Raw genomic sequence first — 55,499 nt, forward strand, 5'->3', positions numbered from 1 at the left:
GATACAGGATTCAGGCCACTGGCTAAAACTCTCCAACCTTTCGGGGGCAGTCCACGTACCCCACGCGTCTTGAGAGCGGCGCAGTACCTGTGGGAGCGGGCAAGCCCGCGAAGAGGCCGGTAAGCCCAGTGCATATTTTGCGGGCAAAAAAAACGACACCTGCCAGAGGTGCCGTTTTCATGTCACGCGGTATTACTTGTGCAGCTCTTCCGCCGCATACAGCGTGTTCTCCAGCAGGCATGCGCGGGTCATCGGCCCGACGCCGCCCGGCACCGGCGTGATCCAGCCGGCGCGCGGCAGGGCGGTCTCGTAGACCACGTCGCCGACCAGCTTGCCGTCTTCCTGGCGGTTGATGCCCACGTCGATGACGATGGCACCTTCCTTGATCCACTCACCCTTGACCAGGCCCGGCTTGCCTGCGGCCACTACCACCAGGTCGGCGCGGCCGACATGGCCGGGGAGGTCCTTGGTGAAGCGGTGGCAGACGGTCACGGTGCAGCCGGCCAGCAGCAGCTCCATCGCCATCGGGCGGCCAACGATGTTGGAGGCGCCGACGATGACCGCGTTCATGCCGTACAGGTCCTGGCCGGTGCTTTCCAGCAGGGTCATGATGCCCTTCGGCGTGCACGGGCGCAGCAGCGGGATGCGCTGGGCCAGACGACCGATGTTGTACGGGTGGAAGCCATCCACGTCCTTGTCCGGGCGGATGCGCTCGAGCAGCAGCGAGGCGTCCAGGTGCGCCGGCAGCGGCAACTGCAGCAGGATACCGTCGACGGCCGGGTCGTCATTGAGGCGGTCGATCAGCTCGGTCAGGGCCTGCTGCGTGGTTTCGCTGGGCAGGTCGAACGCCTGCGAAATGAAGCCGACCTCTTCGCAGTCCTTGCGCTTGTGCGAGACATAGACTTGGGAGGCGGGGTCGGTGCCGACCAGGATCACCGCCAGGCCCGGCGTACGCAGGCCTTGCTGGCGACGCTCCACGACACGTTGAGCGATCTGCTGGCGCAGGCTGGCGGCGATCGCCTTGCCATCGATTAGGTGTGCAGTCATAGACGCGTGATTAACCATCGAGAAGGAAACAATTAAAGAGGGCGCATTCTCGCACGACATGGGCCAAGGGCAAAGGCGGGTGGTCGGGCAAATCCCCTAAGCCCTTAAATAATTTAAATTTTTTTGAGAAAGGTGTTGACGACTATCAGGCCCGCCTATAAGATTCGCCGCACTTGTCGGGCACAGCCTAGCACTGGTTGGCTAAGTCGGGCAGAATGAGTGGTTTAGCAGTTACCTGTTAAGATCTCGTTCGGTTAGGCTTCAAGCTTAAGCGCCCGTAGCTCAGCTGGATAGAGCATCCGCCTTCTAAGCGGATGGTCGCAGGTTCGAGTCCTGCCGGGTGCGCCATTAGGCAGCTTTGGCAAGCAAGTAGGCTGTAATGCAATATGGTGGGCGTAGCTCAGTTGGTAGAGCGCTGGATTGTGATTCCAGTTGTCGTGGGTTCGATTCCCATCGTCCACCCCATATTCTTCAAAGGCGCCTCGATAGCATCTGGCGCCTTTGTTTTAAGCGTTACGCGGACGTGGTGAAATTGGTAGACACACTGGATTTAGGTTCCAGCGGCGCAAGCTGTAAGAGTTCGAGTCTCTTCGTCCGCACCATGCTTCTGTAAGGCTGTACCGCAACATCGCAAGACTGCAATATGGTGGGCGTAGCTCAGTTGGTAGAGCGCTGGATTGTGATTCCAGTTGTCGTGGGTTCGATTCCCATCGTCCACCCCATATTCTTCGAAGGCGCCTTGATCGTGAGATCGGGCGCCTTTTTGTTTTGCGCCCTGATCTGGCGCGCTGCGCTCAGGCGAGGGCAGGGCTGTTTTCCGGTATCAGGCGCACCTCTACGCGATGCCCGAGGGCGCGCGCTGCGCTGGCCAGGGTTGCCAGTGTCATGCCTGGGTCGTTCTGGTCGAGCGCCCGGTCAACCGCAGTGCGGCTGGTGTGCATGCGCTCGGCCAATGCCTTCTTGCTGATCTTCTGCGCTTTCATGGCCTCGGCGATCTGCCAGGCGATCACGCGCTTCAGGGCGGCTGCGGATACCTCCTCTGCAAGGTCCTCGCCTGCCAGGAAGTCGTCGAAGTCGGAGCCGATATGTGTGGTCATTGCTTGTGCCTCTTTATGGCGGCTTGGCGCTGCCTGGCGGCGGCCAGGTCCGGCGCTGATGTTTTCTGGCTCTTCTTGATGAAGCCGTGAAGCAGGACCATGGTGTTTCCATCCACGGTAAATAGAACCCGGGCGATCGTGTTCTCAAGGTTGACCCTGGCCTCCCATAGGCCTTTCCCGAGCTTCCTGACAATGGGCATGCCTAGCGGCCATCCGATTTGTATTGTCTTGATCTCGGTTCCAATCAGGTGTTTGTGGGTGCGGGGGAGTGAGGTCAACCATTCGCGTACAGGCTCATTGCCGGCTTCGGTGCGAAAGAAGCGGACATCTAGTGTTGTTGCGTTCCTGTCCATGGAAGTGTACCAAAAAAGGTGCTCCATTCAAGCGCAGGGCAATCGCTTGTGCCATAGCGTGTTTCCCGCAGTGCTGTAGGAGTGTTCGCCGGGTTGCAAATCAATCGATCCCGGCCCTTGCAATCCTCTGGTGACATCCCAATAAAAGCTGTTAGATTTCAGCCGGTTGAAACGCCGGCCCATTTGGCCGGCAGAGGAACAGCCCGATGATCGCAAAAGAAGCCCGTCAGGCCCTGGCGCTACAGCGCTTTGCCGAGGCCAACCCGCAGCTGCTCGAAGAGATCCGTGAGCTGGATGCCCGCGAGCAGGCCCAGCAGATCGAGTGGGCGTTCGAGGATGCGGCCGAGGAGCAGGGTATCCAGCCTTGGGAGCTGGCCCTGCAACTGATCGCCGAAACCCCCGAGCAACTGCAGGCCATGCGCCTGGAGACGCACCGCGAGGTAGCCGAGGCGCTGGGGATGGAGTGGGAGGAGTACTGCCAGTTCAACGAAATCGACCCTGAATAAAGGCATCGATTTCGTTCCTGGTAGTTGTTTGACAAGGTATTTCGGCTGTAGGGCGCCCCGGGCGTCGTGCGGCCCCCATTGAAGCAGGCCCGGCGTTCTGTCGTGCGGGCCTTGAAAGTTAATCGACCGGCGTGGTTTTCCGTCGTCCCGAGTGGGGTGACTTCTGCTGCGCGACTCACTAGAATGCTTGCCCTTGATTCTGGAGTCGGGCTAACGCCGGCTAACGTCTGTGCAACGAGGAATATCCATGCAAGTTTCTGTTGAAAACACTTCCGCTCTCGAGCGCCGCATGACCATCGCCGTTCCGGCCGAGCGCGTCGAGAACGAAGTCAACAAGCGTCTGCAACAGACTGCCAAGCGCGCCAAGGTTGCCGGCTTCCGCCCAGGCAAAGTGCCGATGAGCGTGATCCGTCAGCGTTTCGAAGCCGATGCCCGTCAAGAGGCTTTCGGTGACCTGGTCCAGGCATCCTTCTACGAAGCCATCGTCGAGCAGAAGCTGAACCCGGCTGGCGCCCCTGCGGTAGAGCCGAAGTCCTTCGAAAAGGGCAAGGACCTGGAATTCGTCGCCATCTTCGAAGTGTTCCCGGAGTTCACCGTTGGCGGCCTCGAGTCGATCAACGTCGAGCGCCTGAGCGCCGAAGTGGCTGACGCCGACCTGGACAACATGCTGGAAGTGCTGCGCAAGCAGAACACCCGCTTCGAGGCCGTCGAGCGCGCTGCGCAGAACGACGACCAGGTCAACATCGACTTCGTCGGCAAGGTCGACGGTGAAGTGTTCGCCGGTGGTTCGGCCAAGGGCACCCAGCTGGTACTGGGCTCCGGCCGCATGATCCCAGGCTTCGAAGACGGCCTGGTTGGCGCCAAGGCTGGCGAAGAGCGCGTTGTCAACGTGACCTTCCCTGAGGACTACCAGAACCTGGACCTGGCTGGCAAAGCCGCCGAGTTCACCATCACCGTCAACAGCGTTGCCGCTCCTGTGCTGCCAGAGCTGAACGAAGAGTTCTTCGCCCAGTTCGGCATCAAGGAATCGACCCTGGAAGGCTTCCGCACCGAAGTTCGCAAGAACATGGAGCGTGAACTGCGCCAGGCCATCAAGGCCAAGGTGAAGAACCAGGTCATGGACGGTCTGCTGGCTGCCAACCCGATCGAAGTGCCGAAGGCCCTGCTGGAAAACGAAGTCAACCGTCTGCGCGTGCAGGCTGTTCAGCAGTTCGGTGGCAACATCAAGCCTGAGCAACTGCCGGCCGAGCTGTTCGAAGAACAAGCCAAGCGCCGTGTGGTCCTGGGCCTGATCGTGGCCGAAGTGGTCAAGCAGTTCGAGCTGAAGCCGGACGAAGGCAAGGTTCGCGAAATGATCGAAGAAATGGCTTCGGCTTACCAAGAGCCTGAGCAGGTCATCGCCTGGTACTACAAGAACGACCAGCAACTGAACGAAGTCCGTTCGGTTGTGCTGGAAGAACAAGTTGTAGATACTGTTCTGCAGAAAGCGACTGTGACCGACAAGTCGGTCTCGTACGAAGATGCCGTTAAACCAGCACAGGCTCCAGCCGCCGCTGAGTAACAGGCTTCTCTCGTAGGAAACCCCCACAAGCCAGCCTTCGAGCTGGCTTGTGCGTATTCAAGCCATGACTATTTGGGAGTGAGCGCAGGACATGTCCCGCAATTCTTATATTCAGCAGAGCTCTGACATCCAGGCCGCAGGCGGCCTGGTCCCGATGGTTATCGAGCAGTCCGCCCGTGGCGAACGCGCTTACGACATCTACTCGCGCCTGTTGAAGGAGCGTGTGATCTTCCTGGTTGGCCCGGTAGAGGACTACATGGCCAACCTCGTCGTCGCGCAACTGCTGTTCCTTGAAGCGGAAAACCCGGACAAGGATATCCATCTGTACATCAACTCGCCGGGCGGTTCCGTCACCGCCGGCATGTCGATCTACGACACCATGCAGTTCATCAAGCCGGACGTCTCGACCATCTGCATCGGCCAGGCCTGCAGCATGGGCGCCTTCCTGCTGGCTGCAGGTGCCAAGGGCAAGCGTCACTGCCTGCCGAACTCGCGCGTGATGATCCACCAGCCGCTGGGCGGCTTCCAGGGTCAGGCCACCGATATCGAGATCCACGCCCAGGAAATCCTCAATATCAAGGCCCGCCTGAACGAGCTGCTGGCCTACCATACCGGCCAGGATCTCGAGACCATCAAGCGCGACACCGAACGTGACAACTTCATGAGCGCCTCGCGCGCGGCCGAGTACGGCCTGATCGACTCGGTCTACGACAAGCGGCAACTGGCCTCCTGAACCGGGGTGCCAGAGCAGGTAGGCGCGGAAAGCGCCTACCTGCGGACTTGAAAAAGCCCGCAATTGCCTTCATCTTGTGTTGCAAGCCTACCGGATTGGATCGATCGAATGACTGACACCCGTAACGGCGAGGACAGCGGCAAATTGCTTTATTGCTCCTTCTGCGGCAAAAGCCAGCACGAAGTGCGCAAACTGATTGCCGGGCCCTCGGTATTTATCTGCGACGAGTGCGTCGACCTGTGCAACGACATCATCCGTGAGGAGGTGCAGGAAGCCCAGGCCGAGAGCAGCGCGCACAAATTGCCTTCGCCGAAAGAAATCAGCGGTATCCTGGACCAGTACGTCATTGGTCAGGAACGCGCGAAGAAGGTGCTTGCCGTAGCGGTGTACAACCACTACAAGCGCCTGAACCAGCGTGACAAGAAGGGTGACGAAGTCGAACTCGGCAAGAGCAACATCCTGCTCATCGGGCCAACCGGCTCGGGCAAGACCCTGCTCGCCGAAACCCTTGCACGCCTGTTGAACGTACCGTTCACCATTGCTGACGCCACCACCCTGACCGAAGCCGGTTACGTGGGTGAGGACGTCGAGAACATCATCCAGAAGCTGTTGCAGAAGTGCGACTACGACGTGGAAAAGGCCCAGATGGGCATTGTCTACATCGACGAGATCGACAAGATTTCGCGCAAGTCGGACAACCCGTCCATCACCCGTGACGTCTCGGGCGAGGGCGTGCAGCAGGCACTGCTGAAGCTGATCGAAGGCACCGTGGCCTCGGTTCCGCCGCAGGGCGGCCGCAAGCACCCGCAACAGGAATTCCTGCAGGTCGATACCCGCAACATCCTGTTCATCTGCGGTGGCGCCTTCTCGGGCCTGGAAAAGGTCATCCAGAACCGCTCCACCAAGGGTGGCATCGGTTTTGGCGCCGAAGTACGCAGCAAGGAAGAGGGCAAGAAGGTTGGCGAGTCCCTGCGTGAGGTCGAGCCGGACGATCTGGTCAAGTTTGGCCTGATCCCGGAATTCGTCGGCCGCCTGCCGGTACTGGCAACCCTCGACGAACTGGACGAGGCTGCGCTGATGCAGATCCTCACCGAGCCGAAGAACGCCCTGACCAAGCAGTATGCCAAGCTGTTCGAGATGGAAAGCGTCGACCTCGAGTTCCGCAGCGATGCGCTCAAGGCCGTGGCGCGCAAGGCCCTGGAGCGCAAGACCGGCGCCCGTGGCCTGCGTTCGATCCTCGAAGGCGTGCTGCTCGACACCATGTACGAGATTCCTTCGAAGAAGGATGTCAGCAAGGTGGTGATCGACGAGAGCGTCATCGATGGCACCTCGCAGCCGCTGATGATCTACGAGAACAGCGAGCCGCAAGCCAAGGCCGCACCGGACGCCTGATCCAGGCAATGGCCGGTTGACGGTTGCAAGCAAGAAGGGGCCTACGGGCCCCTTTCTGCTTTTCCTGCGCTAGCGCTTGTAATTTCCCAAGCGTGCCCCCACATTAGGTCCAAGCATCATTTCCACCGGTTTCCGGCCATAAGGCCGCTGTAGAGGCGAAATCATGAAGACCACCCTCGACTTGCCTCTTTTGCCATTGCGCGATGTCGTTGTTTACCCGCACATGGTCATCCCGCTGTTCGTGGGGCGCGAAAAGTCCATCGAAGCCCTTGAGGCGGCGATGACGGGCGAAAAGCAGATCCTCCTGCTGGCCCAGAAAAACCCGGCCGACGATGATCCGGGCGAAGACGCCCTGTACCGCGTCGGTACCGTTGCCACCGTGCTGCAATTGCTGAAACTGCCCGATGGCACCGTAAAGGTGCTGGTCGAGGGCGAGCAGCGTGGCGCCGTGGAGCGTTTCAGCGAAGTAGAAGGGCACATCCGTGCCGAAGTTTCCCTGATTGACGAAGTCGACGCCGCCGAGCGCGAGTCGGAAGTGTTCGTGCGCACGCTGCTGTCGCAGTTCGAGCAGTACGTGCAGCTGGGCAAGAAAGTCCCTGCCGAAGTGCTGTCGTCGCTGAACAGCATCGAAGAGCCAGGGCGCCTGGTCGATACCATGGCCGCACACATGGCCTTGAAGATCGAGCAGAAACAGGAAATTCTCGAAATCGTCGACCTGCCGACCCGTGTCGAGCACGTACTGGCGCTGCTGGATGCCGAAATCGACCTGCTGCAGGTCGAAAAGCGCATTCGCGGTCGGGTCAAGAAACAGATGGAGCGCAGCCAGCGCGAGTACTACCTGAATGAGCAGATGAAGGCCATTCAGAAAGAGCTCGGCGATGGCGACGAAGGCCACAACGAAGTCGAAGAGCTGAAAAAGCGCATCGAAGCCGCTGGCCTGCCCAAGGACGCACTGGCCAAGGCCCAGGCCGAGCTGAACAAGCTCAAGCAGATGTCGCCGATGTCGGCCGAGGCCACCGTGGTCCGGTCCTACCTCGACTGGCTGGTGCAGGTGCCGTGGAAGGCCCAGAGCAAGGTGCGCCTGGACCTGGCCAAGGCCGAGGAAATCCTCGATGCGGACCACTACGGCCTGGAAGAGGTCAAGGAACGCATCCTCGAGTACCTTGCCGTGCAAAAGCGCGTCAAGAAGATCCGCGGGCCGGTACTGTGCCTGGTCGGCCCACCTGGCGTCGGCAAGACCTCGCTGGCCGAGTCGATCGCCGCTGCCACCAACCGCAAGTTCGTGCGCATGGCCCTGGGTGGTGTGCGTGACGAGGCCGAGATCCGTGGTCACCGCCGTACCTACATCGGTTCCATGCCTGGCCGCCTGATCCAGAAGATGACCAAGGTGGGGGTGCGCAACCCGCTGTTCCTGCTGGACGAAATCGACAAGATGGGCAGCGACATGCGTGGCGACCCGGCTTCGGCACTGCTCGAAGTGCTCGACCCGGAGCAGAACCACAACTTCAACGACCACTACCTGGAGGTCGACTACGACCTCTCGGACGTGATGTTCCTGTGCACCTCGAACTCGATGAACATCCCGCCGGCGCTGCTCGACCGGATGGAAGTCATCCGCCTGCCGGGCTACACCGAGGACGAGAAGATCAACATCGCGGTCAAGTACCTGGTGCCCAAGCAGGTCAAGGCCAACGGCTTGAAGAAGGACGAGCTGGAAGTCGACGTCTCGGCGATCCGCGACATCATCCGCTTCTACACCCGCGAAGCCGGTGTGCGTGGCCTGGAGCGGCAAATCGCCAAGGTCTGCCGCAAGGTGGTCAAGGAACATACCGGGCAGAAGCAGGTCAAGGTCAAGGTGGCCAGCGAGCAGCTGGAACACCTGCTGGGCGTGCGCAAGTTCCGCTACGGCCTGGCCGAGCAGCAGGACCAGATCGGCCAGGTTACCGGCCTGGCCTGGACCCAGGTGGGCGGCGAACTGCTGACCATCGAAGCCGTGGTCATCCCCGGCAAGGGCCAGCTGATCAAGACCGGCTCGCTGGGCGACGTCATGGTCGAGTCGATCACCGCCGCGCAGACCGTGGTGCGCAGCCGTGCCCGCAGCCTGGGTATCGCCGCCGACTTCCACGAGAAGCACGACGTGCATATCCACATGCCGGAAGGCGCCACGCCGAAGGACGGCCCAAGTGCCGGTATCGGCATGTGCACCGCGCTGGTGTCGGCGCTGACGCAGATTCCGGTACGTGCCGATGTGGCCATGACCGGCGAAATCACCCTGCGTGGCCAGGTGCTGGCCATTGGCGGGTTGAAGGAAAAACTGCTGGCGGCACACCGTGGCGGGATCAAGACGGTGATCATTCCCGAGGAGAATGTTCGCGATCTGAAGGAGATTCCGGAAAATATCAAACAGGATCTGCAGATCAAACCGGTCAAATGGATTGACGAAGTCCTGCAAATTGCGCTGCAATACGCCCCGGAGCCCTTGCCAGATGTGGCTCCGGAGATTGTCGCGAAAGATGAAAAGCGCGACGGCGATGCTAAGGAAAGAATTAGCACGCACTAGTAGTTTTTGGCTGGGGGGCTTTCCTTGACAGTTTTTTCGGGGCCTTGCTATAAAGCGGCACGCTATTGTCATCAGGCCACCCAGCGCACGTTTCATAAGCTTTTCATTACATACTTAGAAACAAACTCAATAGAGAAATAAGGGGACTTAGAGTGAACAAGTCGGAACTGATTGACGCTATCGCCGCATCTGCTGACATCCCGAAAGCTGTAGCCGGCCGTGCGCTGGACGCAGTCATCGAATCCGTCACCGGCGCCCTGAAGCAAGGTGACGATGTGGTACTGGTTGGTTTCGGTACCTTCTCGGTCAAGGAGCGTGCAGAGCGCACCGGCCGCAACCCGCAAACCGGTAACGCGATCAAGATCGCTGCCGCCAAGGTTCCAGGCTTCAAGGCTGGCAAAGGCCTGAAAGACGCCGTCAACTAAGTCGTCTCTTTCAGCCGGACCCGGCCTGGCCAGGTCCGAGCACGGTGATGGCGGGGCGCAAACGTTCCCGCCTGACACGTTTGCTAAGAAAAGGCGCATCCTCGGATGCGCCTTTCTTTTATCAGGTTTCTACCCACGCTCCGCGGTTGTCGACGCAGTGGTACAGCCGTTTCTGGGGGACGCATGCTGCAAAATATCAGGGACAATTCACAAGGTTGGATTGCCAAGACCATCATCGGCCTTATCGTCGTGTTGATGGCGTTGACCGGCTTCGAAGCCATTTTCCAGGCCGCCACACATAGCCAGGACGCCGCCAAGGTGAACGGCCAGACCATCAGCCAGAACGAGCTGAGCCAGGCGGCCGACATGCAGCGCCGTCAGCTGATGCAACAGTTGGGCAAGGATTTCGACCCGGCGCTGCTGGACGACAAATTGCTGCGTGAAGAGGCACTGAAAGGCCTGATCAGCCGCAAGCTGCTGCTGCAAGGCGCCGAAGATGCCAAATTCGCCTTCTCCGAGGCCGCGCTGGATCAAGTGATCCTGCAGACGCCGGAATTCCAGGTGGACGGCAAGTTCAGTGCCGACCGTTTTGACCAGGTCATTCGCCAGATGGGCTATGGCCGCATGCAGTTCCGCGACATGCTCGCCGAGGAAATGCTTATCGGCCAGCTGCGCACCGGCCTGGCCGGCAGCAGCTTCGTCACCGACCAGCAGGTCGATGCGTTTGCCCGCCTCGAGAAGCAGACCCGTGACTTCGCTTCCCTGACCTTCAAGGCCGACCCGGCCGCGGTCAAGGTCAGCGATGAAGAGATCAAGGCGCACTACGACCAGCACGCCAAGGAGTTCATGTCGCCAGACCAGGTGGTGATCGACTACATCGAGCTGAAGAAGTCGGTGTTCTTCGATCAGGTCAAGGTGACCGACGAAGAGCTCAAGGCCCAGTACGAGAAGGAAATCGCCAACCTCGCCGAGCAGCGCCATGCCGCGCACATTCTCATCGAGGTCAACGACAAGGTCACCGACGCCCAGGCCAAGGCCCGCGCCGACGAGATCGAGCAGCGTCTGGCCAAGGGTGAAGACTTTGCCGCGCTGGCCAAGGAGTTCTCCCAGGACCCGGGTTCGGCCAACAGTGGCGGTGACCTTGGCTTCGCCGGCCCGGGCGTTTACGACCCGGCGTTCGAAGATGCGCTGTACAAGTTGCAGGATGGCCAGGTCTCGGCGCCGGTGCGCACCGAGTTCGGCTACCACCTGATCAAGCTGCTGGGCGTGCAGGCACCGGAAGTGCCGAGCTTCGCCAGCCTGAAGGACAAGCTGACCCGTGACCTGAAGATCCCGTTGGTCGAGCAGCGTTACGTAGATGCCAGCAAGCAGCTGCAGGATGCCGCCTACGAGGCTTCCGACCTGGCCCAGCCGGCCCAGGACCTGAACCTGAAGGTGCAAACCTCCGCAGCCTTCGGCCGCGAGGGTGGTGAAGGCATCACTGCCAACCGTTCGGTCGTGCAGGCCGCATTCTCCGAAGAAGTGCTGGAGGAGGGTGCCAACAGCACCGCCATCGAGCTCGACCCGGAAACCACCGTGGTACTGCGCGTCAAGGAGCACCGCAAGCCTGAGCAGCTGCCGCTGGAAGCCGTGGCCAAGAACATCAGCGAGCACCTGGCCAAGGAGAAGGCGACTGCCGAGCTCAAGGCCAAGGCGGACAAGCTGATTGCCGGCCTGCGTGACGGTTCCATCGCAGCGGGCAGTGTGCACGAAGGGCAGGGCTGGAAGGCCTATGAAGCAGTTACCCGCGGCGAGGACGGTATCGACCCGGCCGAGCTGCAGGCACTGTTCCGCCTGGGCAAGCCACAAGCCAAGGACAAGCCGGTTTATGGCAGCGTCGTGCTGCGTGACGGTAGCCTGGTGGTACTGCAGCTCAAGGGTGTCAACGAAGGCGCTACTGCCACGGACGAAGAGAAGCAGCAGATCCGCCGCTACCTCGCGTCGCGTGCTGGCCAGCAAGACTTCGCGGCGTACCGCAAGCAGCTGGAAGCCAAGGCAGACATCACCCGTTACTAAGGTGATAGATGCATGAACGAACAGGCCGCCCAGTGCGGCCTGTTTCGTTTCTGCTGCCTGTTCCGGCCTCATCGCCGGCAAGCCAGCTCCCACAGGTATCACACTTGCCTCAAGCATTGCGGGGTATCTGTGGGAGCTGGCTTGCCGGCGATGAGGCCATTACAGGCAGTACAAGGCCTAGCGTTTCACCCCTTCATGGTTATCCAGCGTATCCCGCGCAATCTCTCGCCCCAGGGCAATCAGCTCCGGCGCCTTGTAGAACTCGAAAAACCGGCACACCCGTTTGGGCACGTTGATCAGTACATCCGGCGGATAGCCGGCGATCTTGTACTGCGCCAACGAGGTCTGCATGACCTCGAAGCTCTGGTTGATCAAGTCCAGCAGCGAAGCGGGCCCCACGTTGTCGATGATGAACGAGCCGGTCGCCGACTTCGGTGCGCCTTCGCGCTCCGGCGCCGCCGCCGGTTGATGGCCTTCCGGGTTGGCGGCATCGGCCAGCCATGGGTTTGGCGGCGCAAGCCCTTCGGCGACGATTTCCTGCTCGATGCGGATCAGCTCCTCCGCCGGCTTGCGCCGGAACGGCAAGCGCGAGCCCAGCGAACTGAGCAGGGCATCGAAACGCATCTTGAACGCTGCCGGGCGTTCGATCACCGGTAACTGGTACTGCTTCTGGTTGGTGGCGTTGAGGTTGACCGCGATGATCAGGTCGCAGTGGCTGGACACCACCGGCACGATCGGCAGCGGGTTGAGGATGCCGCCGTCGACCAGCATGCGGTTGCCTTGCATCACCGGGGTGAACAGGCTGGGGATGGCCGCCGAGGCGCGCATGGCCTGGTGCAGGCAGCCCTCCTGGAACCAGATTTCCTGCTGGTTGGTGAGGTCGGCTGCAACCGCCGTGTAGGGGATGCGCAATTGCTCGATGTTGATCTCGCCGACGATCTTGCGGATTTGCCCGAACACCTTGTCGCCGCGAATTGCGCCGAGGCGAAAGCTGACATCGACCAGGCGCAACACATCCAGGTAGTCGAGGCTCTCGATCCAGTTGCGGTAGTCTTCCAGCTTGCCGGCGGCATAGATGCCGCCGATCACCGCGCCCATGGAGCAGCCGGCGATGCAGGCAATGTCGTAGCCACGGCGCTCGATTTCCTCGATCACCCCGATATGTGCATACCCCCGGGCTCCGCCGGATCCCAGTACCAGTGCCACGCGTTTGCTCATGAACATTCCCCGGCCAGTGCATCCATGGTCCTACAATGCACCCATCGCCACCTGTGCTTCAATGTGCATCGCGCTGAGCTACTGTAATAAAACTGGCTGGGCCAAGCGGGCTGGGCAGGGCACTTTTCAGCTGCCGAGGCGTCAAAAAGCCAACGTTTTTTCTTTTGAGGTATTACCGATGAAAGCCTGGATCTGCCTTCCCTTGATCGCCTTGGCCCTTGCTGGCTGCGCGGGCAAGACGGCCTACCGCGAGAGTTGCGCGACCCAACTGGATGCCGCCTGGAAGGAACTGGACCTGGCCAAGGCCGAAGGCTTTGCCGGTGCCGTGAGCTACTCCAAGGCCTTGTCGTTGCTGACCGGGGCCAAGACCCAGCAGCAGTTCGAAGGTTATGAAAGCTGTACCAGAAAAGCCGAAAAGGCCCGTTTCTATATTCGTGAGTCTCGCGCCGGGCGCTGACCAAGGAGCGTCTTTCGATGTCTGCCATGCTCGATCATGTGGTTGCCCAGATAGTGGCCTTGCAGGTGCGCCTGCTGGCCTGCCGCGAGCGCCTGGCTGCCGATACCGACAGTGAGGCCTTGCATGACCTGCGCACCACCCTGCGGCGCCTGCGCAGCCTGCTGCGGCCGCTGCGTGGGCTGCCGGGGGTGGAGCAACTGGAGGACGCCGCCAAGTCGTTGGGTACACTGACCACGCCGTTGCGTGACCGTGAGGTGCTGGCGGCCGAACTGATCGGGCGTGGTTTTGCCGAGGCCGGGCAGCGGCGCCTGGAAGGGCGTGGCAGTACCTTTGCCAGTGTTGCCGCCAGCCCGCAGCTGACCCGGGTGCTGGCGATTGTCGACGCGTTTCCGCTGTTCCTGCGTGCAGCTGGCCGCGAGGGCCTGGTCAAGGGGTTGGAAAAGCGTATCGACAAACGCTTGGTCAAACAGTGGCGCAAGTTGCACAAAGCGCTGCAGGACCCGGCCCACGACCGCCACCGCCTGCGTTTGCTGATCAAGCGTGCGCGCTACGGTGATGAGGCATACCCGCAGCTCGACCATGCGGGCAAGCAGTTGCGGCGCTTGCTGAAGCAGGCCCAGGGCGACCTGGGTGACTGGCATGACCGCCTGCAATGGCTGTTGCAGGCGCGCGACCATGCCGACCTGGCACCGTGCAAGGCCGCCTGGGAGCAGAAGTTGCACGAGGCCGAGCGCCATTCGGATGTGACGCTGGATGCACTGCAGCAGGCGCTGGCGCGGCGAAAGCCCGAAAAATGACCGATATGCGGGCTGATCGACAGGGGTTTGCTGGCTAGGATGGACAGACCTTTTTCGCTGCAGGCAGGAGCCGGCCAATGAATTTCAACCAACTGCTTGACGCCGTGCGGGCCAACCCCGAAGCGGTGAGCGTCCCGCCAAGCTGGGCCCAGGGTCGCGCCGCCTTTGGCGGGCTTATGGCGGCCATGGTGTATGAAGCCATGCGCCAGAAAATCTCCGATGACCGCCCCGTGCGTTCGCTGGCCATCAGCTTTGTGGCGCCGGCCGCGGCGGATGTGCCAATCCGCTTCGACGTGGAGGTGCTGCGTGAAGGCAAGGCAGTCAGCACCTTGCTGGGCCGTGCCGTTCAAGACGGCCAGGTGGTGACCCTGGTGCAGGGCAATTTCGGTGCGGGGCGGCCATCGGTGGTCGATGTGCCGGCGTTGCCGGCCACGGAAATGAAAGCGCTCGAAGACGCAGCCCCCGAGTTGCCCCATATCAAAGGCGTTACTCCGGAGTTCATGCAGCATGTGGCCTTGCGCTGGGCAGTGGGTGGGTTGCCGTTCAGTGGCAATCAGTCGCGCCAGATGGGCGGCTGGGTACGTTTGCGCGGGGTGGAGGAAGAGCCGGTCAACGAGGCGCACCTGCTGGCGTTGGTCGATGCCTGGCCACCGAGCCTGATGCCGTTTCTCAAGCAGCCGGCTGCCGGCAGTACGTTGACCTGGACCATCGAATTCATGCAGCCCACGGCGCAGCTGTCGACCCTGGACTGGTGCCGTTATTGCGTGGAAACCGAGCATGCGCGGGATGGTTACGGGCACGCTGCCGCTGCGTTGAGGACGGCGCAGGGCGAGTTGCTGGCCTTGAGTCGGCAGACGGTTACCGTGTTTGCCTGACCGAACCCGGGAGCGCGTTGCGCTCCAATGGCGACACAAGGCCGCTCTCATGGAACAACACATAAATCATTGATTTAGCAGGGCCCCTGTGGGAGCGGGCGTGCCCGCGAAACGGCCAACGCGATGTATGGCACCGGCTCCGCCGGTGTTCGCGGGCATGCCCGCTCCCACAAGGGACTGTGACTCGCTTTCGAACATTGTTCCCTGTGCGACAGCGCAGCCCAAAGCGCTGGGCAATCTCCCACAGGGATCGCGTAAATTTCAGGACATGCGCGGTTCTTGTGGGAGCGGCCTTGCGTCGCGATTGGGCTGCAGAGCAGCCCCAATGGCATCAGCGCCGATGCTTGTGTCGTTCCCGCCAGGCCTTCCACCAGGCCCCGCTCAGCAAGAAGCGCGGAAAGGTGATGAACTGCTCGGTCAGCAGGCGTTGCACGGCATCCTTGCGGTTGGCGAAGGGCTCGGGTTGCTCGGCTTCCAGGCGATGGCCCTGGCGCTGCAGGCCCAGGCCGGCAATCAAGGCAATGATGCCAACGGCAATCTGGCCCAGATCCAGGCCGAACAGGCCGGACAGAATCAGCAACGCGCCAAGGATGAACAACGGCACGGCGATCAGGTGCAGCACCAGGTTGGTCGGGTGGCGGTGGTTGTGGTGGTAGCCGCGCCATTGCCAGGCGGGCAGGTTGGGCAGGCGTTTGCTCATGGGCATTTCCTCTCGGTCATGCCCAAAGCTTAGTGCGCCCCCCAGGCGGGGGCCAATCGAGGCTGGCTATGGTGACTATAGCTTGAGCTGGCCAATGGCCTTGTTCAGTTCACCGGCCAGGGTCGCCAGTTCGCTGCTGGTGGTCGCCGAGCCCACGGTCTGTTGCACGGTCTGTTCGGTGACATCGCGAATACTCACCACGGCGCGGTTCATTTCTTCGGCCACCTGGCTTTGCTGCTCGGCTGCCACCGCAATCTGGGTGTTGCTTTCGCGCATCTGCGCCACGGCACCGGTAATCTCGGCCAGTGCTTCGCCGGCCTCCTGGGCCTGCCTGACGCAGTCGTCGGCCTTGTACGAGCTTTCCTGCATGAAATCCACTGCATCGCGGGTGCCCGACTGCAGGGCCGAGACCATGGTGGTGATCTCGTCGGTGGAGTTTTGCACGCGCTTGGCCAGGTTGCGCACTTCATCGGCCACCACGGCAAAGCCGCGGCCCAGGTCGCCGGCACGCGCTGCTTCGATGGCGGCATTGAGCGCCAGCAGGTTGGTCTGTTCGGCGATGCTGTGGATCACACTGACCACGCCGTTGATCTTCTGGCTGTCTTCGGCCAGCTGGCGAATCATCTCGGCAGTTTGCTGAACGCCGCTGGACAGCCCGGAAATCGAGTCCTGCACCCGGCTGACCACCTCCTGGCCACTACCGGCCAGGGTGTCGGCGGTTTGTGACAGGTCACGGGTGGCGCCGGCGTGCTGGGCGATGTGGTGCACCGTCGCCGACATTTCGTTGATGGCGGTAGCGGCCTGGTCGGTCTCGCTCTGTTGGCCGAGCATGCCGTGGCGCACGTCGCTCATGCTCGCCGCCAGGCGCGCCGCACCGGAGTCCAGTTGCGCTGCGGTGTGGGCGACGGTACTGACCACGCGGTGGTAGGTCGCCTGCATGGCATTGAAGGCCCCGGCCATCTGGCCGACCTCGTCGCCACAGGCCAGCGGTACGCGGGCCGACAGGTCGCCGGTTTTTTCCACGTGCAGCATCACGTCCTTGAGCGTGTTGAGCTGGCTGAGCAGGAAGCGGATCAGCAGCTGCGAGGCGCCGAGCATGGCCAGCATCAGGACCAGCACGCATACCGCGTAGTTGCTGAAGCGGTCGAGGAACACCTGGCGCAGGCTGGGCGACTGGGCCAGCACGGCCATTTGCTGATCGCCATTGCGCAGCACCTGCGCGCCCTGTAGCGGGTTGTTGCCCAAGAGCCGGGCGGCGGGCAGTTCGACCCAGCCTTGGGCATTGCGCAGGGCCTCGAGGGGTTCACCCGCGAAGGTGGGCGTTTGCCCGGCTGACCAGCTGATGACGTTGGCCGGGCGGGGCAGCGGCTGGCCGGCCGGCCAGGCAGCCAGCAGTTGGGCCTGCGCGGCCGCCTGGGCCTGCGCGGCCTCGGCGCGGGCGCGTTGCTCCAGGTGCACGGCATAGAGCACCAGCAGCAAGGTCGTGACAAAGGCCACCGCGTTGACGGCCCAGAATTTGTACTTCAGGGAAACATTGCTAAGCCAGGCACCCATGGGCAGGTCTTCTCTGAGTTGAGCGGGAACAATATTGGCAAGGTGCCATCATTGTGCCTGCGCAAGCCAGGACCTTTCTTGATGTGCATCAAGAAAATTCCGCCGCCTGTAATGGCCCTATCGCCCGCAAGCCAGCTCCCACCTCGACTGCATCGGCCTCGAGCCATGCGCTCCCCCCTGTGGGAGCTGGCTTGCCGGCGATAGGGCCATTACAGCTTCAGGATATCTGGAAAAACGCCCGCGCCGTTGCCGTGGTATGCGCCGCCGTCTGTTCGGTCGACTCGCCCCGGTGCAAGGCCACTTCACGCAACACCTCCGGCAGGAACGCTGGTTCGTTGCGCCCGTTCTTCGGCTTGGGCCGCAGGCTGCGCGGCAGCAGGTAAGGCGCATCGCTCTCCAGCATCAGCCGCCCCTCGGCAATGTTGCCCACCAGCGGGTGCAGGTGGGTGCCACGGCGTTCGTCGCAGATCCAGCCGGTAATACCGATGTGCAGGTCCATGTCCAGGTAGGCGAACAGCGCGTCGCGCTCGCCGGTAAAGCAGTGCACCACTGCGCCGGTCAGGTGGTCGCGGTAATCCTTGAGGATCGCCAGCAGGCGTTCGCTGGCGTCGCGTTCGTGCAGGAACACCGGCAGACGCAGCTCGGCAGCCAGTGCCAACTGTGCCTCCAGGGCTTTTTCCTGCAGCGGGCGAGGGGAGAAGTCGCGGTTGAAGTCCAGGCCGCATTCGCCCACGGCGCGCACGCGTGATTCATTCAGCAACTGGCGCAACTGGCGCTCGCTGTCGGCATCCCAGGTTTTGGCATCATGAGGGTGTACCCCTGCCGTGGCGAACAGGTGCGCGCCGCTCGCATCCAGTTGCTGGCACAGCTCCAGCGCCTGTTCGCTGACCGCCAGGCTGGTGCCCGTCAGCACCATCTGCGTGACCCCGGCCTCAAGGGCGCGCTCGACGATTGCCGCCTGCTGGTCGTGGAAACTGCTGTTGGTCAGGTTGACGCCGATATCGATCAGTTGCATGGTGCTATCTCGTGCCGCGGGGCGGCCAGCATAGCAAAAACCGTGTTTTTCTGAAAAAACCAAGAACTTCATGCTGTTGCCGTGGTCTTTTACCGTCATTTCTCTCTTGGCGGTGCAACCCCATGGATGCCGCCCACCGACCACGGACACGTTTTCGCATGCAGCGATGCTGGCTCATTTTCCTGCTGACGCTTGGGCTGACCTTGACCGGGCCTGCCCACGCGCGCGTGCCGGGACCGCAGCAGAACATCGCGCCGGCCAAGGTCCGTGACCTGCAACAGATTCGCACCAGCCAGGTGCTGCGGGTGCTGGTCAACCAGAGCCGCAACAGCTCCGGTGAGGTCAAGGGCGAGCCGGTCGGTATCGAATACTATCGCCTGCGTGCCCTGGAACATTACCTCAATGCCCGCGCCGCCGACGGCCAGGAGATCCAGCTCAAGCTGATCCCGCGGGCCAAGGAGCAGTTGCTCGGCGCCCTGGCCCGTGGCGAGGGTGACCTGGCCGCGCCGGGTGAACTGCTCGACCCCGCCGTGGTGCGTGGGCTCAGCAGCAGCGCGCCAGTGCTCGACCAGGTGCCGCTGCAGCTGGTAGGGCGCAAGGGCGAGCGCAGCTTCAGCCATGTCGAGCAGCTGTCCGGGCGTACCGTGGCCCTGACCAGCGCCAGTGCCGCCGGCCCGTTGATCCAGCAGGTCAACCAGCAGCTGGCGCTGCGCAAGCGCGCGCCGATCAAGGTGGAGTGGGTCGACTCGACCTTGGCGGTGGAGGATGTGCTGGAAATGGTCCAGGCCGGCATCTATCACCTGACCGTGGTCGAGCAGCCGATCGCCCGGCGCTGGGCCCGGGTGATGCCGCGCCTGCGCCTGGACAGCCGCGTAAAACTAGGGGCGCCGCAAGCCATGCGTTGGTATGTGAGGCCCGATGCGCCGCAGTTGCAGGCCACGGTCGATCGCTTTCTGCAGGGCTACCGCGCGCCGGACAACCAGGACGCCGCGTTCGAGCGCATCTACCGCCGCCAGTACCGGGTGCACGACCCATTGGCCAGCAAGAATCGCCAGCGTCTGACCGCGCTGCGGCCGGTGCTGCAGAAACACGGTGAGGCGCAGCAGATCGACTGGCTCAACCTGGCCGCGCTGGCCTTCAAGGAGTCGACGCTCAACCCGGCCGCGCGCGGCACCGGAGGGGCCCATGGCCTGATGCAGATCACCCCTTCGGCGGCGCAGCGCGTGGGGGTGAGCAACACCGCCACGGTGGATGGCAATGTCCAGGCCAGCGCGCGTTATCTGGCGCTGATCCGGCGCAAGTTCTTTGCCAGCGCCAAGATCAACGAGCGCGAGCGCATGGCCTTCGTGCTGGCGGCCTACAACCTGGGCCCCGAGCGCGTCCAGGCCATGCGCGCCGAAGCGCGGCGGCGCGGGCTGAATGGCGACCAGTGGTTCTTCCAGACCGAACGTATCGCCATGGAGCAGGTGGGCATGGGGCCAGTCAACTTCGTCAATAGCGTCAACAAGTACTTTGTAGCGTACAACCGGGAGCGTGCCGCGCTGGAGCGTGTGGCTAAGCGCTGACAAATCGATTTTGTCGATTGTTATGTTGGGTTTTTTGCGATTTTCATATCTATCTAATCGATTATGATGGCGCCCATCCCAACACAACTTCCCCGCTTCAAGGAGTCTTCGACATGAACAACGCTACCCTCAACGCTCTGTTCTCCACCCGCGCCGGTGCTGGCCTGAGCGTCATCCGTATCCTGGTCGGCATCATCTTCATTGCGCATGGTGCGCAAAAACTGTTCGGCATGTTCGGTGGCTATGGCCTGGAAGGCACCGGCCAGTGGATGGAGAGCATCGGCCTGGCCCCGGGTTACCTGATGGCCCTGTTGTCCGGTAGTGCCGAGTTCTTCGGCGGCCTGGCCCTGGTGATCGGCCTGCTTGCCCGCCCGGCGGCCCTGGTGCTGGCGGTGACCCTGGTGGCGGCGATCCTCTCGGTGCACATCGGCAACGGCCTGTTCATGTCCAACAACGGCTATGAGTTCGGCCTGGCCCTGCTGGCTGGCACCGTCGCGGTACTGATCGAAGGCGCTGGCCGCTTCTCGCTGGACCGCCTGATCGCCCGCTGATACACCGCAAATGCCAAGATACAAGCCTCAGGCCGATCACTTTCGGCTTGAGGCTTGTATCTTGCCGCTTGTAGCTCTAGCATACCGTCTGCGCCGATTTAAACAGCTACTTGCGGGGCGCAGGAAAGCCCCTCTCTGGGTCATCCGAAATACCGCTAAAGCGCTGGTTCGGTGACGCCTCCCGCCGCTGCCCAGCGGGATTCGCGAGGCGGAGAGAAGCTCCATGAGTTGCCCACGTACCAGTGTCTGTTTGAGCCCCTTGCCTGCCAGCCAGGCGTCCCGCACACCGCGCATCCTGCTCGGCGGCCAGCATCAACCCACTCTTTTACGTCACCTTGAAGGCCTGTCCCGGCGCAAGGGCCAGGCGCGTGCATTTCTGATCCAGTTCGCCGATACCGGCTGCCACCTCGCACAGTATGGCAATGACCGTTTCGACCTGGCCGTGATCCAGGCCCCGGCACCGGACGAGGCCGCCGAAATCATCGGCCACCTCACCCGTATCGCGCGCCAAGGCCTGATTACCCGCCGCTGAGGAGCGCGCTGTTGAGTACCAACATCATCACCACGGAAGGCCATGAGGCGCTGAAGAAAGAACTGGACCACCTGTGGCGGGTATACCGCCCGGAGATTACCCAGAAGGTTACCTGGGCGGCATCGCTGGGCGACCGCAGCGAGAATGCCGACTACCAGTACAACAAGAAGCTGCTGCGCGAGATCGACCGCCGGGTGCGTTACCTGCGCAAGCGTCTTGAAGATGTGAAGGTGGTGGCCTACTCGCCGCAGCAGGAGGGCAAGGTGTTTTTCGGTGCCTGGGTGGAGATCGAGAACGACGAGGGCGAGACCATGAAGTTTCGCATTGTCGGGTATGACGAGATCTATGGGCGCAATGACTACATCTCGATCGACTCACCCATGGCTCGTGCCTTGCTGAAGAAGGAGGAGGGTGATGAGGTGGTGGTGCACACACCTACCGGTGAAGCGACCTGGTATGTGAACAGCATCCGCTACGGGCAGTGATGTGATGTTGCCTGTGCCGGCCTCTTCGCGGGCTTGCCCGCTCCCACAGGTTCACCACAGTACTTGAAACCTGTGTCGGACCTGTGGGAGCGGGCAAGCCCGCGAAGAGGCCGGTGCAGGCTGTCATCAACTCTCGCGTAAGACCGCCAACGGGCTGGCATTCAACGCCCGCCGCGTCCCCAGCACCCCCGCACCACCTACCAGCAGCGCCCCTGCCAGCGGCAACAGCAGCAACCACACATGCGGGCTCCATTGCAGGTCAAAGGCATAGCGGTACAGCACCAGGGTAATCAGCTCGCACCCGACCGCCGCCAGCAAGCCGCTGGCCGCACCCAGCAAGCCGAACTCGATCCGCCGCGCCTTGACCAGCAATGGTCGCGCCGCGCCCAGCGCACGCAGCAAGGCGCCCTGGCGGATGCGCTCGTCCAGCGTCGCCTGCAAGCCAGCGAACAGCACCGCCAACCCGGCTGCCAGCACGAACAGCAACACATACTCCACCGCCAGGGTCACCTGGGCGAGAATGCTGCGCAGCTGATCGAGCAAGGCGTCCACCTGCAGGATGGTCACTGCCGGAAATGCCCGTGACAGCGCCACCACATCCAGGTCATGGCCCGGTGCCAGATAGAAGCTGGTCAGGTAGGTGGTCGGCAGCCCCTGCAACGTGCCGGGCTGGAAGATCATGTAGAAGTTCGGCTGGAAGCTGTCCCAGTGCACGCTGCGCAGGCTGCTGACCCGGGCCTGGCGCTGCTGGCCGCCGATGTCGAAGGTCAGCAGGTCGCCCAGTTGCAGCTTCAGGCTGCTGGCCAGTTCCGCCTCCACCGACACACCGGGGATTTCATCTTCGGCGGGCAACGCCTGCCACCAGTTGCCGCCCGTCAGTGCATTGCCTTCGGGCAGTTCGGCTGCCCAGGTCAGGCTGAGGTCGCGCTGCACGGCGCGCTCGCCTGCCGAATCCTTGCTGACCACCTGCTGCACCGGTTGCTCGTTGATGCGCACCAGGCGGCCGGGTGTCACCGGGTACAGCGGTGCCGAGGTGGCATTGACCTGCTGCAGGTGTTGGGCGAAGGGCTCACGGTCATCCGGCAGGATGTTCAGGGCGAAATGGTTGGGTGCATCCTTGGGCAGCTGCGCTTGCCAGGTGTCGAGCAGTTCCGCGCGCAGCAGCGCGACCAGGGCCATGGCCAGCAGGATCAGGCCGAAGGCCAGGGCCTGGCCGGCAGCGGCCATGGGGTGGCGCAGCAGTTGGCCCAGCCCCAGGCGCCAGGTCAGTGGTGCCCCGGCCAGCAATTGGCGCAGGCTGCGCAAACCGAGCAGCAGCAGGCCACCGAGCAGCAGCGCGGCGACCAGGCCGCCACCGAGCAGGGCAAAGGTGAGCAGCAGGTCGAGGCTCAGGCGCCACATGATCAGGCCCAGGGCGAACAGGGCCGCGCCGTACACCAGCCAGCTGCTGGGCGGTATCGGCAGCAGGTCGCGGCGTAGCACGCGCAGCGGCGGCACCTGGCCCAGCGCGGCAATTGGCGGCAGGGCGAAGCCGGCCAGGGCCACCAGCCCGGTAGCGATGCCGGCCAGGGCCGGGACGATGCCGCCTGCAGGCACCACGCTTGGCAGCAGGCCATGCAGCAGGCGGAACAGGCCCAGTTGGGCCAGCCAGCCGAGCAGGGCGCCGGCCAGCGCGGCGACCAGGCCGAGCATGGCCAATTGCAGGCAGTACAGGACCAGTGCCTGGCGGCGCGAAAGGCCCAGGCAGCGCAGCAGGGCGCTGGCGTCCAGGCGGCGTAAGGCATAGCGGCTGGCCGACAGGGCCACGGCGACGCCTGCCAGCAGCACCGCCACCAGGCTGGCCATGTTCAGGTAGCGCTCGGCCTTGCCCAAGGCGCCGCCGACCTGCTGGTTGCCATCGCGGGTGTCGCGCAGGCGCTGGTTGGCGGCCAGGTCCTTTTTCAACGCCCCGCGGTACTGGGCCAACGCTTCGGCATCGCCGCGCCACAGGTCGCGGTAGGTGACCCGGCTGCCCGGTTGGATCACGCCGGTGGCCTGCAGGTCGGCCAGGTTCATCATTACCCGTGGGGTAAGGCTGTAGAAGTTGTTGGCGCGGTCCGGTTCGTAGGTCAGTACGCGGCTCATGCGCAGCGTCTTCATGCCCACGTCGATGCTGTCGCCAACCTTCAGCCCCAGTGCCGCCAACAGGCGTGGCTCGACCCATGCTTCGCCAGGTGCCGGGCCGCCGCCCGGGGTTTCTGCGGCATAGGGCTCCGCGGCACTGCGCACTTGCCCGCGCAACGGGTAGGCACCATCGGCAGCCTTGACGCTGGACAGCTGGATACCGTTGTCGCCGCCGACCACGCTGGTGAACTCGACCACCTGGGCGTGGCGCAAGCCAAGCGCCTTGCCGGCTTCTGTCTGCTGGTCGCGGGCCGGGGCACTGCCCTGCAGTACCAGGTCGGCACCGAGGAACTCGCTGGCGCGCAGTTGCATGGCGCCGTTGAGGCGGGCACCGAAATAGCCGATGGCAGTGCTGGCCGCGACCGCTACCAGCAGGGCGAAGAACAGCACGCGCACTTCGCTGGCGCGAATGTCGCGCAGCAACTGGCGCAGGGCCAGGCCGCACAGGCGGGACAGCGGCATGTGGTTCATCAGGCCTCCACCGGGGCCACCAGGCGGCCCGCATCCAGGCGGATCTGGCGGCGGCAGCGCCGGGCCAGGCGTTCGTCATGGGTAACCAGCACCAGGGTGGTGCCGCGTTCCTTGTTCAGTTCGAACAACAGGTCGCTGATGCGCTCGCCGGTGTGGCTGTCGAGGTTGCCGGTGGGTTCGTCGGCGAACAGCACCGCAGGTTGCGCGGCGAAGGCACGGGCAATGGCCACCCGTTGCTGTTCGCCGCCCGAAAGCTGGCGCGGGGTGTGGCTCAGGCGCTTGCCCAGGCCGACCCGTTCGAGCAGGGTGCGCGCGTGTTCGCGGGCGTCGCGGCGGCCATCCAGCTCCAGCGGCAGCATCACGTTTTCCAGGGCGTTGAGGCTGTCGAGCAGCTGGAACGACTGGAACACGAAGCCCACATGTTCGGCGCGCACCCGCGCGCGCTGGTCTTCATCCAGCGGCCCCAGGTCGTGGCCAGCGAGGATGACCTTGCCGGCGCTGGGCTGGTCGAGGCCGGCGAGCAGGCCGAGCAGGGTCGACTTGCCCGAGCCCGAGGCGCCGACGATGGCCAGGCTGTCGCCCTGGGCCAGGTCGAGGGACAGCGCGTGCAGGATGGTCAGGTCACCTTCCGCGCTGGGGACCACTTTGCTAAGGTTCTGCGCAACGAGAATGCTGGGGCCCATGGAGAATCCGATGCGAGTGTGGTGGTTGAGTGCCGGTCTGGCCCTGTATTGCCTGGCCCAGAGCGCGGCGGCGGGAACACTGCTGGTTGTCGGCGATAGTATCAGCGCCGGTTTTGGCCTGGATACCCGCCAGGGCTGGGTCTCCCTGTTGCAGACCCGCCTGCGGGACGAAGGTTTCGACGACAAAGTGGTCAATGCATCGATCAGCGGCGACACCAGTGCAGGTGGCCAGGCGCGGCTGCCGGCGCTGCTTGCAGCGCACAAGCCGAGCCTGGTGGTGCTGGAGCTGGGTGGCAACGATGGCCTGCGCGGGCAGTCGCCAGCGCAATTGCAACAAAATCTTGCCTCAATGATTGAAAGTTCGCGCAAGGTCGGTGCCAAGGTGGTGCTGCTGGGCATGCGCCTGCCACCCAATTATGGCGTGCGCTACACCACCGCCTTCGCCCAGGTGTATGAACAGCTGGCAGCAGAAAAACAGGTGCCGCTGGTGCCGTTTTTCCTCGAGGGGGTAGGGGGCGTGCCTGAGTTGATGCAGGCGGATGGCATTCACCCGGCCCAGGCTGCCCAGCAGCGCCTGCTGGAAAATGCCTGGCCGGCGATAAAACCCTTGCTGTGAAGCTTTAAACGGCGCCGGCTTTCGGCTAATGTTGCGCCCCCCGTTTCGAGTGCCACCGATGCCGCGCCCTGCCTGGTCCCTGTATGCCTACCAACTGATCGAGCCTGATGAGCAGCTCGACCTGTTCGCCTGCCAGGAAATCCGCGTCCACCTCGTGGCCCGCCAGCTCGAGCTGGGCGTACCGGCCGACCGCACGCTGTGCGGTGGCCTGCTGCCGGCGCAACCGCGCTGGTCGGGGGTGGCGCGCTCGATCTACCGCGACGGCCGCCTGTGCGACCTGTGCCGCGCCATCCTCGATGCCCAGCGGCGCGGCATGCGCCCGGTGTGGCCGGAGCTGCAGGGCGCCTGAACACGCGCCTTTCATCATCTGGAACGCTTGCATGGCGCCAATGCCTCCCGCTTGCATCGGCGCAGGTGTACAATCGATTCTCTTGACCCACCTTTCGAAGGATTTACCGGATGTTGCCGCGCTTTCCTGCCGTCACCCGTAGCCTGTCCCTGGCCGCCCTGCTGGTAGCAGGCCCCGCTGCTGCGCTGGAGCTGCCACTGCCACCACCCGGTGAAGACATCATCGGCCAGGTGCATGTGATCAAGGCAAAGTACGAGGACACGTTCGCCGATATCGGCACTGCCAACGACCTCGGCTACCTGGAAATGATCGCCGCCAACCCGGGCGTGGACCCATGGCTGCCAGGTGCCGGTACCGAGATCATCTTGCCGACCCGCTACATCCTGCCGCCGGGCCCGCGCGAGGGCATCGTCATCAACCTGGCCGAATACCGCATGTACTACTTCCCGAAAGGGCAGAACGTGGTGCATACCTTCCCGCTGGGCATTGGCCGTGAAGGCTGGGGTTCGCCGATCGCCAATACCAAGATCACCGCCAAGACGCCGAACCCGACCTGGACCCCGCCAGCGTCGATCCGTGCCGAGCACGCGGCTGACGGCGACATCCTGCCGAGCGTGGTGCCGGCCGGCCCGGACAACCCGCTGGGGCCGTTCAAGTTCACCCTCGGCGTGCCGGGCTACCTGATCCATGGTTCGAACAAGAAGTTCGGCATTGGCATGCGTACCAGCCACGGTTGCTTCCGCATGCTCAACAACAACGTGCTGGAACTGTCGAAGATGGTGCCGGTGGGTACGCCGGTGCGCATCATCAACGAGCCCTACAAGTTTGGTATCAGTGGCGGCAAGGTCTATCTGGAGGCGCACACGCCGCTGGACGACCAGGGTAATCCGTCGGTGGTCGATAAACACACTGCTGTTATCAACGCCTTGCTCAAGCGTGAAGACCTGGCCAATAACCTACGCATGAACTGGGACATGGTCCGTGACGTGGTAGCCGCGGAAGATGGCATGCCGGTGGAAATTGCCGTGCCGACCGAAAACCAGGGTGGCGCACCGATGGTTTCGAGCATTCCGCCCGAACTGCAGTAAGGTAATTGCGACACACCCGGGCCTGCCTTAGTGCAGGCCTTTTCGTTTCTGCGTGGTGCGTTTGCCTTGTGCGCAGGCAATAAAAAAGCCGACCCACAAGTGGGTCGGCTCCATAACAATCCGTGAGGATTATTACTTGCGGCTGGCTTTGTCCAGCATACGCAGAGCGCGCTCGTTGGCTTCGTCAGCGGTCTGCTGAGCCTTCTGAGCGGCTGCCAGTGCGTCGTCAGCCTTACGGTAGGCTTCGTCTGCACGAGCTTGAGCGCGAGCTGCTGCGTCTTCAGTCGCAGTCAGACGAGCTTCGGTTTCTTTGGATACGCTGCTGCAACCGGTAGCCAGAACTGCGGCCAGAGCCAGAGCAGAGAATTTCAGAACGTTGTTCATCGTGTTCCCCTTCAAGGACTTTCTATTAAATAGCCATCTCTCGGAAAAGAGAAACTGGCCGGCGTACATAGTACCCATTACTTGTAGTAAGTAAACTGACTAAGCGCAAGAACTGCAAAAAAAATGTTGCTTGACGCCTTTCCGACAAGATTTGCGACACGCCTGTGAAAAAAACGTACAGGGTTCGCAAGCGACTGTAGTACAGGAACTTTTTTGTTGAACTAAGGGTGACTTTAACTGTCCTTCGGCGTCTTAAGCCCTAGTACATCCGGTGGCTGCCTGGCGCGTTGCCAAGAATGGCATCTGGCTGCATTTTCGCCATTTTTTAACCGCCACCACCTTGAGCAATCCCGCCTGCGGCGCCTACTATCTTGTGAGTGCCAGAGGATCCGAACGATTGCAATCGTCCAGTGGTCGAAGGGGGCAACAGGTGGCGTAGAGGATTCTGTGCCGGATAAACCACCATCGGTTAAGGTATGGGTCTGCCGAGAAGACCTGCGAGGAGTAGTGATGAGCGAAGCGCTGACCATCCACCATGACCAGGCCGGTCATCAGTTCGAGACCAACGTGGACGGTCATCGTGCCTATCTGACGTACATGGACCTGGGCAAGCAGACGCTGGACATCTATCGCACCTTCGTACCCAACGCCCTGCGTGGCCGCGGGATTGCTGCCGCCCTGACCGAACGGGCCCTGGAGTACGCTGAACAGATGGGCTACACGGTGATTCCGTCCTGCTCGTACGTGGAGCGCTACATGGAGCGCCAGCAGCGGCATTCGAGCAAGGTCTGATTCTGTAAAAAAAAGCGGGGCCGCTTCGCGCCCCATCGCCGGCAAGCCAGCTCCCACATTTAAAGCGTTTCGCCGTACGTGTGGGAGCCGGCTTGCCGGCGATGGGGCGCGAAGCGGCCCCGCCTTTTATTGCATCAGCCGCGCTTACGCTGCGGCAGCACATCCTTAAGCTTGGCGCGCATGCTGCGCAGGGTCTTCTCGGTAGCCGACCAGTCGATGCAGGCATCGGTGATCGACACGCCGTACTGCAGTTCGTCCAGGTTCTTCGGAATCGACTGGCAGCCCCAGTTCAGGTGGCTCTCGACCATCAGGCCGATGATCGACTGGTTGCCTTCGAGGATCTGGTTGGCGACGTTCTCCATCACCAGCGGTTGCAGGGCCGGGTCCTTGTTGGAGTTGGCGTGGCTGCAATCGACCATGATGTTGGCCTTGATCTTGGCCTTGGCCAGGTCCTGCTCGCAGAGGGCGACGCTGACCGAATCGTAGTTCGGCTTGCCGTTGCCGCCGCGCAGTACCACGTGGCCGTACGGGTTGCCCTTGGTGGTGACGATCGACACGCCGCCTTCCTGGTTGATGCCGAGGAAGCGGTGCGGCTTGGACACCGACTGCAGGGCGTTGATGGCAACGGTCAGGCCGCCGTCGGTGCCGTTCTTGAAGCCGACTGCCGAGGACAGGCCCGAAGCCATCTCGCGGTGGGTCTGCGATTCGGTGGTGCGGGCGCCGATGGCCGACCAGCTGATCAGGTCCTGCAGGTACTGCGGAGAAATCGGGTCGAGCGCTTCGGTGGCGGTCGGCAGGCCCATTTCGGCCAGGTCCAGCAGCAGCTTGCGGCCGATGTGCAGGCCATCCTGGATCTTGAACGAGTCATCCAGGTACGGGTCGTTGATCAGGCCTTTCCAGCCGACGGTGGTGCGCGGTTTTTCGAAATACACGCGCATGACCAGGTACAGCGTGTCGGACACTTCCTCGGCCAGTACTTTCAGGCGCTCGGCGTACTCGTGGGCGGCCTTGATGTCGTGGATCGAGCAAGGGCCGACCACGACGAACAGGCGATGGTCCTTGCCGTCGAGAATATTGCGCACCACTTCACGGCCGGCAGTCACGGTCTGCAGGGCCTTGGCGCTGAGGGGGATTTCCTTCTTGAGCTGATCGGGGGTGATCAGGGTCTCGTTGGAGGCAACGTTCAAGTCATCGATCGGTAAATCAGCCATCGTGTTACTCGTCAGGTCACGGGTGCCGGCCGCCAACTATCCCCGTGCGGCCCAGCAGCAAGAATAATCGCAGCGGGGAGCCGAACCTTAGCGCGTTACAGGTGGCGCGACAATGGGCTGGGCCCCGTCCGTGTGGGGTTTTTCCGAGATGGCAGGTGTTTGCCGTGCATGGGCTGCCCAGCGCTGCGCAACCTGTGTAAAAAGAGGGCTGACTTTTACCTGGAGATCGGCATGCATCCGCACACACCACGTATCGGCATCATCGGCAGTGGCGCCATCGGCGGCTTCTATGGGTTGATGCTGGCCCGGGCCGGCTTCGATGTGCATTTCCTGTTGCGCAGCGAGTACGAGGTTGTCCGCGAGCAGGGGTTGACCCTGGACAGTGCCGTGCATGGCAACTTGCAGATAGAGGTGCAGGCCTATGCCAGTGCCGCCGACATGCCGCCCTGCGACTGGCTGCTGGTGGGGGCCAAGGCCACCAGCAATGACCAGTTGGCGCCGCTGATCGTGCAGGCGGCCGCACCGGGCGCCAAGGTGGTGCTGTTGCAGAACGGCCTGGGCGTGGAGGAGCAGTTGCGCCCGGCCTTGCGTAGCGACATGCACCTGCTCGGCGGCCTGTGTTTTATCTGCGTCAACCGCCAGGCGCCCGGCGTGATCCGCCACCAGGCCCTGGGCGCGGTCAACCTCGGCTACCACAGCGGGCCGGCCAACGATGGTGGTGCCGCGCTGGTCAATGAGGGCGCGGAGCTGTTCCGGGCTGCGGGCATCGACTCGCAGGCCATGCCCGACCTGGCCCAGGCACGCTGGCAGAAGCTGGTGTGGAACGTGCCCTACAACGGCCTGTCGGTGCTGCTCGGCGCCAGCACCACGCCGCTGATGGCCGACAGCCATGGCCGCGCCCTGATCCAGGCCTTGATGGCCGAGGTGGTGCAGGGTGCGGCGGCGTGTGGCCATGTGTTGCCCGAGGGGTATGCCGAGCACCTGTTCCAGGTGACCGAGCGCATGCCCGACTACTGGCCCAGCATGTACCACGACCATGTCCACAAGCGCCCGCTGGAGCTGCAGGCCATCTATGCCGAGCCGTTGGCACAGGCGCGTGCGGCAGGCTGCCGCTTGCCGTGCATGGAGATGCTGTACCAGGCGCTGGCGTTCATCGACCGGGGCGAACAGCCCCGCTGAGGGTGGCTCTGGCCCCGCCGGGGCCCTCCAGCCCGCACCAGCAGCGCGCCGGACGGCAAAGCGTGCGTCCGGCGCGCTGCTAAGCTGAAGCTTGCTCTGCCGCAGCGGCAGTCAAGGAGGTCGAATGATCCACTCCATGCTGTACGCCACCGACCTCGGTGTCTACGCCCCTTTTGTCATGCAACACGCGCTGGCGCTGGCGCGCACATTCGGCGCCGAGTTGTATGTGATCCATGCGGTAGAGCCCATGGGCCAGTTCGCTGAATCTCTCCTGCAAAGCTACCTCGATGAGCAGACGCTCGACCAGCTGCACAGCCAGGGGGTGAACACGGTGATGGCCAATATCGAGCAGCGTGTGCTGGAAAACTTTCGCGACGAACTGGGCGAGGAGGCCGACCTGGCGGTGATCAAGGCGGTGCGAGTACGCCAGGGCGACCCGGCGCAGGTGATCCTCGACCAGGCGCAGCGGCTGAGCGTCGACCTGCTGATTTTCGGTAGCCACAGTGCTGGCGCCGGCGTGGATGTGCCATTGGGGCGCACGGCGGTACGGCTGCTGCAGCTGTCGCCGGTACCGGTGTACATGGTGCCGCTGGCGCAGCATTTGGGGCGTAGGAAAGCATGAAGATGGCCGTAGGCCATTTCCGGGGGTATGTAACAAAATAGTTCTAGATTTATTTCCAGAACCACTAATATAGTTATATATCGTCGCTGCCTGCTGCCGCGGACTCATCGCTGAACCGAGGGGAACCTATGAAGCTTCAACAACTGCGCTACATCTGGGAAGTGGCGCACCATGACCTCAACGTCTCCGCGACGGCGCAGAGCCTGTATACCTCCCAGCCAGGTATCAGCAAGCAGATCCGCCTGCTCGAGGATGAGCTGGGTGTTGAAGTCTTTGCCCGCAGCGGCAAGCACCTGACCCGCGTTACCCCGGCCGGTGAGCGCATCATCAATACCGCTGGCGAAATCCTGCGCAAGGTCGAAAGCATCAAGCAGATTGCCCAGGAATTCTCCAACGAGAAGAAGGGCACGCTGTCCATCGCCACCACCCACACCCAGGCGCGTTATGCCTTGCCGCCGGTGATCAGCAACTTCATCAAGCAGTACCCGGAAGTGTCCTTGCACATGCACCAGGGTTCGCCCATGCAGATTGCCGAAATGGCCGCGGACGGTACAGTGGACTTCGCCATCGCCACCGAGGCGCTGGAGCTGTTCGGCGACCTGATCATGATGCCGTGCTACAAGTGGAACCGCTGCGTGGTGGTGCCGCAGGGCCATCCGTTGACCAAGCTGCCGAAGCTTACTCTGGAAGCGGTCGCCGAATACCCGATCGTTACCTACGTGTTCGGTTTCACCGGCCGTTCGAAGCTGGACGAAGCGTTCAACCACCGCGGCCTTACGCCGAAAGTGGTGTTTACCGCCGCTGACGCCGACGTGATCAAGACCTATGTGCGCCTGGGGCTGGGCGTGGGGATCGTCGCCAAGATGGCGGTGGACACCAAGCTCGACAGCGACCTGGTGGCCTTGGATGCCAGCGAACTGTTCGAAGCCAGCATCACCAAGATCGGCTTCCGCCGCGGCACCTTCCTGCGTGGTTTCATGTGCGACTTCATCGAGAAGTTCGCCCCGCACCTGACCCGTGAAGTGATGGCCAAGGCCATTCAGTGCCACAACAAGCAGGAGCTGGAAGACCTGTTCGAAGGCGTCGAGCTGCCGGTGCACTGATCTGGAATTGCAGGGGGCCGCTTTGCGGCCCAATCGCCGGCAAGCCAGCTCCCACAGGATTACCGTTGCCTGAAGGCTTGTGATGTTCCTGTGGGAGCTGGCTTGCCGGCGATTGGGGCGCGAAGCGGCCCCAGCTGTGTTATGCCTTGCTGATCAGGTTGCCCGCGTGCAACCCGCATTCCTTCTGCGTCGACTCTTCCCACCACCAACGCCCTTCGCGCTCATGCTGGTTTGGCAGCACCGGGCGGGTGCAGGGCTCGCAGCCGATGCTGATGAAGCCGCGCTCGTGCAGGCTGTTGTACGGCAGCTCCAGCATGCGGATATAACCCCACACTTCCTCGCTGGTCATCTGTGCCAGTGGGTTGAACTTGTACAGGGTGCGCTCGGGGGTGGAGAAGGCGCTGTCGATTTCCACTGCCGCCACCTGGCTGCGGGTGCCCGGGCTCTGGTCGCGGCGCTGGCCGGTGGCCCAGGCGCTCACGGTGGCCAGCTTGCGACGCAGCGGCTCGATCTTGCGGATACCGCAGCACTCGCCGTGGCCGTCCTTGTAGAAGCTGAACAGGCCCTTTTCCTTGACGAACGGGTCGAGCTTGGCGCGGTCGGGGCTGAGGATTTCGATCGGCAGGTTGTACTGCTCGCGGACCTGGTCGATGAACCGGTAGGTCTCCGGGTGCAGGCGGCCGGTGTCGAGGCTGAACACCTTGACCTGCTTGTTCAGCTTCCAGGCCATGTCCACCAGCACCACATCCTCGGCGCCGCTGAAGGAGATCCACAGGTCATCACCGAAGTGCTCGAAGGCAAGCTTGAGGATGTCCTGCGGGGACTTGTTGGCATAGGTCGCGGCCAGTGCGGCGACGTCGAAGGGTTGGCTCATCAGGCGGTTTCCATCGTGGCTGTGGCGCTGTGCGCTCGTAGTGAGGTGATGGTAACAAAAAATGGCGGGGTAGGCGGGCTTGGAGTCGGTGGCGCCTGCTTCGCGGGCTCGCCCGCTCCCACAGGTACAGCGCACATCTGCCAGTTGTGGGAGCGGGCGAGCCCGCGAAGCAGGCGCCGCCGATCACAAGCCTTGCAAGGTCTCCATCAACACCCGCACCTTGGCAATCGACTCTTCATTTTCGGCCTGCCACTCGGAGTCGGCCACCACCGCGCCGCCGCCCCAGCAGCTGACCTGTCCACCCTTGACCAGCAGGCTGCGAATGGCAATCGAGCTGTCCATTTCGCCGCGCACATCCACGTAGAGCAGTGAGCCGCAGTACAGCGCCCGGCGTGCCGGCTCCAGTTCGTCGATGATCTGCATGGCGCGGATCTTCGGCGCGCCGGTGATCGAGCCGCCCGGGAAGCTGTCGCCGATCAGGTCCAGGGCGTCTTTATCGCTGGCCAGCTGGCCGGTGATGCTGCTGACCAGGTGGTGCACGTTGGGGTAGCTCTCCAGGCTGAACAGCTCGGGCACCTTCACCGAGCCGATCTCGCAGGTACGCCCCAGGTCGTTGCGCAGCAGGTCGACGATCATCAGGTTTTCCGAGCGATCCTTGGGGCTGTGCAGCAACTCCTCGGCATTGCGCATGTCTTCTGCCGGGTTGCTGGCGCGCGGGCGGGTGCCCTTGATCGGCCGGGTTTCCACCTGGCGCTGGCTGACGCGGATGAAGCGCTCGGGCGAAAAGCTCAGCAGGGCGCTGCCGTCGGCCAGTTGCTGGTAGCCGGAGAAGGGGGTGGGGCAGGCTTTGCGCAGGGCCTGGTAAGCGTGCCACGGGTCGCCCTGGCAGGGCGCGCGGAAGCGCTGGGTAAGGTTGATCTGGTAGCAGTCGCCGGCCTGGATGTAGCGCTGCACCTGGTCAAAGGCGGCCTTGTACTGCTCGGGCTGCAGGTCGCCGGCCATCGGCGCGAGTAGCTGGAAGCTGCCGCTTTCCGCGTTGTCGACACCTTCGAACAGGGCGATCAGCCGTTCCCGTTCGCTGCCGGGCAGGCTCGGGTGGAACACCAGTTGGCTGGTCGCGCACTGGTGGTCGGTCGCCAGCGCCCAGGCATACAGCCCCAATTGCGCGTCCGGCAGGCCAAGGTCGTCCACGGCCAGGCTGGGCAGGTGCTCCAGGCGGCGGCCGAAGTCATAGCTCAGGTAGCCGATCAGGCCGCCAGCGAACGGCAGCTCGCTGCCTGGGGGCAGCTGCGCATGGCCCAGTCGTGCCAGGCCGGCGCGAAGGCGCTGGAGGAAGGTGCGGCCACCTTCGTCGGGCTGCGCCTGCAGGTGTTGCAGCGGCCAGGCGCTGAGCAGGTCGAAGCGCCCGCGTTCGGCGCCGGGGCGGGCGCTGTCCAGCAGGATCGCACCGGGGGCCTGGCGCAGGCGGGCGAAATAGGCGGCAGGGTCGGGCTGGTAGGGCAGGGGGTGGAGCGTACAGGTCGGCATCAGTGTGGACGGCGATGTAAAAGCGAGGAGGGCGATTGTAGACCTGTGCAGGAAATGCGCCTAGCTTTGTGGCGACATTCAAGCACTGGGTTTCGCCCTTGCGGCCCTGTCGTGACACAAGGCCGCTCCTACAGGAGATCGCGTGATCCTGTAGGAGCGGCCTTGTGTCGCGATGGGCTGCGCAGCAGCCCCGGCGATTTCAGCGCGGGTGCACGTGCCCGAACAAGCCTTGCGATACCCGCACACGCTGTTCGGCATCTTCGCTGATGCCATCCTTGGCCAGTGCTTCCAGGTGCGCCTCGATGGCGTGGGTGCGCTGGGTCAGGCCGCAGTCGTTGGCGATCTGGATGTTCAGGCCCGGGCGGGCGTTGAGCTCGAGAATCAGCGGCCCCTTGTCCTGGTCCAGCACCATGTCGACACCGATGTAGCCCAGGCCGCACAGCTCGTAGCAGCCGGCGGCCAGCTTCATGAAGCCGTCCCAGTTCGGCAGTTGCACGCCATCCACCGCGTTGGTGGTGTCCGGGTGCTTGCTGATGATGTTGTTCAGCCAGGTGCCGCGCAAGGTCACGCCGGTGGCCAGGTCGACACCCACGCCGATGGCGCCCTGGTGCAGGTTGGCCTTGCCGCCGGACTGGCGGGTCGGCAGGCGCAGCATGGCCATCACCGGGTAGCCCATCAGCACGATGATGCGGATGTCCGGCACACCTTCGTAGCTGATGCTCTTGAAGATCTGGTCGGGGGTGACCCGGTACTCAATCAGCGCACGGTCGCGGTGCCCGCCCAGCGAGTACAGGCCGGTGAGGATGCTCGAGATCTGGTGCTCGATTTCCTCGTGGCTGATGATCTTGCCGGACACCGTGCGGTAGCGGTCCTCGAAGCGGTCGGCGATCACCAGGATGCCGTCACCACCGGCGCCCTGCGCCGGCTTGATGACGAAATCGCTGCGCCCACCAATGATCTGGTGGAGCTTCTCGATCTCTTTCTCGGTCTCGATGATGCCGTACATTTCCGGCACATGGATGCCGGCCGCCAGGGCGCGCTCCTTGGTGATGATCTTGTCGTCGACGATCGGGTACAGGTGGCGCTTGTTGTACTTCAACACGTAGTCCGCGTTGCGCCGGTTGATACCCATGATGCCCCGGGCCTCCAGGGCTTTCCACGTCTTGATCAGGCCAAACATCAGGCGTCAGCCTTCTTCAGGAATGCCTTGAAGCGTACGAGCTCGGTCAGGCGGTAGCCGCGGTAGCGACCCATCGCCAGCATGAAGCCCACCAGGATCAGCAGCACGGCCGGGAAGGTGAACACGAAGTACACCAGCTCCGGCACCATCATCAACAGGTGCGCCAGGGAAGCGGCGAACAGGGTGCCGATGGCCACTTTCATGGCATGGCCGCCGCCACGCTCTTCCCAGGTGATGGACAGGCGCTCGATGGTCATGGTCAGGATCACCATCGGGAACAGCGCTACCGACAGCCCGCGCTCCAGGCCCAGCTTGTGGCTGAACAGGCTGATGGCGGCAATCAGTACCACGACGAAGGTCAGTACCACCGACAGGCGTGGCAGCATCTGCAACTTCAGGTGTTCCAGGTACGAGCGCAGCGACAGGCCCAGGGCGGTGATTACCGTGAACAGCACTATACCGAAGCCAAGCTGGGTCTCGCGGAAGGCCAGGGCGATCAGTACCGGGGTGAAGGTACCCAGGGTCTGCAGGCCGACCAGGTTGCGCAGCACCAGGATCACCAGCACACCGATCGGGATCATCACCATGATCATGAAGGTTTGCTGGGTCTGCAGCGGCAGGCCGTACAGCGAATATTCGAGGAAGTCGGCGTCGGTATTTTCGTCGGTCAGCTTGGCCAGGCGGATGGCGTTCATCTCGCTGTTGTTCATGCTGAAGGTAACGTTGGCCTTCTTGCCGCCATCGACAGTGATCAGGTTGTCGTCACCGGTCCACCACAGCAGGCGATCGCTTGGCAGGCCCTGCTCGCCGGTGTCCGGGTTGAAGTACAGCCAGTCGGTGCCGTTGAAGCTGCGCAGCCACAGTTCCGGGGTTTGCGGGGTGTCGGCCACCAGGCGGATGGTGTGCACCTTCTCCATCGGTACGTGGGCGATCGACAGCAGCAGGTCGATGACCTGGGCCTTCTTCATGGCCGTGGTGTCGCCGGCCAGCAGCAGCTTGACGTTATCGTCGTTGAGGTTGTTGACCCGCTTGATGGTCTCGCTGACGAAGGTCTCGACGTCGGCCGAGTGCTGGCGGATCGGCGCCATCAGGGCCTCGGCGGCGATCTTCTCGGGGCCTTCCACTGCCAGGCTGTCACGGAAGGTCGGGCCTTTGACCGTGGTCTTCTCGTTGCTGTAGCGCTTGGTCAGCACCAGGCGGTAGTAGAGGGTCTGGTTGCCGCTGGCGCGGCGGGCCGACCAGGTGACCTTGCGGTTGCCGTCGGCACGGTTGACGCTCACCCCGTAGTTGTTGGAGATGAAGCTCTCGTTGAGGCTGACGTAGTCGCGGTTCAGCGGTGGCACGAACATCTGCACCTTGACCGGGTCCTTGGTGCTGGCCACGAACTCGACCTTGGCGTCGATGTTCCACAGGTCGTCGGTTTCATCCTCGGTTACCGGGATGCCGAGTACGAAGATCTGATAAGCCGTGACCGCCACGCCCAACAGCACCAGCACGGTGATCAGGACTTTCAGATGGAGGGTAAGAGAGCGCATCGGGATTACTCTGCTTTGGGAGCGTCGGTGGCACAGGCAGGTTTGCCGGCCGCGTATTTAAGGCTTGGGTCGACCAGCGCGTCGAAGTGCTTGAGCGCCTCGGAGCCGATCAGCAGCGGGAACTGGAAGGCGCTGCGGTCGGTGAGGTTGACTTCGATGGTGCGCATGGCCTGGCCCATGCAGATTTCAAGTTCGATGACCGGGCGCGCGGTGTAGGCCTTGCCCGATTCAGCATCATAGTCGCCGGCCCGGCGCTTGATCTTGCTTACGCGTGCCAGCGGGCGTTCGATGGGGTGCGAATGGGCGGCGTCGATGGCCAGGTAGAAGCGCACCCAGCTTTCGCCGTTGCGCTTGAAACGCTTGATGTCGCGGGCGCTGAGCGACGCGGTCTTGGCGCCGGTGTCGAGCTTGGCGGCCACTTCCAGGTCCAGGTCGCCCAGGCGTGCATATTCGTTGAGACCGTACACGGTCTTGCCTGCGGCCTGGCCAAGGGCCGGCAGCAGGGTGAGGCAGAGCAGCAATAATGCGGGTGTAAGTCTCATATTCCTGGCGCGGTGCAGTGCAAGGTTCGGGGCTGTTTTCAAAGCCATGTTCAGAGCCGTGTTCAGGGCAAGGCGACTGGCAGCGACTGCGCAAGCTTCCTCGTTCATCTGTCAACAGCATGAATGGATGACAGACAGGCTATCCATACTCCATCGGAGGCGCGGCATTCTATCACGCCGGCGCCTTGACGCCAGCGGTGCGCGTTCTGACAGCACCGGGCTGGCATTAGTTCGTTCTTAGACGATTGTCGACAATATTCATTTTGTCTTTGACTGCCGCGGTCTAATTAGCTAATTTCTGGCAAAGAGATTTGCAAGGTGTCGACAATATGCAGGACCTATCCACCCCCAGCCCGATGCTGGCAGACGAAACGGAAACCTTGTCCGAAAACGTCTTCCGGCGCATCCAGGCGGCCATCGTCAAGGGCGATATCGCCCCCGGCAGCAAGATTTCCGAGCCGGAGCTGGCGCGTACCTACGGCATCAGCCGCGGGCCGCTGCGCGAGGCCATTCACCGCCTCGAAGGCCAGCGCCTGCTGGTGCGCGTGCCGCATGTGGGGGCGCGGGTGGTGTCGCTCAACCACGCCGAACTGATCGAGCTGTACGAAATTCGCGAATCGCTGGAAGGCATGGCCTGCCGCCTGGCCGCCGAACGCATGAGCCAGGCCGACATCGACGAACTGCGCCGGGTGCTCGACACCCACGAGCGCGATGCCGCGTTCCAGGCCGGCCTGGGCTATTACCAGCAGGAAGGCGACTACGATTTCCATTACCGGATCATCCAGGGCAGCGGTAACCAGACCCTGGTCAAGATGCTCTGCGGCGAGCTGTACCAGCTGGTGCGCATGTACCGCATCCAGTTTTCCGCCACGCCCAACCGGCCACGCCAGGCCTTTGCCGAACACCACCGCATTCTCGATGCCATCGCCGACCGTGACGGCGAGCTGGCCGAACTCCTGATGCGCCGCCACATCGGCGCGTCCAAGCGCAATATCGAGCGTCACTACCTGGACGCCCACAACAACAGCCCACGAGGTGAGAAATGACTGTGAAGAGCACCCCCGGTCAGCGTTTCCGCGACGCCGTTGCCGCTGAACATCCGCTGCAGGTGGTTGGCGCCATCAACGCCAACCATGCCCTGCTGGCCAAGCGCGCCGGCTTCAAGGCCATCTACCTGTCCGGTGGCGGCGTCGCCGCCGGTTCGCTGGGCCTGCCGGACCTGGGCATCAGCGGCCTGGACGATGTACTCACCGACGTGCGCCGCATCACCGACGTGTGCGACCTGCCGCTGCTGGTGGATGTCGACACCGGCTTCGGCGCCTCTGCCTTCAACGTTGCCCGTACCGTGCGCTCGATGAGCAAGTTCGGCGCTGCCGCCATCCATATCGAGGACCAGGTCGGCGCCAAGCGCTGCGGCCACCGCCCGAACAAGGAAATCGTCAGCCAGCAGGAAATGGTCGACCGCATCAAGGCCGCAGTCGATGCCCGTACCGATGACAGCTTCGTGATCATGGCGCGTACCGATGCCCTGGCCGTCGAGGGCCTGAACGCCGCCCTGGACCGCGCCGCCGCCTGCGTCGAGGCCGGCGCCGACATGATCTTCCCGGAAGCCATCACCGAACTGCAGATGTACAAGACCTTCGCCGACCGGGTGAGGGCACCGATCCTGGCCAACATCACCGAATTCGGCGCCACGCCGCTGTACACCACCGAAGAGCTGGCCTCGGTCGACGTGTCGCTGGTGCTGTACCCGCTGTCGGCGTTCCGCGCCATGAACAAGGCGGCCGAGAACGTGTACACCGCGCTGCGCCGCGACGGCACGCAGAAGAACGTGATCGACACCATGCAGACCCGCATGGAGCTCTACGATGCCATTGGTTACCACGCCTTCGAGCAGAGCCTCGATGCGCTGTTTGCCCAGAAGAAGGGCTGAAGGCTTTTATTGGAGCGGCTGGCCTCTTCGCGGGCGCGCCCGCTCCCACAGGGACCCCACAGGCCTGGAGTGCCGCGCAGTCCCTGTAGGAGCGGGCGTGCCCGCGAAGAGGCCCGCACAGGCAAAACTGATTAGCCAGCTAAATTTCCATAACAAGTTCAAGAAAGGAGAAACACCATGGCCGAAGCAAAAGTACTCAGTGGCGCAGGCCTGCGTGGCCAGGTGGCCGGCCAGACCGCGCTGTCGACCGTGGGCCAGGCCGGTGCCGGGCTGACCTACCGTGGTTACGACGTGCGTGACCTGGCCGCGGGCGCCGAGTTCGAAGAAGTCGCCTATCTGCTGCTGTACGGCGAGCTGCCGAGCAAAGCCGAACTGGCCGACTACAAGCGCAAGCTCAAGGGCCTGCGTGACCTGCCGCAAGCCCTGAAGGAAGTGCTCGAGCGCATCCCGCGTGACGCCCACCCGATGGACGTGATGCGCACAGGTTGCTCGGTGCTGGGTACCCTGGAGCCCGAACTGACCTTCGAGGCCCAGCGTGACAAGACCGACCGCCTGCTGGCGCTGTTCCCGGCGGTGATGTGCTACTGGTACCGCTTCACCCACGACGGCGTGCGTATCGACTGCACCAGCGACGAAGACACCCTCGGTGGCCACTTCCTGCACCTGCTGCATGGCAAGAAGCCGAGCGAGCTGCACGTCAAGGTCATGAACGTGTCGCTGATCCTCTACGCCGAGCACGAGTTCAATGCCTCGACCTTCACCGCCCGCGTCTGTGCCTCGACCCTCTCCGACCTGTACTCCTGCGTAACCGCTGCCATCGGTTCGCTGCGCGGCCCGCTGCATGGCGGTGCCAACGAGGCGGCGATGGAGCTGATCGAGCGCTTCCAGAGCCCGCAGGAAGCCACTGCCGAGCTGCTGCGCATGCTCGAGCGCAAGGACAAGATCATGGGCTTTGGCCATGCCATCTACAAAGAGTCCGACCCGCGCAACGAGGTGATCAAGGGCTGGTCGAAACAGCTCGCCGACGAAGTGGGTGACAAGGTGCTGTACCCGGTTTCCGAAGCCATCGACAAAACCATGTGGGAGCAGAAGCGCCTGTTCCCCAACGCCGACTTCTACCATGCCTCGGCGTACCACTTCATGGGCATCCCGACCAAGCTGTTCACCCCGATCTTCGTCTGCTCGCGCCTGACCGGCTGGGCGGCGCACGTCTTCGAACAGCGCGCCAACAACCGCATCATCCGCCCGAGCGCCGAGTATGTCGGCGTCGAGCAGCGCCAGTTCGTGCCGATCGAACAGCGCTGACAGGCCGTACCTGTGGGGGCCTGTTCCGGCCTCATCGCCGGCAAGCCGGCTCCCACAGGGACTGCACCAGCCTCAGGAGCAGTGCAATACCTGTGGGAGCCGGCTTGCCGGCGATGAGGCCGGAACGGCTGACACAGGGCTGCAACCAGAAAGCTATCCACGACCGTACCGTGACCGAGCCTGATAACGATATGAACACTGCATTCCGCAAGCACCTGCCAGGCACCGACCTGGACTACTTCGATGCCCGCGCGGCGGTCGAGGCCATCAAGCCCGGCGCCTACGATGGCCTGCCTTACACCTCTCGCGTACTTGCCGAAAACCTGGTGCGCCGCTGCGACCCGGCTACCCTCGACGCCTCGCTGGGCCAGCTGATCGAGCGCAAGCGCGACCTCGACTTCCCGTGGTTCCCGGCCCGCGTGGTGTGCCACGACATTCTCGGCCAGACCGCACTGGTCGACCTCGCCGGCCTGCGTGACGCCATTGCCGACAAAGGCGGCGACCCGGCCCAGGTCAACCCTGTGGTGCCGGTGCAACTGATCGTCGACCACTCGCTGGCCGTCGAGTGCGGCGGTTTCGACCCGCAGGCCTTCGAAAAGAACCGCGCCATCGAAGACCGCCGCAACGAAGACCGCTTCCATTTCATCAACTGGACCAAGAAGGCGTTCAAGAACGTCGACGTGATCCAGCCGGGCAACGGCATCATGCACCAGATCAACCTGGAGAAGATGTCGCCGGTGATCCACAACGACCGTGGCGTGGCCTACCCGGACACCTGCGTCGGCACCGACAGCCACACCCCGCATGTCGACGCCCTGGGCGTGATCGCCATCGGCGTGGGTGGCCTGGAAGCCGAGAACGTGATGCTCGGCCGTGCCTCGTGGATGCGCCTGCCGGAAATCGTCGGCGTCGAGCTGACCGGCAAGCTGGCGCCGAACATCACCGCCACCGACCTGGTGCTGGCCCTGACCGAATTCCTGCGCAAGCAGAAAGTCGTCGGCGCCTACCTGGAGTTCCACGGCGAGGGCGCCCGTGCCCTGACCCTGGGCGACCGCGCCACCATCTCCAACATGGCCCCGGAATATGGCGCCACTGCGGCGATGTTCGCCATCGACCAGCAGACCATCGACTACCTGCGCCTGACCGGCCGCGAAGAGCAGCAGGTCAAGCTGGTGGAAACCTATGCCAAGGCCACCGGCCTGTGGGCCGACAGCCTGGGCGGCGCAGTCTACGAGCGCACCCTGAGCTTCGACCTGTCGAGCGTGGTGCGCAACATGGCCGGCCCGTCCAACCCGCATGCCCGCGTCGCCACCAGCGACCTGGCGGCCAAAGGCATCGCCGGCAGTTGGGAAGAAGTGCCAGGGCAGATGCCTGATGGCGCGGTGATCATTGCCGCCATCACCAGCTGCACCAACACCAGCAACCCGCGCAACGTGATTGCCGCAGGCCTGCTGGCGCGCAATGCCAACAAGCTGGGCCTGGCCCGCAAGCCGTGGGTCAAGTCGTCGCTGGCGCCTGGCTCCAAGGCCGTGCAGCTGTACCTGGAAGAGGTCGGGCTGGAGAAGGAGCTGGAACAGCTCGGTTTTGGCATCGTCGCCTTCGCCTGCACCACCTGCAACGGCATGTCCGGCGCCCTGGACCCGGTGATCCAGCAAGAAATCATCGACCGTGACCTGTACGCCACCGCCGTGCTGTCGGGCAACCGCAACTTCGACGGGCGTATCCACCCGTATGCCAAGCAGGCCTTCCTCGCTTCGCCGCCACTGGTGGTGGCCTACGCCATCGCCGGTACCATCCGCTTCGACATCGAGAAGGATGTGCTGGGCGTGGTCGACGGCAAGGAAATCCGCCTCAAGGACATCTGGCCCAGCGACGAAGAGATCGACGCCGTGGTGCGTGCCGCGGTCAAGCCGGAACAGTTCCGCAAGGTGTACATCCCGATGTTCGCCATCGAGGAAGACCGTGGGCCGAAGGTGGCGCCGCTGTACGACTGGCGCCCGATGAGCACCTACATACGCCGCCCGCCGTACTGGGAGGGTGCCTTGGCCGGTGAACGTACCCTGCGCGGCATGCGCCCGCTGGCAGTGCTGCCGGACAACATCACCACCGACCACCTGTCGCCGTCCAACGCCATCATGCTCGACAGCGCTGCCGGCGAGTACCTGGCGAAGATGGGCCTGCCGGAGGAGGACTTCAACTCCTACGCTACCCACCGTGGCGACCACCTGACTGCCCAGCGCGCTACCTTTGCCAACCCCAAGCTGTTCAACGAAATGGTGCGCAAGGAAGACGGCAGCGTGAAGCAGGGCTCGCTGGCGCGTATCGAGCCGGAAGGCAAGGTCACCCGCATGTGGGAGGCGATCGAGACCTACATGGATCGCAAGCAGCCGCTGATCATCGTCGCCGGTGCCGACTACGGCCAGGGTTCGTCCCGTGACTGGGCGGCCAAGGGTGTGCGCCTGGCCGGTGTCGAGGCGATCGTCGCCGAAGGTTTCGAGCGTATTCACCGTACCAACCTGGTGGGCATGGGCGTGCTGCCGCTGGAGTTCAAGCCGGGCACCGACCGCAAGACCCTCGGCCTGGATGGCAGCGAGACCTATGACGTACTGGGCGCGCGTACGCCGCGGGCGACGCTGACCCTGGTGGTTACCCGCGCCAACGGCGAGCGCCTGGAGGTACCGGTGACCTGCCGCCTGGACACCGCCGAGGAGGTGTCGATCTACGAGGCCGGCGGGGTGCTGCAACGCTTCGCCCAGGACTTCCTCGAAGCGACCGCCTAATTGCAGGGGGCCGCTTTGCGGCCCATCGCCGGCAAGCCAGCTCCCACAGGGATTGCACATCCTGCAGCCAGCTGGGTTCCTGTGGGAGCTGGCTTGCCGGCGATGGGCTGCATGGCAGCCCCGGGTTTTTATGCCTATCAGACAGGACAGCACATCCATGGCTCATGTACCGCAAGTAAAAATCCCCGCCACCTACATCCGTGGCGGCACCAGCAAAGGCGTGTTCTTCCGCCTGCAAGACCTGCCCGAGCAGGCGCAGATCCCCGGCCCAGCCCGTGATGCACTGCTGCTGCGGGTGATCGGCAGCCCCGACCCTTATGGCAAGCAGATCGACGGCATGGGCGGTGCCACTTCGAGCACCAGCAAGACCGTGATCCTGTCGCAAAGCATCAAGCCTGAACACGATGTCGACTACCTGTTCGGCCAGGTCAGCATCGACAAGGCCTTTGTCGACTGGAGCGGCAATTGCGGCAACCTCTCCGCCGCGGTCGGTTCGTTCGCCATCAGCAGCGGCCTGGTCGACCCGGCGCGCATTCCGCGCAACGGCATCGCCACCGTGCGCATCTGGCAGGCCAACATCGGCAAGACCATCATCGCCCATGTGCCGATCACCGAAGGTGAAGTGCAGGAAACCGGCGACTTCGAGCTGGACGGGGTGACCTTCCCGGCCGCCGAGGTGCAGCTTGAGTTCCTCGACCCGGCGGCCGACGAAGATGGCGACGGCGGGGCGATGTTCCCCACCGGCAACCTGGTCGATGATCTCGAGGTGCCAGGTGTCGGTACGTTCAAGGCGACCCTGATCAATGCCGGCATCCCGACCATCTTCGTCAATGCGGCGGATATCGGCTACACCGGCACCGAACTGCAGGACGCCATCAACGGCGACCCGCAGGCGCTGCTGCGCTTCGAGACAATTCGCGCCTATGGCGCCGTGCGCATGGGCCTGATCGACAACGTCGACCAGGCTGCCGGGCGTCAGCACACGCCGAAAGTGGCTTTCGTCGCGCCGCCGAGCACCTACACTGCGTCCAGTGGCAAAGCGGTGCAGGCGGGTGATATCGACCTGCTGGTGCGGGCCTTGTCGATGGGCAAGCTGCACCATGCAATGATGGGAACGGCCGCGGTGGCCATCGGCACCGCGGCGGCCATTCCGGGCACGCTGGTCAACCTCGCCGCAGGCGGGGGCGAGCGCAGCGCCGTGCGTTTCGGCCACCCCTCGGGCACCCTGCGGGTGGGGGCCGAGGCGCGCCAGGTGAATGGTGAATGGACAGTGACCAAGGCAATCATGAGCCGCAGTGCTCGCGTGCTGATGGAGGGCTGGGTTCGCGTGCCTGGCGATAGCTTCTAACGCACCACTGGCGCTCGGCTTTAGTTCGTTGGGGCCGCTTTGTGCCCCTTCGCGGGCTTGCCCGCTCCCACAGGTAATCACAGGTTCCGAAGGCTGTGGTGTACTTGTGGGAGCGGGCGAGCCCGCGAAGGGCTGCACAGCAGCCCCGGCAATTCTGAACGGAGCTGGATATGAGCGCCAACGTAGACCTCAACGCCCGCCCGGACTACGACCGGGTGCTGCAAACCCTCGCCGATTACGCCCTCACGTACCGGGTCGAATCCGCCGAAGCCCTGGACACCGCGCGCAACTGCCTGATGGATACCCTCGGCTGCGGCCTGCTGGCCCTGCGCTTCCCCGAATGCACCAAGCTGCTAGGCCCCCAGGTGGAAGGTACGGTGGTGCCCAATGGTGCCCGCGTGCCCGGCACCGCCTACCGCCTCGACCCGGTCAAGGCCGCCTGGGACATCGGCTGCACGGTACGTTGGCTGGACTACAACGATACCTGGCTGGCCGCCGAATGGGCCCACCCCTCGGACAACCTCGGCGGCATCCTGGCGGTTGCCGATCATCTGTCGCAGAAGCGCGTGGCCGCAGGTGAAACGCCACTGTTGATGCGCGATGTGCTCGAAGCCATGGTCATGGCTCACGAGATCCAGGGCGTGCTGGCGCTGGAAAATGCCTTCAACCGCGTTGGCCTCGACCACGTGATACTGGTCAAGGTGGCCTCCACCGCCGTGTGCGCCAGGCTGATGGGGGCCAACCGTGAGCAGATGCTGAGCGCCTTGTCCCACGCCTTCGTCGACGGCCAGGCGCTGCGTACCTACCGCCATGCGCCCAACGCCGGTTCGCGCAAGTCGTGGGCCGCCGGTGATGCTTCCAGCCGTGGCGTGCGCCTGGCCGATATTGCCCTGCGTGGCGAGATGGGCGTGCCGGGCGTGCTCACCGCGCCGCAGTGGGGCTTCTATGATGTGCTGTTCAGCCACACCAACAAGGACCTCGCGCTCAAGCCGTCCGAGCAGCAAGAGCTGCGCGTGCCGCAGGCCCTGGGTAGCTACGTGATGGAAAACGTGCTGTTCAAGGTCAGTTTCCCGGCCGAGTTCCACGCCCAGACCGCCTGCGAGGCAGCGGTAACCCTGCATCCACTGGTGCGTAACCGCCTGCACGAAATCGACCGTATCGTCATTACCACCCAGGAGTCGGCGGTCCGCATCATTTCCAAGAGCGGCCCGCTGGCCAATGCTGCCGACCGCGATCACTGCCTGCAGTACATGGTGGCGGTGCCGCTTATTTTCGGTCATCTGGTGGCCGAGCATTACGAAGACACCTTCCATGCCAACCACCCAAGCATCGACCGCCTGCGCGAGAAGATGGAGGTGGTTGAAGACCCGCGCTTCAGCCGTGAGTACCTGGAGCCGGACAAACGCTCGATCGCCAACGCGCTGCAGGTGTTCTTCAAGGATGGCAGCAGTACCGAGCAGGTGGTGGTGGAATACCCGATCGGGCATCGCCGGCGGCGAGGGGAGGGCATACCGTTGCTGGAGGCCAAGTTCAGGGACAACCTGGCGACGCGCTTTGCGCGGCAGCGGTGTGGGGAGATTCTTGAGGTGTGCAAGGACCAGCAAAAGCTGGAACAGATGGCGGTGCACAGGTTTGTGGATTTGTTCGTGATCTGAATCGGCCTCTTCGCGGGCTTGCCCGCTCCCACAGGCACAACGCAGGCCTGATGGCAGTGGGGTACCTGTGGGAGCGGGCAAGCCCGCGAAGAGGCCGGTAAAGCCGACACAACCCCCACAAAAAAGCCCCGGCATCTCTGCCAGGGCTTCTTCTTGTAGCTTGCAGCTTACAACTTGCCGCTCAGCTTACGCCTGAACCACCGGGATCTTGGCGTTGGCTGCCGCTTCGCGGAACTCGGCGATCTGGTCGAAGCTCAGGTAGCGGTAAACGTCGGCAGCCATGCTGTCGATGTCCTTCGCGTACTGCATGTACTCTTCAACGGTCGGCAGCTTGCCGATGATCGAAGCGACAGCAGCCAGCTCGGCCGATGCCAGGTACACGTTGGTGGCGTCGCCCAGACGGTTCGGGAAGTTACGGGTCGAGGTGGAGACCACGGTCGAACCGGTCTGCACACGTGCCTGGTTACCCATGCACAGCGAGCAGCCTGGCATTTCCATGCGCGCGCCAGCCTTGCCGTAGATGCCGTAGTAGCCTTCTTCGGTCAGCTGGTGAGCGTCCATCTTGGTTGGCGGAGCCAGCCACAGACGGGTCGGGATACCGCCCTTGACCTTGTCCAGCAGCTTGCCGGCAGCGCGGAAGTGGCCGATGTTGGTCATGCACGAACCGATGAACACTTCGTCGATCTTCTCGCCCTGTACCGAAGACAGCAGGCGGGCATCGTCCGGGTCGTTCGGCGCGCAGAGCACAGGCTCTTTCACGTCGGCCAGGTCGATTTCGATGATTTCGGCGTATTCGGCATCGGCGTCGGCCGACAGCAGCTCAGGCTTGGCCAGCCAGGCTTCCATGGCCTGGGCGCGGCGCTCCAGGGTGCGGGCATCGCCGTAGCCTTCGCCGATCATCCAGCGCAGCAGGGTGATGTTGGACTGCAGGTACTCGGCGATGGCCTTTTCTGGCAGCTTGATGGTGCAACCGGCAGCGGAACGCTCGGCCGAGGCGTCGGACAGCTCGAAGGCTTGCTCGACGGTCAGATCGTTCAGGCCTTCGATCTCGAGGATGCGGCCGGAGAAGGCGTTTTTCTTGCCTTTCTTCTCGACGGTCAGCAGGCCCTTCTGGATGGCGTAGTAAGGGATGGCATGAACCAGGTCACGCAGGGTGATGCCTGGCTGCAGTTTGCCCTTGAAGCGCACCAGGATCGACTCTGGCATGTCCAGCGGCATGACGCCGGTGGCGGCGGCGAAGGCCACCAGGCCGGAACCTGCCGGGAACGAGATGCCGATCGGGAAGCGGGTGTGCGAGTCGCCACCGGTACCCACGGTGTCAGGCATCAGCATGCGGTTCAGCCAGCTGTGGATGATGCCGTCGCCCGGGCGCAGCGACACGCCGCCACGGGTGCGGATGAAGTCTGGCAGGGTGTGGTGGGTGGTGACGTCGATCGGCTTCGGATAGGCCGCGGTGTGGCAGAACGACTGCATCACCAGGTCAGCGGAGAAGCCCAGGCACGCCAGGTCTTTCAGCTCGTCGCGGGTCATCGGGCCAGTGGTGTCCTGGGAACCGACGGTGGTCATCTTCGGCTCGCAGTAGGCACCTGGGCGCACGCCCTGGCCTTCTGGCAGGCCGCAGGCACGGCCGACCATTTTCTGTGCCAGGGTGAAGCCCTTGCCCGAATCGGCAGGCTGCTCCGGCTTCTTGAACAGGTCGGAAGCACCCAGGCCCAGTTCGGCACGGGCTTTTTCGGTCAGGCCACGGCCGACGATCAGCGGGATACGGCCGCCAGCGCGGACTTCATCCAGCAGCACTTCGGTTTTCAGCTCGAAGTTGGTGACCAGTTCGTCGCTGCCGTGACGGCGCACTTCGCCCTTGAACGGGTAAACGTCGATGACGTCGCCCATGGCCAGGTTGGTGCAGTCGAATTCGATCGGCAGGGCGCCGGCGTCTTCCATGGTGTTGTAGAAGATCGGGGCAATCTTGGTGCCGAAGCAGAAGCCACCGGCGCGCTTGTTCGGCACGTACGGGATGTCGTCGCCGAAGAACCACAGCACCGAGTTGGTGGCGGATTTACGCGAGGAACCGGTACCGACCACGTCACCGACGTAGGCAACCTGGAAGCCCTTGGCCTTGACGGCTTCGATCTGGGCCAGCGGGCCGACCGAACCAGGCTGCTGCGGCTCGATGCCGTCGCGGGCCATTTTCAGCATGGCCAGGGCGTGCAGCGGGATGTCAGGGCGCGACCAGGCGTCCGGGGCAGGGGACAGGTCGTCGGTGTTGGTTTCGCCAGGCACCTTGAACACGGTCAGGGTGTACTTGTCGGCGATGGCCGGACGCGAGGTGAACCACTCGCCGGCAGCCCAGGATTCCAGCACGGCCTTGGCGTGAACGTTGCCGGCCTTGGCTTTTTCGGCCACGTCGTGGAAGGCATCGAACATCAGCAGGGTGTGCTTGAGCTGTTCGGCCGCGACGGCGCCCAATTCGGCGTCATCCAGCAGTGCGACCAGCGTTTCGATGTTGTAGCCGCCCTGCATGGTGCCCAGCAGTTCGGTGGCGTGCTTGCGGTCGATCAGAGGCGACTTGGCTTCGCCCTTGGCGACGGCGGAGAGGAAAGCGGCCTTGACGTAGGCAGCTTCGTCGACCCCTGGCGGTACGCGGTTGGTGATCAGGTCTACGAGGAAGGCTTCTTCGCCGGCCGGCGGGTTTTTCAGCAGCTCGACCAGGCCTGCAGTTTGTTCGGCGTTCAGCGGCTGGGGCACGATACCCAGGGCGGCACGCTCTTCGATGTGTTTGCGGTAGGCTTCAAGCACAGTTATTTCCCTCATCAGTGGTCCCTAAAGGGGGTCCGGGACGCTCATCCAGCATTCAATGCACCCATGCGCTGCCACGGCTTTGTGGGCCGCCCAGCCAGAGTCGCAAAGAATCCTTACAGAAGCTGCTTTCAAAGTTTTACGCCTGCAGAACGGGGAGCTGATGAGGGCTGGCACGGGCATGCGAGGGATGCATGGCCCGGGCCAACGCCGTTCTACCGGATGAACTGTGCTCGTGACGCTTTGAAAACAGCTTCCAACGGACATTGTTGCCTTTGAAAAGGCGGGATGATTCTACGGCAAAAAAAGCTCGAAGGTAAGGCGGCGAAGATGACTTTAACGAGTGACCCTGGTTAGACAAAGGGCTAACATGAGCCCGTGTTCCACCGCCAAGCTGTTGTTTTTCATGTCCAACAAGTCCATCAAAACCCCTTGCGTCGGCCTGTGCTCCACGGTTTACGGAGACACGGTTTGCCGTGGCTGCAAGCGGTTCCACCACGAAGTGATCAACTGGAACGGCTACGACGATGCGCAGAAGCGCGCCGTGTGGCTGCGTCTGGAGCAGCTGCTGGTGCAGGTGATGATGGCCAAGCTGGAGGTGTTCGACAAAGGCCTGCTGCGCCAGCAACTGGAGCAGCGTTCCATCCGCTTTGTCGAGCAGCAGTCGGAATATTGCTGGGCGTACCAGCTGATTGCCCGTGGGGCTCGGATGATCCGTGATCTGGAGGCCTATGGCATGGTGCTGTTGCCGGAATTCCGCGACTGGGAGCTGCCGCAGTTGCGCGACGCCATCGACCGCGAGTTCTTCCTGCTGTCCGAGGCGCATTACCAGCGCTACATCGCCCCGGCGTTCCTGCAACAGGCTTTGGAGTAGGCTGTTTCCCGCTGATTTCGGGCGGCATCGCTCGCGTAGTGTCCGGCGTTTTCCATGCATAGGAAGCGCCCATGAGCGAATATGTCTACCACCCGGAATTTTCCTTTTTGGCTCGCTGCTGGTGGCAGCTGGGCGATGAGCTCCTGCATCCCGATCAGTGGGACGCTTCGACCGCCAGGCTTGCCCCCATGTGGCTGCATTATGGCGGGGCCGGGTTTCACAATGACCACTGGTACCGGTATCTGCGGGCCGAGCCCGAAGGCACCGGGCCATTGCGGCTGGAGCCATGGAGCTACACCTTGCCCAGTCATGTGTATGGCGAGCTGTTCTGGTTCGGAGCCTATGTCAGCGGTACGGAACGGACCGGGGCGACGCTGCGCTATGAAATGCGGCCTTATGACCGGAACTGGAAACCGCTGAACCGGATTGTCTACAGTAAGCCGGGGGTGCTGTCAGGCTTTGCAGGCTATGCGGGCGTGAAGGACCAGACCGAGGCGGCGGCCGGGCGTCAGCATCTGACCGATCCGCAGCACCTGTGGAACCTTTCGGGTATCAACCACAACGATATCAAGCGCGGGGCGCGGTTATGCAATGTCGTTCTGGTCGACGCCGCCGGGCAACGGGCCAGGCGCATCGCCAACCGGGAGGCGTGGCTGATAAACACGCTGACTGGCGAGCCAGGACTGATGGCCCTAGAAGTGCTGGACTACGCCCATGAAGCGCGCGATGTCGCCTGGGGCACGGGCCTGCAGCGGGCGGGCAGCAGTCATGTGTTCAAGGCAGAGCACAGTTTCATCGCCAGTTTGTGCTGGCGGCCCGACGAGGCGCCAGCCGGCCCTGCCGGCTCCGCGGACGGCGTGCAAGGCTTGGTGGCAGCTCGCTTTGACGAAGGCTGGGAGTGGAACCCACGGGCAAGGTTGAGTGTGGAGCAGACCGATTCGTTGGGCACGCGTTGGCGCGACGATGAAACCCGACCGGCATGCGAGCGTTTCTGGTTTGCCGCTTACCTCGATAACGGGGTGTATGCGTATGAGATCTGGCCGCTTGACGAGCGTGGTCGGCGCCTGAACTTCACCTTGCGCAAACAGACAGGCTGGACCATGAGCCTGGCGCAGCGCTGGCAATCGGTTCGTGCGGAGGCGGATTTTCTCTGGCATCTGGACGGGTTGGACCCGGCTACCTTGCAGGTGGGGGCAACTGTGGCCAACGTGAAACTCAGGCACAGCAGTGGCCGAGTCGTGAAGCTGGCTGATCGCAGCGAACGCAGGCTGGGTACGCAGGCGCTGGGTGAGGAAGGATCCCTGACTGTGCAGGTGCTGGAAACCTCGGCCAGGTTCTAGGGGGCGCAAGGGCGCTGCTACAGCGCCCTTGCCGGGGTTCAGTCGCCGCTGTACTCGCAGCCGCTGGTGCAGGTCTCGTGGATGCGGACCTTCGACAGTTCCGGCAGCAGCGGCTTGACCTGGTCCCAGATCCACTTGGCGATCACTTCGCTGGTGGGGTTTTCCAGGCCCGGGATGTCGTTCAGGTAGTTATGGTCCAGTTGCTCGTAGATCGGCTTGAAGATCGCCTTGATCTCGGCGAAATCGCGGATCCAGCCGGTGTGCGGGTCGAGCGGGCCGGTCAGGTGCAGGCCGACCTTGAACGAGTGGCCGTGCAGGCGACCGCATTTGTGCCCGGCAGGGACGTGCGGCAGGCGGTGGGCCGATTCGAATGTGAATTCCTTGAAGATTTCCACGCTGTCATAACTCTATGTGAATCAAGAATGCGCGCAGTCTACCAGCATGGCCGCTACAAGGCTTGCAGGCGTTCATGCAACCGCCCGGTGGCAATCAGCTCCAGCAGCTCGTCGCCCAGCCGCTGGCTCTCGGCAATGGCCTTGTACCAGTAGCGCTTGCGGCCAGGCGCATCGCCCATGAAACGCTTGAAGTCGTTGCGGTCGGGCAGCTTGCCGTAGGGCAGAGCCGCCAGGTACTGCGGCGAGGGTGTCATCAGCAGCACGTTCTGCAGGCGGGTGGCATCGCCCTTGCGCCAGGGCAGGGCCTTGTCGAACCAGCCGGGTACGACCTTGTCGGTGAAGTGCGGGTACAGCACCAGGTCGTCGCCGCGGTAGGGCAGGTCGAGGTGGTAGTCCAGCAGGCCGCCGTCGCGGTAGGTGCCTGCACCTGCGCCTGGGATGTCTTTCACACCTTCCATGACCATGGGGATGGACCCCGAGGCGAGCAAGGCATGGCGCAGGTTGGCCTGGTCCAGCGGCAGGCAGCGCGAGGGGAAGTCGGTCAGTGCGTCGAGCGGAGGCGTGGCGCGGCCGTCGTGCAGGATGATGCGCTCGAAGTGCCGGGCCAGGCGCGAACGGCCGAGCAGGTTGCTGGCGATCACCGAACCCAGGCCGAGGCCCAGGCGGCCGCGATGGTCGTGGGCGAGCTGGCCATGGCTCTTCACTACCAGGATGTTCAGGCGATAGTGCGGGTTGGCCAGCAGTTGGCCGTCGCGGCCTTGCAGCAGGTTGTCGAGCATGTGTTGGCAGCTGCGGCTGATTTCGGCCGGGGTGACGCCCTTGGCGAAATCCTGCTCGGTGTACAGTTCGCCCAGGCGACGGATACCTGCGACCGGGTCGTCGAGGCAGGCACTGGCGAAGCGCCAGGCGCCGATCGAGGCGCCGATCAGCGCACGTTGGCGTGGTGCCGACGGCAGCCACTCACCGAACAGCGCCAGGTCCAGGCCCTGGATGCCCAGCGGCTTCGGCCCGCCAGCCGCACCCGGCAGCACACCGACATCGGCCGCCTGCAGGCCGCGCTCGCGGACCTGCCGCAAGGCACGTTGGCCGGCCTTGAAGGTGAGGGCGGGGTATTTGATGTGAATGGCGCTCATGGCGGATCTCTTGGGCTGCAGGCGAGTCATTGTAAAGGGTTCAAGGCATGCACAGGGCCTGCAGGAGATTGCCCGGCCCATCGGGTTGCGCTGTCGCATAGGGAACAAGGTTCTAGAGCATGTCACATTCCCTGTGGGAGCGGGCGCGCCCGCGAATGGCCCAGCGCGGTGTATGGCACCGGCTGCGCCGGTGTTCGCGGGCAAGCCCGCTCCCACAGGGGCCGCGCAGGATTCGGTGATGGCGAGACAGCAGCCTGACCTGCGCTATCATGGCGCCAGTTGTTTTCAGGTTGAATTAAGGACCGGTGGTTAATCTTAACCCCGTAGACAACTTGCACAGTTCTCAGGAGAGAAGAACGATGAAACACATGACTGCCCTGTTCACCGTAGCCGCCGCCCTTGCCCTGGGTGCCCATTCTGCCATCGCCAAGGACGTGCAGCCCGATGAAGTGGTCAAGCTGGTCAATGCCAAGACCGTCAAGTCGCTGGACGAACTCAAAGCCGCCGCCGTGGCCAAGCACCCAGGTGCCACCGTCACCGACTCCGAGCTTGAAGACGAGTACGGCCGCTACATCTACAAGGTCGAGTTGCGCGACACGCAGAACGTCGAATGGGACGTGGCGCTGGACGCCAAGACCGGTGAAGTGCTGAAGGACGAGCGGGACAACTGATGACCCACCTACTGCGGCCGGCGCGCTACCTCGCGCTGGCCCTGCTGGCCGTGTGTTCCCTGGCCGTTGCCCGCGACCTGGACCAGGACGAAGCCCTGGAACTGCGCCAGAAGGGCGTCATCCTGCCGCTCGAGCATCTGCTGGAAACCGCCCTGGGGCGTCACCCCGGGGCGCGCCTGCTGGAGGCCGAGCTGGAAGAAGACGACAATCGCTACGAATACGAAGTCGAGTTGCTGACGGCTGAAGGCGTGGTGCGCGAGATCAAGCTCGACGCCAGCAGCGGTGCCCTGCTCAAAGACGAGGAAGACGACTGAATGCGCCTGTTGCTTGTCGAGGACAATGTACCGCTGGCCGATGAACTGACTGCCGGCCTGCAGCGCCAGGGCTACGCCGTGGACTGGCTGGCCGACGGCCGCGACGCGGTGTACCAGGGCCAGAGCGAACCCTACGATTTGATCATCCTGGACCTTGGCCTGCCGGGCCTGCCGGGCCTGGAGGTGCTGGCCCAGTGGCGTGCCGCCGGCCTGGCCACGCCGGTGTTGATCCTTACTGCCCGTGGCTCGTGGGCCGAGCGTATCGAAGGGCTGAAGGCCGGGGCCGATGACTACCTGAGCAAACCCTTCCACCCCGAAGAACTGCAGCTACGCATCCAGGCGCTGTTGCGCCGTGCCCGTGGCCTGGCCAACCAGCCGACGCTGGAAGCGGCCGGCCTGCACCTGGACGAAAGCCGGCAGTGCGTGAACCGTGACGGCGTGGATATCCAGCTGACCGCCGCCGAGTTCCGCCTGCTGCGCTACTTCATGCTGCATCCGCAGCAGATCCTGTCCAAGAGCCACCTGGCCGAGCACCTCTACGACGGTGAAACCGAGCGCGACTCCAACGTGCTGGAAGTGCACGTCAACCACTTGCGGCGCAAGCTGGGCCGCAGCGTCATCGAGACCCGCCGCGGGCAGGGCTACATCTACGCCGGGAGCGCCGCGTGAAGTCGATCCAGGCGCGCCTGAGCCTGGGCCTGGTGGCGGTGCTGGTGGTGGTCGGCCTGGTGCTGGCGCAGCTGACCCTGTGGCTGTTCGAGGTCGGCCTGCAGCGCTACCTGGAGAACGGCCTGCGCAAGGAAAGCGAAAACCTGCTGGTGGCCCTGGTGCGCGGGCCTTCGGGCCTGCAGCTGGATGAGCGGCGTATCTCGGCCGCCTACCAGCGGCCGTTTTCCGGCTATTACTTCCGCATCGATTTCGATAAAGGCACCTGGCGCTCCCGTTCGCTGTGGGATCTGGACATGCCCAAGCCCGCCGCGCCGGGCCTTTCCGACAGCCACGAACTCGGCCCGGAAGGCCAGCAACTGCTTGCCCTGCGTGCCGACTACCGGCGCCTGGGCCAGGACATCTCGATCAGCGTGGCACAGGATTATTCACCGGTACGCGAAGGTTTCCGACGCCTGCAACAGATCGGCCTGGGCATGGGCCTGGTGGCGC

The 55,499-nt window shown here is 63.4% G+C and carries 52 protein-coding genes and 4 tRNA genes (1 of these 56 running past the window's edge); 37 read left to right on the plus strand and 19 right to left on the minus strand.

Going from position 1 to position 55,499, the window contains the following annotated elements; genetic code table 11:
• Positions 1–192: 192 nt before the first annotated feature.
• Positions 193–1,047 (minus strand): bifunctional methylenetetrahydrofolate dehydrogenase/methenyltetrahydrofolate cyclohydrolase FolD, encoded by an 855-nt coding sequence (folD, locus tag B2790_RS04675; RefSeq protein ID WP_025338415.1) that lies wholly within the window; start codon positions 1,045–1,047, stop codon positions 193–195.
• Positions 1,048–1,318: 271 nt separating this feature from the next.
• Here folD and B2790_RS04680 point away from each other — a divergent pair.
• The 4 genes from B2790_RS04680 to B2790_RS04695 all read left to right on the plus strand — a co-directional run bounded on the left by B2790_RS04680 (position 1,319) and on the right by B2790_RS04695 (position 1,769).
• A tRNA-Arg gene (locus B2790_RS04680) sits at positions 1,319–1,395 on the plus strand.
• A gap of 41 nt (positions 1,396–1,436) precedes the next feature.
• Positions 1,437–1,512 (plus strand) — tRNA-His (locus tag B2790_RS04685).
• Between the two features lie 52 nt (positions 1,513–1,564).
• Positions 1,565–1,649 (plus strand) — tRNA-Leu (locus tag B2790_RS04690).
• A 44-nt stretch (positions 1,650–1,693) separates the two neighbouring features.
• Positions 1,694–1,769: transfer RNA gene (locus B2790_RS04695), tRNA-His, on the plus strand.
• 72 nt (positions 1,770–1,841) lie between these two features.
• On the opposite strand, the gene B2790_RS04700 is transcribed toward B2790_RS04695, so the two are convergent.
• Positions 1,842–2,144, minus strand: coding sequence for an XRE family transcriptional regulator (locus tag B2790_RS04700; RefSeq protein ID WP_133971000.1), 303 nt, complete (start codon positions 2,142–2,144; stop codon positions 1,842–1,844).
• On the minus strand, positions 2,141–2,497 hold the full coding sequence (locus tag B2790_RS04705; protein WP_286918361.1) for a type II toxin-antitoxin system RelE/ParE family toxin: 357 nt from the start codon (positions 2,495–2,497) through the stop codon (positions 2,141–2,143). The genes B2790_RS04700 and B2790_RS04705 overlap by 4 nt, the downstream gene beginning before the upstream one ends.
• A gap of 206 nt (positions 2,498–2,703) precedes the next feature.
• Here B2790_RS04705 and B2790_RS04710 point away from each other — a divergent pair, with 206 nt between their 5' ends.
• The 7 genes from B2790_RS04710 (at position 2,704) to B2790_RS04740 (ending at position 11,729) form a co-directional block, all read left to right on the plus strand.
• Positions 2,704–3,003 carry a DUF6388 family protein gene (locus B2790_RS04710; RefSeq protein ID WP_025338418.1) on the plus strand — a complete coding sequence of 100 codons (300 nt, stop codon included), beginning with the start codon at positions 2,704–2,706 and terminating at the stop codon, positions 3,001–3,003.
• A 247-nt stretch (positions 3,004–3,250) separates the two neighbouring features.
• Positions 3,251–4,564: a trigger factor gene (gene tig, locus B2790_RS04715; protein WP_024086620.1), complete on the plus strand. Its 1,314-nt coding sequence runs from the start codon at positions 3,251–3,253 to the stop codon at positions 4,562–4,564.
• Positions 4,565–4,655: 91 nt separating this feature from the next.
• Positions 4,656–5,297 (plus strand): ATP-dependent Clp endopeptidase proteolytic subunit ClpP, encoded by a 642-nt coding sequence (clpP, locus tag B2790_RS04720; protein ID WP_003259400.1) that lies wholly within the window; start codon positions 4,656–4,658, stop codon positions 5,295–5,297.
• A 108-nt stretch (positions 5,298–5,405) separates the two neighbouring features.
• Positions 5,406–6,689, plus strand: coding sequence for an ATP-dependent Clp protease ATP-binding subunit ClpX (clpX, locus tag B2790_RS04725; RefSeq protein WP_025338419.1), 1,284 nt, complete (start codon positions 5,406–5,408; stop codon positions 6,687–6,689).
• Between the two features lie 163 nt (positions 6,690–6,852).
• A complete protein-coding gene (lon, locus tag B2790_RS04730; protein WP_015269697.1) occupies positions 6,853–9,249 on the plus strand; it encodes an endopeptidase La in 2,397 nt (798 codons plus the stop codon).
• A 152-nt stretch (positions 9,250–9,401) separates the two neighbouring features.
• Positions 9,402–9,674, plus strand: a complete 273-nt coding sequence (locus B2790_RS04735) for an HU family DNA-binding protein (protein WP_003259401.1) — start codon at positions 9,402–9,404, stop codon at positions 9,672–9,674.
• A gap of 183 nt (positions 9,675–9,857) precedes the next feature.
• Positions 9,858–11,729 carry a SurA N-terminal domain-containing protein gene (locus B2790_RS04740; RefSeq protein ID WP_025338420.1) on the plus strand — a complete coding sequence of 624 codons (1,872 nt, stop codon included), beginning with the start codon at positions 9,858–9,860 and terminating at the stop codon, positions 11,727–11,729.
• 177 nt (positions 11,730–11,906) lie between these two features.
• Here B2790_RS04740 and B2790_RS04745 read toward each other — a convergent pair whose 3' ends face one another.
• Complete coding sequence (locus B2790_RS04745) at positions 11,907–12,947, minus strand: patatin-like phospholipase family protein (RefSeq protein WP_286918362.1); 1,041 nt, start codon at positions 12,945–12,947, stop codon at positions 11,907–11,909.
• Between the two features lie 178 nt (positions 12,948–13,125).
• Between B2790_RS04745 and B2790_RS04750 the strand changes: the two genes are divergently transcribed.
• The 3 genes from B2790_RS04750 to B2790_RS04760 all read left to right on the plus strand — a co-directional run bounded on the left by B2790_RS04750 (position 13,126) and on the right by B2790_RS04760 (position 15,076).
• Positions 13,126–13,404 carry a hypothetical protein gene (locus B2790_RS04750; RefSeq protein ID WP_003259403.1) on the plus strand — a complete coding sequence of 93 codons (279 nt, stop codon included), beginning with the start codon at positions 13,126–13,128 and terminating at the stop codon, positions 13,402–13,404.
• A 17-nt stretch (positions 13,405–13,421) separates the two neighbouring features.
• A complete protein-coding gene (locus tag B2790_RS04755) occupies positions 13,422–14,201 on the plus strand; it encodes a CHAD domain-containing protein (protein ID WP_286918363.1) in 780 nt (259 codons plus the stop codon).
• A gap of 77 nt (positions 14,202–14,278) precedes the next feature.
• On the plus strand, positions 14,279–15,076 hold the full coding sequence (locus tag B2790_RS04760; protein WP_274078732.1) for an acyl-CoA thioesterase: 798 nt from the start codon (positions 14,279–14,281) through the stop codon (positions 15,074–15,076).
• 331 nt (positions 15,077–15,407) lie between these two features.
• On the opposite strand, the gene B2790_RS04765 is transcribed toward B2790_RS04760, so the two are convergent.
• From B2790_RS04765 to B2790_RS04775, 3 genes are all read right to left on the minus strand, one after another.
• Entirely contained in the window at positions 15,408–15,776 is a 369-nt protein-coding gene (locus tag B2790_RS04765; RefSeq protein ID WP_038409214.1) for an Mpo1-like protein, read from the minus strand.
• 75 nt (positions 15,777–15,851) lie between these two features.
• A complete protein-coding gene (locus B2790_RS04770) occupies positions 15,852–17,330 on the minus strand; it encodes a methyl-accepting chemotaxis protein (RefSeq protein ID WP_025338425.1) in 1,479 nt (492 codons plus the stop codon).
• A 217-nt stretch (positions 17,331–17,547) separates the two neighbouring features.
• Positions 17,548–18,345, minus strand: coding sequence for a TatD family hydrolase (locus B2790_RS04775; RefSeq protein ID WP_286918364.1), 798 nt, complete (start codon positions 18,343–18,345; stop codon positions 17,548–17,550).
• A gap of 158 nt (positions 18,346–18,503) precedes the next feature.
• Between B2790_RS04775 and B2790_RS04780 the strand changes: the two genes are divergently transcribed.
• The 4 genes from B2790_RS04780 to greB all read left to right on the plus strand — a co-directional run bounded on the left by B2790_RS04780 (position 18,504) and on the right by greB (position 21,478).
• The gene (locus B2790_RS04780) at positions 18,504–19,910 is read left to right on the plus strand and encodes a transglycosylase SLT domain-containing protein (RefSeq protein ID WP_286918365.1); all 1,407 of its coding nucleotides are present in this window, start codon (positions 18,504–18,506) and stop codon (positions 19,908–19,910) included.
• Positions 19,911–20,023: 113 nt separating this feature from the next.
• Complete coding sequence (locus B2790_RS04785; RefSeq protein WP_286918366.1) at positions 20,024–20,461, plus strand: DoxX family protein; 438 nt, start codon at positions 20,024–20,026, stop codon at positions 20,459–20,461.
• A gap of 223 nt (positions 20,462–20,684) precedes the next feature.
• Positions 20,685–20,993 (plus strand): hypothetical protein, encoded by a 309-nt coding sequence (locus tag B2790_RS04790; RefSeq protein WP_025338428.1) that lies wholly within the window; start codon positions 20,685–20,687, stop codon positions 20,991–20,993.
• 11 nt (positions 20,994–21,004) lie between these two features.
• Positions 21,005–21,478 carry a transcription elongation factor GreB gene (gene greB, locus B2790_RS04795; protein ID WP_286918367.1) on the plus strand — a complete coding sequence of 158 codons (474 nt, stop codon included), beginning with the start codon at positions 21,005–21,007 and terminating at the stop codon, positions 21,476–21,478.
• Positions 21,479–21,604: 126 nt separating this feature from the next.
• Here greB and B2790_RS04800 read toward each other — a convergent pair whose 3' ends face one another.
• Together B2790_RS04800 and B2790_RS04805 are read right to left on the minus strand one after the other, a co-directional pair.
• Positions 21,605–24,112, minus strand: a complete 2,508-nt coding sequence (locus B2790_RS04800; protein ID WP_286918368.1) for an ABC transporter permease — start codon at positions 24,110–24,112, stop codon at positions 21,605–21,607.
• Positions 24,112–24,795, minus strand: a complete 684-nt coding sequence (locus B2790_RS04805) for an ABC transporter ATP-binding protein (RefSeq protein ID WP_016714756.1) — start codon at positions 24,793–24,795, stop codon at positions 24,112–24,114. The genes B2790_RS04800 and B2790_RS04805 overlap by 1 nt, the downstream gene beginning before the upstream one ends.
• A 10-nt stretch (positions 24,796–24,805) precedes the next feature.
• Between B2790_RS04805 and B2790_RS04810 the strand changes: the two genes are divergently transcribed.
• The 3 genes from B2790_RS04810 (at position 24,806) to B2790_RS04820 (ending at position 26,848) form a co-directional block, all read left to right on the plus strand.
• The gene (locus B2790_RS04810) at positions 24,806–25,411 is read left to right on the plus strand and encodes an arylesterase (RefSeq protein WP_286918369.1); all 606 of its coding nucleotides are present in this window, start codon (positions 24,806–24,808) and stop codon (positions 25,409–25,411) included.
• A gap of 58 nt (positions 25,412–25,469) precedes the next feature.
• Positions 25,470–25,760 carry a hypothetical protein gene (locus B2790_RS04815; protein ID WP_025338431.1) on the plus strand — a complete coding sequence of 97 codons (291 nt, stop codon included), beginning with the start codon at positions 25,470–25,472 and terminating at the stop codon, positions 25,758–25,760.
• Between the two features lie 110 nt (positions 25,761–25,870).
• A complete protein-coding gene (locus B2790_RS04820) occupies positions 25,871–26,848 on the plus strand; it encodes a L,D-transpeptidase family protein (RefSeq protein ID WP_003259779.1) in 978 nt (325 codons plus the stop codon).
• A 132-nt stretch (positions 26,849–26,980) separates the two neighbouring features.
• Here B2790_RS04820 and oprI read toward each other — a convergent pair whose 3' ends face one another.
• Positions 26,981–27,232 (minus strand): outer membrane lipoprotei OprI, encoded by a 252-nt coding sequence (gene oprI / locus B2790_RS04825; protein ID WP_003259780.1) that lies wholly within the window; start codon positions 27,230–27,232, stop codon positions 26,981–26,983.
• Positions 27,233–27,742: 510 nt separating this feature from the next.
• Between oprI and B2790_RS04830 the strand changes: the two genes are divergently transcribed.
• Positions 27,743–28,024, plus strand: coding sequence for a GNAT family N-acetyltransferase (locus B2790_RS04830; protein ID WP_025338432.1), 282 nt, complete (start codon positions 27,743–27,745; stop codon positions 28,022–28,024).
• A gap of 134 nt (positions 28,025–28,158) precedes the next feature.
• Here the strand turns inward: B2790_RS04830 and B2790_RS04835 are convergent, their stop codons facing one another.
• Complete coding sequence (locus B2790_RS04835) at positions 28,159–29,235, minus strand: 3-deoxy-7-phosphoheptulonate synthase (protein ID WP_013971901.1); 1,077 nt, start codon at positions 29,233–29,235, stop codon at positions 28,159–28,161.
• Between the two features lie 231 nt (positions 29,236–29,466).
• On the opposite strand from B2790_RS04835, the gene B2790_RS04840 reads away from it, so the two are divergent.
• The 3 genes from B2790_RS04840 (at position 29,467) to cysB (ending at position 32,139) form a co-directional block, all read left to right on the plus strand.
• The gene (locus tag B2790_RS04840; RefSeq protein WP_274120479.1) at positions 29,467–30,414 is read left to right on the plus strand and encodes a putative 2-dehydropantoate 2-reductase; all 948 of its coding nucleotides are present in this window, start codon (positions 29,467–29,469) and stop codon (positions 30,412–30,414) included.
• A gap of 124 nt (positions 30,415–30,538) precedes the next feature.
• Entirely contained in the window at positions 30,539–31,036 is a 498-nt protein-coding gene (locus B2790_RS04845; RefSeq protein WP_015269711.1) for a universal stress protein, read from the plus strand.
• A 128-nt stretch (positions 31,037–31,164) separates the two neighbouring features.
• Positions 31,165–32,139 carry an HTH-type transcriptional regulator CysB gene (gene cysB, locus B2790_RS04850; RefSeq protein ID WP_013971904.1) on the plus strand — a complete coding sequence of 325 codons (975 nt, stop codon included), beginning with the start codon at positions 31,165–31,167 and terminating at the stop codon, positions 32,137–32,139.
• Positions 32,140–32,278: 139 nt separating this feature from the next.
• On the opposite strand, the gene B2790_RS04855 is transcribed toward cysB, so the two are convergent.
• The 5 genes from B2790_RS04855 to B2790_RS04875 all read right to left on the minus strand — a co-directional run bounded on the left by B2790_RS04855 (position 32,279) and on the right by B2790_RS04875 (position 37,797).
• Positions 32,279–33,013 (minus strand): phosphoadenylyl-sulfate reductase, encoded by a 735-nt coding sequence (locus B2790_RS04855; RefSeq protein WP_015269712.1) that lies wholly within the window; start codon positions 33,011–33,013, stop codon positions 32,279–32,281.
• Positions 33,014–33,196: 183 nt separating this feature from the next.
• On the minus strand, positions 33,197–34,540 hold the full coding sequence (pabB, locus tag B2790_RS04860) for an aminodeoxychorismate synthase component I (RefSeq protein ID WP_286918370.1): 1,344 nt from the start codon (positions 34,538–34,540) through the stop codon (positions 33,197–33,199).
• A gap of 199 nt (positions 34,541–34,739) precedes the next feature.
• Positions 34,740–35,720, minus strand: a complete 981-nt coding sequence (locus tag B2790_RS04865; protein WP_025338436.1) for an alpha-L-glutamate ligase-like protein — start codon at positions 35,718–35,720, stop codon at positions 34,740–34,742.
• Positions 35,720–37,255, minus strand: a complete 1,536-nt coding sequence (locus B2790_RS04870; protein ID WP_025338437.1) for an inactive transglutaminase family protein — start codon at positions 37,253–37,255, stop codon at positions 35,720–35,722. The genes B2790_RS04865 and B2790_RS04870 overlap by 1 nt, the downstream gene beginning before the upstream one ends.
• Before the next feature lie 5 nt (positions 37,256–37,260).
• On the minus strand, positions 37,261–37,797 hold the full coding sequence (locus tag B2790_RS04875; RefSeq protein ID WP_025338438.1) for an ATP-dependent zinc protease: 537 nt from the start codon (positions 37,795–37,797) through the stop codon (positions 37,261–37,263).
• A gap of 329 nt (positions 37,798–38,126) precedes the next feature.
• On the opposite strand from B2790_RS04875, the gene B2790_RS04880 reads away from it, so the two are divergent.
• From B2790_RS04880 to prpD, 6 genes are all read left to right on the plus strand, one after another.
• Complete coding sequence (locus B2790_RS04880) at positions 38,127–38,843, plus strand: GntR family transcriptional regulator (RefSeq protein WP_085592915.1); 717 nt, start codon at positions 38,127–38,129, stop codon at positions 38,841–38,843.
• Complete coding sequence (prpB, locus tag B2790_RS04885; protein ID WP_286918371.1) at positions 38,840–39,730, plus strand: methylisocitrate lyase; 891 nt, start codon at positions 38,840–38,842, stop codon at positions 39,728–39,730. Before B2790_RS04880 ends, prpB begins: the two co-directional genes overlap by 4 nt.
• 177 nt (positions 39,731–39,907) lie before the next feature.
• Positions 39,908–41,035, plus strand: coding sequence for a bifunctional 2-methylcitrate synthase/citrate synthase (gene prpC / locus B2790_RS04890; RefSeq protein ID WP_013971911.1), 1,128 nt, complete (start codon positions 39,908–39,910; stop codon positions 41,033–41,035).
• 191 nt (positions 41,036–41,226) lie between these two features.
• Positions 41,227–43,815 (plus strand): Fe/S-dependent 2-methylisocitrate dehydratase AcnD, encoded by a 2,589-nt coding sequence (gene acnD / locus B2790_RS04895; RefSeq protein WP_286918372.1) that lies wholly within the window; start codon positions 41,227–41,229, stop codon positions 43,813–43,815.
• A 157-nt stretch (positions 43,816–43,972) separates the two neighbouring features.
• A complete protein-coding gene (prpF, locus tag B2790_RS04900; RefSeq protein ID WP_075044545.1) occupies positions 43,973–45,163 on the plus strand; it encodes a 2-methylaconitate cis-trans isomerase PrpF in 1,191 nt (396 codons plus the stop codon).
• A gap of 170 nt (positions 45,164–45,333) precedes the next feature.
• On the plus strand, positions 45,334–46,818 hold the full coding sequence (prpD, locus tag B2790_RS04905; protein WP_286918373.1) for a 2-methylcitrate dehydratase: 1,485 nt from the start codon (positions 45,334–45,336) through the stop codon (positions 46,816–46,818).
• Between the two features lie 186 nt (positions 46,819–47,004).
• Here the strand turns inward: prpD and acnB are convergent, their stop codons facing one another.
• Positions 47,005–49,614 (minus strand): bifunctional aconitate hydratase 2/2-methylisocitrate dehydratase, encoded by a 2,610-nt coding sequence (gene acnB, locus B2790_RS04910; protein ID WP_286918375.1) that lies wholly within the window; start codon positions 49,612–49,614, stop codon positions 47,005–47,007.
• A 406-nt stretch (positions 49,615–50,020) separates the two neighbouring features.
• Here acnB and B2790_RS04915 point away from each other — a divergent pair, with 406 nt between their 5' ends.
• Positions 50,021–50,488, plus strand: coding sequence for a DUF1289 domain-containing protein (locus tag B2790_RS04915; protein ID WP_161795747.1), 468 nt, complete (start codon positions 50,021–50,023; stop codon positions 50,486–50,488).
• A 71-nt stretch (positions 50,489–50,559) separates the two neighbouring features.
• Positions 50,560–51,828, plus strand: a complete 1,269-nt coding sequence (locus tag B2790_RS04920; RefSeq protein WP_274078739.1) for a hypothetical protein — start codon at positions 50,560–50,562, stop codon at positions 51,826–51,828.
• Between the two features lie 38 nt (positions 51,829–51,866).
• On the opposite strand, the gene queD is transcribed toward B2790_RS04920, so the two are convergent.
• Both queD and B2790_RS04930 read right to left on the minus strand, forming a co-directional pair.
• Positions 51,867–52,223, minus strand: a complete 357-nt coding sequence (gene queD / locus B2790_RS04925) for a 6-carboxytetrahydropterin synthase QueD (RefSeq protein WP_025338446.1) — start codon at positions 52,221–52,223, stop codon at positions 51,867–51,869.
• 53 nt (positions 52,224–52,276) lie between these two features.
• On the minus strand, positions 52,277–53,356 hold the full coding sequence (locus B2790_RS04930; protein ID WP_075044611.1) for a patatin-like phospholipase family protein: 1,080 nt from the start codon (positions 53,354–53,356) through the stop codon (positions 52,277–52,279).
• Between the two features lie 359 nt (positions 53,357–53,715).
• On the opposite strand from B2790_RS04930, the gene B2790_RS04935 reads away from it, so the two are divergent.
• The 4 genes in view from B2790_RS04935 to B2790_RS04950 are tightly spaced (each overlapping or abutting the next) and all read left to right on the plus strand, a layout consistent with a single transcriptional unit that may run on beyond the window.
• Positions 53,716–54,027, plus strand: coding sequence for a PepSY domain-containing protein (locus tag B2790_RS04935; RefSeq protein ID WP_025338449.1), 312 nt, complete (start codon positions 53,716–53,718; stop codon positions 54,025–54,027).
• A complete protein-coding gene (locus tag B2790_RS04940; RefSeq protein ID WP_286918374.1) occupies positions 54,027–54,341 on the plus strand; it encodes a PepSY domain-containing protein in 315 nt (104 codons plus the stop codon). The genes B2790_RS04935 and B2790_RS04940 overlap by 1 nt, the downstream gene beginning before the upstream one ends.
• Positions 54,342–55,010: a response regulator transcription factor gene (locus tag B2790_RS04945; protein WP_013971919.1), complete on the plus strand. Its 669-nt coding sequence runs from the start codon at positions 54,342–54,344 to the stop codon at positions 55,008–55,010.
• Positions 55,007–55,499, plus strand: partial view of a sensor histidine kinase gene (locus tag B2790_RS04950; RefSeq protein ID WP_137163477.1) — the beginning only. It continues 827 nt past the right edge of the window; the window shows 493 of its 1,320 coding nt (coding positions 1–493); the start codon lies at positions 55,007–55,009; its stop codon lies beyond the right edge, outside the window. Before B2790_RS04945 ends, B2790_RS04950 begins: the two co-directional genes overlap by 4 nt.

Origin of the sequence: Pseudomonas sp. UBA6753, from assembly GCF_002453565.1 — a bacterium.
Classification (GTDB): Bacteria; Pseudomonadota; Gammaproteobacteria; order Pseudomonadales; family Pseudomonadaceae; genus Aquipseudomonas; species Aquipseudomonas putida_Z.

What these genes read in the sequence shown, in the direction of transcription:
- folD (WP_025338415.1), bottom strand. Translation starts at nt 1,047, where the DNA reads ATGACTGCACACCTAATCGATGGCAAGGCGATCGCCGCCAGCCTGCGC.
- B2790_RS04700 (WP_133971000.1), bottom strand. Translation starts at nt 2,144, where the DNA reads ATGACCACACATATCGGCTCCGACTTCGACGACTTCCTGGCAGGCGAG.
- B2790_RS04705 (WP_286918361.1), bottom strand. Translation starts at nt 2,497, where the DNA reads ATGGACAGGAACGCAACAACACTAGATGTCCGCTTCTTTCGCACCGAA.
- B2790_RS04710 (WP_025338418.1), top strand. Translation starts at nt 2,704, where the DNA reads ATGATCGCAAAAGAAGCCCGTCAGGCCCTGGCGCTACAGCGCTTTGCC.
- tig (WP_024086620.1), top strand. Translation starts at nt 3,251, where the DNA reads ATGCAAGTTTCTGTTGAAAACACTTCCGCTCTCGAGCGCCGCATGACC.
- clpP (WP_003259400.1), top strand. Translation starts at nt 4,656, where the DNA reads ATGTCCCGCAATTCTTATATTCAGCAGAGCTCTGACATCCAGGCCGCA.
- clpX (WP_025338419.1), top strand. Translation starts at nt 5,406, where the DNA reads ATGACTGACACCCGTAACGGCGAGGACAGCGGCAAATTGCTTTATTGC.
- lon (WP_015269697.1), top strand. Translation starts at nt 6,853, where the DNA reads ATGAAGACCACCCTCGACTTGCCTCTTTTGCCATTGCGCGATGTCGTT.
- B2790_RS04740 (WP_025338420.1), top strand. Translation starts at nt 9,858, where the DNA reads ATGCTGCAAAATATCAGGGACAATTCACAAGGTTGGATTGCCAAGACC.
- B2790_RS04745 (WP_286918362.1), bottom strand. Translation starts at nt 12,947, where the DNA reads ATGAGCAAACGCGTGGCACTGGTACTGGGATCCGGCGGAGCCCGGGGG.
- B2790_RS04750 (WP_003259403.1), top strand. Translation starts at nt 13,126, where the DNA reads ATGAAAGCCTGGATCTGCCTTCCCTTGATCGCCTTGGCCCTTGCTGGC.
- B2790_RS04755 (WP_286918363.1), top strand. Translation starts at nt 13,422, where the DNA reads ATGTCTGCCATGCTCGATCATGTGGTTGCCCAGATAGTGGCCTTGCAG.
- B2790_RS04760 (WP_274078732.1), top strand. Translation starts at nt 14,279, where the DNA reads ATGAATTTCAACCAACTGCTTGACGCCGTGCGGGCCAACCCCGAAGCG.
- B2790_RS04765 (WP_038409214.1), bottom strand. Translation starts at nt 15,776, where the DNA reads ATGAGCAAACGCCTGCCCAACCTGCCCGCCTGGCAATGGCGCGGCTAC.
- B2790_RS04770 (WP_025338425.1), bottom strand. Translation starts at nt 17,330, where the DNA reads ATGGGTGCCTGGCTTAGCAATGTTTCCCTGAAGTACAAATTCTGGGCC.
- B2790_RS04775 (WP_286918364.1), bottom strand. Translation starts at nt 18,345, where the DNA reads ATGCAACTGATCGATATCGGCGTCAACCTGACCAACAGCAGTTTCCAC.
- B2790_RS04780 (WP_286918365.1), top strand. Translation starts at nt 18,504, where the DNA reads ATGCAGCGATGCTGGCTCATTTTCCTGCTGACGCTTGGGCTGACCTTG.
- B2790_RS04785 (WP_286918366.1), top strand. Translation starts at nt 20,024, where the DNA reads ATGAACAACGCTACCCTCAACGCTCTGTTCTCCACCCGCGCCGGTGCT.
- B2790_RS04790 (WP_025338428.1), top strand. Translation starts at nt 20,685, where the DNA reads ATGAGTTGCCCACGTACCAGTGTCTGTTTGAGCCCCTTGCCTGCCAGC.
- B2790_RS04800 (WP_286918368.1), bottom strand. Translation starts at nt 24,112, where the DNA reads ATGAACCACATGCCGCTGTCCCGCCTGTGCGGCCTGGCCCTGCGCCAG.
- B2790_RS04805 (WP_016714756.1), bottom strand. Translation starts at nt 24,795, where the DNA reads ATGGGCCCCAGCATTCTCGTTGCGCAGAACCTTAGCAAAGTGGTCCCC.
- B2790_RS04810 (WP_286918369.1), top strand. Translation starts at nt 24,806, where the DNA reads ATGCGAGTGTGGTGGTTGAGTGCCGGTCTGGCCCTGTATTGCCTGGCC.
- B2790_RS04815 (WP_025338431.1), top strand. Translation starts at nt 25,470, where the DNA reads ATGCCGCGCCCTGCCTGGTCCCTGTATGCCTACCAACTGATCGAGCCT.
- B2790_RS04820 (WP_003259779.1), top strand. Translation starts at nt 25,871, where the DNA reads ATGTTGCCGCGCTTTCCTGCCGTCACCCGTAGCCTGTCCCTGGCCGCC.
- oprI (WP_003259780.1), bottom strand. Translation starts at nt 27,232, where the DNA reads ATGAACAACGTTCTGAAATTCTCTGCTCTGGCTCTGGCCGCAGTTCTG.
- B2790_RS04830 (WP_025338432.1), top strand. Translation starts at nt 27,743, where the DNA reads ATGAGCGAAGCGCTGACCATCCACCATGACCAGGCCGGTCATCAGTTC.
- B2790_RS04835 (WP_013971901.1), bottom strand. Translation starts at nt 29,235, where the DNA reads ATGGCTGATTTACCGATCGATGACTTGAACGTTGCCTCCAACGAGACC.
- B2790_RS04840 (WP_274120479.1), top strand. Translation starts at nt 29,467, where the DNA reads ATGCATCCGCACACACCACGTATCGGCATCATCGGCAGTGGCGCCATC.
- B2790_RS04845 (WP_015269711.1), top strand. Translation starts at nt 30,539, where the DNA reads ATGATCCACTCCATGCTGTACGCCACCGACCTCGGTGTCTACGCCCCT.
- cysB (WP_013971904.1), top strand. Translation starts at nt 31,165, where the DNA reads ATGAAGCTTCAACAACTGCGCTACATCTGGGAAGTGGCGCACCATGAC.
- B2790_RS04855 (WP_015269712.1), bottom strand. Translation starts at nt 33,013, where the DNA reads ATGAGCCAACCCTTCGACGTCGCCGCACTGGCCGCGACCTATGCCAAC.
- pabB (WP_286918370.1), bottom strand. Translation starts at nt 34,540, where the DNA reads ATGCCGACCTGTACGCTCCACCCCCTGCCCTACCAGCCCGACCCTGCC.
- B2790_RS04865 (WP_025338436.1), bottom strand. Translation starts at nt 35,720, where the DNA reads ATGTTTGGCCTGATCAAGACGTGGAAAGCCCTGGAGGCCCGGGGCATC.
- B2790_RS04870 (WP_025338437.1), bottom strand. Translation starts at nt 37,255, where the DNA reads ATGCGCTCTCTTACCCTCCATCTGAAAGTCCTGATCACCGTGCTGGTG.
- B2790_RS04875 (WP_025338438.1), bottom strand. Translation starts at nt 37,797, where the DNA reads ATGAGACTTACACCCGCATTATTGCTGCTCTGCCTCACCCTGCTGCCG.
- B2790_RS04880 (WP_085592915.1), top strand. Translation starts at nt 38,127, where the DNA reads ATGCAGGACCTATCCACCCCCAGCCCGATGCTGGCAGACGAAACGGAA.
- prpB (WP_286918371.1), top strand. Translation starts at nt 38,840, where the DNA reads ATGACTGTGAAGAGCACCCCCGGTCAGCGTTTCCGCGACGCCGTTGCC.
- prpC (WP_013971911.1), top strand. Translation starts at nt 39,908, where the DNA reads ATGGCCGAAGCAAAAGTACTCAGTGGCGCAGGCCTGCGTGGCCAGGTG.
- acnD (WP_286918372.1), top strand. Translation starts at nt 41,227, where the DNA reads ATGAACACTGCATTCCGCAAGCACCTGCCAGGCACCGACCTGGACTAC.
- prpF (WP_075044545.1), top strand. Translation starts at nt 43,973, where the DNA reads ATGGCTCATGTACCGCAAGTAAAAATCCCCGCCACCTACATCCGTGGC.
- prpD (WP_286918373.1), top strand. Translation starts at nt 45,334, where the DNA reads ATGAGCGCCAACGTAGACCTCAACGCCCGCCCGGACTACGACCGGGTG.
- B2790_RS04915 (WP_161795747.1), top strand. Translation starts at nt 50,021, where the DNA reads ATGTCCAACAAGTCCATCAAAACCCCTTGCGTCGGCCTGTGCTCCACG.
- B2790_RS04920 (WP_274078739.1), top strand. Translation starts at nt 50,560, where the DNA reads ATGAGCGAATATGTCTACCACCCGGAATTTTCCTTTTTGGCTCGCTGC.
- B2790_RS04930 (WP_075044611.1), bottom strand. Translation starts at nt 53,356, where the DNA reads ATGAGCGCCATTCACATCAAATACCCCGCCCTCACCTTCAAGGCCGGC.
- B2790_RS04935 (WP_025338449.1), top strand. Translation starts at nt 53,716, where the DNA reads ATGAAACACATGACTGCCCTGTTCACCGTAGCCGCCGCCCTTGCCCTG.
- B2790_RS04940 (WP_286918374.1), top strand. Translation starts at nt 54,027, where the DNA reads ATGACCCACCTACTGCGGCCGGCGCGCTACCTCGCGCTGGCCCTGCTG.
- B2790_RS04945 (WP_013971919.1), top strand. Translation starts at nt 54,342, where the DNA reads ATGCGCCTGTTGCTTGTCGAGGACAATGTACCGCTGGCCGATGAACTG.